General features: G+C 70.7%; 32 protein-coding genes. 14 read left to right on the top strand and 18 right to left on the bottom strand.

Annotation, left to right across the window (positions count from 1 at the left end; all coding sequences use genetic code 11):
- Positions 1 to 789: transposase (locus DMB66_RS38805; RefSeq protein WP_199752879.1), on the top strand; the 789-nt coding region annotated here is incomplete at its 5' end.
- A 257-nt stretch (positions 790 to 1,046) separates the two neighbouring features.
- On the opposite strand, the gene DMB66_RS38800 is transcribed toward DMB66_RS38805, so the two are convergent.
- Complete coding sequence (locus DMB66_RS38800; protein ID WP_125809120.1) at positions 1,047 to 1,403, bottom strand: hypothetical protein; 357 nt, start codon at positions 1,401 to 1,403, stop codon at positions 1,047 to 1,049.
- Between the two features lie 359 nt (positions 1,404 to 1,762).
- Between DMB66_RS38800 and DMB66_RS38795 the strand changes: the two genes are divergently transcribed.
- Together DMB66_RS38795 and DMB66_RS38790 are read left to right on the top strand one after the other, a co-directional pair.
- Positions 1,763 to 2,626: a hypothetical protein gene (locus DMB66_RS38795; protein ID WP_125809119.1), complete on the top strand. Its 864-nt coding sequence runs from the start codon at positions 1,763 to 1,765 to the stop codon at positions 2,624 to 2,626.
- Between the two features lie 279 nt (positions 2,627 to 2,905).
- On the top strand, positions 2,906 to 4,081 hold the full coding sequence (locus DMB66_RS38790; protein ID WP_125809118.1) for a HEAT repeat domain-containing protein: 1,176 nt from the start codon (positions 2,906 to 2,908) through the stop codon (positions 4,079 to 4,081).
- A gap of 145 nt (positions 4,082 to 4,226) precedes the next feature.
- Here DMB66_RS38790 and DMB66_RS38785 read toward each other — a convergent pair whose 3' ends face one another.
- The gene (locus tag DMB66_RS38785; RefSeq protein WP_125809117.1) at positions 4,227 to 4,661 is read right to left on the bottom strand and encodes a hypothetical protein; all 435 of its coding nucleotides are present in this window, start codon (positions 4,659 to 4,661) and stop codon (positions 4,227 to 4,229) included.
- Between the two features lie 110 nt (positions 4,662 to 4,771).
- Between DMB66_RS38785 and DMB66_RS38780 the strand changes: the two genes are divergently transcribed.
- The gene (locus tag DMB66_RS38780; RefSeq protein ID WP_125809116.1) at positions 4,772 to 5,761 is read left to right on the top strand and encodes a hypothetical protein; all 990 of its coding nucleotides are present in this window, start codon (positions 4,772 to 4,774) and stop codon (positions 5,759 to 5,761) included.
- Positions 5,762 to 6,127: 366 nt separating this feature from the next.
- Here DMB66_RS38780 and DMB66_RS38775 read toward each other — a convergent pair whose 3' ends face one another.
- A complete protein-coding gene (locus DMB66_RS38775) occupies positions 6,128 to 6,805 on the bottom strand; it encodes an alpha/beta fold hydrolase (protein WP_125809115.1) in 678 nt (225 codons plus the stop codon).
- Positions 6,806 to 6,959: 154 nt separating this feature from the next.
- Here DMB66_RS38775 and DMB66_RS38770 point away from each other — a divergent pair, with 154 nt between their 5' ends.
- A complete protein-coding gene (locus tag DMB66_RS38770) occupies positions 6,960 to 7,925 on the top strand; it encodes a helix-turn-helix domain-containing protein (RefSeq protein WP_125809114.1) in 966 nt (321 codons plus the stop codon).
- A 74-nt stretch (positions 7,926 to 7,999) separates the two neighbouring features.
- Entirely contained in the window at positions 8,000 to 8,146 is a 147-nt protein-coding gene (locus DMB66_RS61660) for a hypothetical protein (RefSeq protein ID WP_158647512.1), read from the top strand.
- 97 nt (positions 8,147 to 8,243) lie between these two features.
- Here the strand turns inward: DMB66_RS61660 and DMB66_RS38765 are convergent, their stop codons facing one another.
- Complete coding sequence (locus DMB66_RS38765; RefSeq protein WP_199752878.1) at positions 8,244 to 9,293, bottom strand: Rieske 2Fe-2S domain-containing protein; 1,050 nt, start codon at positions 9,291 to 9,293, stop codon at positions 8,244 to 8,246.
- 194 nt (positions 9,294 to 9,487) lie between these two features.
- Positions 9,488 to 11,062: an alpha/beta fold hydrolase gene (locus DMB66_RS64405; RefSeq protein ID WP_233625144.1), complete on the bottom strand. Its 1,575-nt coding sequence runs from the start codon at positions 11,060 to 11,062 to the stop codon at positions 9,488 to 9,490.
- A 234-nt stretch (positions 11,063 to 11,296) separates the two neighbouring features.
- Between DMB66_RS64405 and DMB66_RS66160 the strand changes: the two genes are divergently transcribed.
- Positions 11,297 to 11,386 carry an alpha/beta fold hydrolase gene (locus tag DMB66_RS66160; protein ID WP_370320038.1) on the top strand — a complete coding sequence of 30 codons (90 nt, stop codon included), beginning with the start codon at positions 11,297 to 11,299 and terminating at the stop codon, positions 11,384 to 11,386.
- A 69-nt stretch (positions 11,387 to 11,455) separates the two neighbouring features.
- On the opposite strand, the gene DMB66_RS38750 is transcribed toward DMB66_RS66160, so the two are convergent.
- The 3 genes from DMB66_RS38750 to DMB66_RS38740 are packed head-to-tail and all read right to left on the bottom strand — an operon-like array spanning position 11,456 to position 13,742.
- Positions 11,456 to 12,478, bottom strand: coding sequence for an ABC transporter permease subunit (locus DMB66_RS38750; RefSeq protein ID WP_125809113.1), 1,023 nt, complete (start codon positions 12,476 to 12,478; stop codon positions 11,456 to 11,458).
- Complete coding sequence (locus DMB66_RS38745) at positions 12,475 to 13,356, bottom strand: ABC transporter ATP-binding protein (protein WP_125809112.1); 882 nt, start codon at positions 13,354 to 13,356, stop codon at positions 12,475 to 12,477. Before DMB66_RS38745 ends, DMB66_RS38750 begins: the two co-directional genes overlap by 4 nt.
- A complete protein-coding gene (locus DMB66_RS38740) occupies positions 13,353 to 13,742 on the bottom strand; it encodes a GntR family transcriptional regulator (RefSeq protein ID WP_125809111.1) in 390 nt (129 codons plus the stop codon). The genes DMB66_RS38745 and DMB66_RS38740 overlap by 4 nt, the downstream gene beginning before the upstream one ends.
- Before the next feature lie 245 nt (positions 13,743 to 13,987).
- Here DMB66_RS38740 and DMB66_RS66155 point away from each other — a divergent pair, with 245 nt between their 5' ends.
- Positions 13,988 to 14,110, top strand: coding sequence for a hypothetical protein (locus DMB66_RS66155; protein WP_370320035.1), 123 nt, complete (start codon positions 13,988 to 13,990; stop codon positions 14,108 to 14,110).
- 120 nt (positions 14,111 to 14,230) lie between these two features.
- Here the strand turns inward: DMB66_RS66155 and DMB66_RS38730 are convergent, their stop codons facing one another.
- The 5 genes from DMB66_RS38730 to DMB66_RS38710 form a co-directional block, all read right to left on the bottom strand.
- Positions 14,231 to 14,770, bottom strand: a complete 540-nt coding sequence (locus tag DMB66_RS38730; protein ID WP_125809110.1) for a hypothetical protein — start codon at positions 14,768 to 14,770, stop codon at positions 14,231 to 14,233.
- Complete coding sequence (locus DMB66_RS38725) at positions 14,763 to 16,346, bottom strand: hypothetical protein (RefSeq protein WP_125809109.1); 1,584 nt, start codon at positions 16,344 to 16,346, stop codon at positions 14,763 to 14,765. Before DMB66_RS38725 ends, DMB66_RS38730 begins: the two co-directional genes overlap by 8 nt.
- Complete coding sequence (locus tag DMB66_RS38720; protein WP_125809108.1) at positions 16,339 to 18,783, bottom strand: TIR domain-containing protein; 2,445 nt, start codon at positions 18,781 to 18,783, stop codon at positions 16,339 to 16,341. The genes DMB66_RS38725 and DMB66_RS38720 overlap by 8 nt, the downstream gene beginning before the upstream one ends.
- An 8-nt stretch (positions 18,784 to 18,791) precedes the next feature.
- A complete protein-coding gene (locus DMB66_RS38715) occupies positions 18,792 to 20,393 on the bottom strand; it encodes a hypothetical protein (RefSeq protein ID WP_125809107.1) in 1,602 nt (533 codons plus the stop codon).
- A 125-nt stretch (positions 20,394 to 20,518) separates the two neighbouring features.
- A complete protein-coding gene (locus DMB66_RS38710; RefSeq protein WP_233625143.1) occupies positions 20,519 to 22,723 on the bottom strand; it encodes an ATP-dependent RecD-like DNA helicase in 2,205 nt (734 codons plus the stop codon).
- A 231-nt stretch (positions 22,724 to 22,954) separates the two neighbouring features.
- On the opposite strand from DMB66_RS38710, the gene DMB66_RS38705 reads away from it, so the two are divergent.
- From DMB66_RS38705 to DMB66_RS38695, 3 genes are all read left to right on the top strand, one after another.
- Positions 22,955 to 23,533 (top strand): dihydrofolate reductase family protein, encoded by a 579-nt coding sequence (locus DMB66_RS38705; RefSeq protein WP_125809105.1) that lies wholly within the window; start codon positions 22,955 to 22,957, stop codon positions 23,531 to 23,533.
- A gap of 134 nt (positions 23,534 to 23,667) precedes the next feature.
- A complete protein-coding gene (locus DMB66_RS38700) occupies positions 23,668 to 24,831 on the top strand; it encodes an epoxide hydrolase family protein (RefSeq protein WP_125809104.1) in 1,164 nt (387 codons plus the stop codon).
- A 7-nt stretch (positions 24,832 to 24,838) separates the two neighbouring features.
- On the top strand, positions 24,839 to 27,739 hold the full coding sequence (locus tag DMB66_RS38695) for a BTAD domain-containing putative transcriptional regulator (RefSeq protein WP_125809103.1): 2,901 nt from the start codon (positions 24,839 to 24,841) through the stop codon (positions 27,737 to 27,739).
- A 45-nt stretch (positions 27,740 to 27,784) separates the two neighbouring features.
- Here DMB66_RS38695 and DMB66_RS38685 read toward each other — a convergent pair whose 3' ends face one another.
- Both DMB66_RS38685 and DMB66_RS38680 read right to left on the bottom strand, forming a co-directional pair.
- A complete protein-coding gene (locus DMB66_RS38685) occupies positions 27,785 to 33,454 on the bottom strand; it encodes an RHS repeat-associated core domain-containing protein (protein WP_199752877.1) in 5,670 nt (1,889 codons plus the stop codon).
- 17 nt (positions 33,455 to 33,471) lie between these two features.
- Positions 33,472 to 40,107 (bottom strand): LamG domain-containing protein, encoded by a 6,636-nt coding sequence (locus tag DMB66_RS38680; protein WP_125809101.1) that lies wholly within the window; start codon positions 40,105 to 40,107, stop codon positions 33,472 to 33,474.
- Positions 40,108 to 40,327: 220 nt separating this feature from the next.
- On the opposite strand from DMB66_RS38680, the gene DMB66_RS62975 reads away from it, so the two are divergent.
- Entirely contained in the window at positions 40,328 to 40,573 is a 246-nt protein-coding gene (locus DMB66_RS62975) for a hypothetical protein (protein WP_199752876.1), read from the top strand.
- Here the strand turns inward: DMB66_RS62975 and DMB66_RS38675 are convergent.
- Complete coding sequence (locus tag DMB66_RS38675; protein WP_125809100.1) at positions 40,557 to 41,036, bottom strand: hypothetical protein; 480 nt, start codon at positions 41,034 to 41,036, stop codon at positions 40,557 to 40,559. The two genes, DMB66_RS62975 and DMB66_RS38675, sit on opposite strands and share 17 nt — an antisense overlap.
- Positions 41,037 to 41,133: 97 nt before the next feature.
- On the opposite strand from DMB66_RS38675, the gene DMB66_RS38670 reads away from it, so the two are divergent.
- Positions 41,134 to 42,096, top strand: a complete 963-nt coding sequence (locus DMB66_RS38670; protein ID WP_125809099.1) for a DUF4261 domain-containing protein — start codon at positions 41,134 to 41,136, stop codon at positions 42,094 to 42,096.
- A 119-nt stretch (positions 42,097 to 42,215) separates the two neighbouring features.
- Here the strand turns inward: DMB66_RS38670 and DMB66_RS38665 are convergent, their stop codons facing one another.
- Positions 42,216 to 43,337 carry an epoxide hydrolase family protein gene (locus DMB66_RS38665; protein ID WP_125809098.1) on the bottom strand — a complete coding sequence of 374 codons (1,122 nt, stop codon included), beginning with the start codon at positions 43,335 to 43,337 and terminating at the stop codon, positions 42,216 to 42,218.
- An 88-nt stretch (positions 43,338 to 43,425) separates the two neighbouring features.
- Between DMB66_RS38665 and DMB66_RS38660 the strand changes: the two genes are divergently transcribed.
- Entirely contained in the window at positions 43,426 to 44,058 is a 633-nt protein-coding gene (locus DMB66_RS38660) for a TetR/AcrR family transcriptional regulator (protein ID WP_125809097.1), read from the top strand.
- A gap of 46 nt (positions 44,059 to 44,104) precedes the next feature.
- Here the strand turns inward: DMB66_RS38660 and DMB66_RS38655 are convergent, their stop codons facing one another.
- A complete protein-coding gene (locus tag DMB66_RS38655; RefSeq protein WP_125809096.1) occupies positions 44,105 to 44,629 on the bottom strand; it encodes a GNAT family N-acetyltransferase in 525 nt (174 codons plus the stop codon).
- Between the last annotated feature and the right edge of the window lie 118 nt (positions 44,630 to 44,747).

Genomic DNA, 44,747 nt, shown 5'->3' with positions numbered 1-44,747 from the left:
TCCGCCCGCGGCGCCGCCAGCATGATCGCCGAAGCGATCACGACCGCCCGCTCGTGCGGCGCGTCGGGTGAGATCGTGGTCCGGGCGGACTCGGCGTTCTACACCAAAACGGTGATTACCACCTGCTGGCGTCGTGACGTGCGGTTCTCGGTCACCACCCGGATCGACGCGAAGATCCGTACCGCGTGCGACAGCATCAGCGACGATCAGTGGCTCGACATCAAGTATCCGCGGGCCGTCTTCGACGAAGACCAGCAGCGGTGGATCTCCGACGCGCAGATCGCCGAAACCGTCTACACCGCGTTCGCCGGCACCCGCCACGCGGTGACCGCCCGGCTGATCGTGCGCCGGATCCGCCGCGACGACCCCACGCAGATCCCCGGTCAGGAAGAACTCGTACCGACCTACCGGTATCACGCGGTGTTCACCGATTCGCCGTTCACTCTCGTGCAGGCCGAATCGCAGCACCGCGGACCCGCCATCATCGAGCAGGTCAACGCCGATTTGATCGCCGGGCCCCTGGCGCATCTTCCCTCCAGGAGGTTCAGCGCGAACGACGCCTGGCTGACCTGCGCCGCAATCGCCCATAACCTCACCCGCACCGCCGGGCACCTCGCCGCCGGCCCTCAAGCCGGCGCCCGGCCAGCGACGATTCGTACCCGGATCATCAACGTCGCCGCCCGGATCGCGCATCGGGCCCGCACCATCCACCTGCACCTCCCCGAGCACTGGCCCTGGCAGACGGCGTTCGACAACCTGTTCACCGCCGTCCAGGCCACCCCCGGCTGACCAGCCGGAACCCGCAGAATCCAGGCGGCCCGGCCACAGGCCACAACCCTGCTCCACCCGAACAAACGCGTCCAGGGCAAGCCGATCACGAGATCGGCGACTCCCACACGCCCGCCGGATCACCCCACACAGAAATGATCAACGGCGATCGACACCGACTGCGTCGGTGGATCGAGGCTCAGCGTGGCCGGTGGAGCGGTGAAGCCACGCGTTGTCAGCGGCAGATTCAAGCGCACTCGGGTGGCGACTGGAGATGTTCAACGCCGGGCCAGCCGTCGGCGGCGACGCCATGCCGCCAGCTTCCGTGCGACAACTCTCAGCACCAGTCCGTTCGCCGATGCGGCAGCCATCCAAGCAGCAGCCACAACAACGGCATCGATGAAATCCGACGCGCTCGACAGTCCCAGCGCCTCGGCGCCGTACAGGATTGCCGGAAGGACGACGATGCCGGACGGAAGAGTCAGCACAGCAGCAATTCCCAACAGCCACCTTCCGACGCCCCACCATACGTTTTCCACGTAGGTACTACCGACGTAGGCGCCAATGAACGCCAGCAGTCCGACAGCTACCACGTAACTCCCGTACCAGAGTCGAGATAATGTCCTTGTGACCATGCCGCCACGATGCCATCGGACCGGGACGGACGGCAGTCGAATCGTTGTCAACCATGCCGCCAGGCAAACTCCCCGGTAGCGGCCCAGGTACGCGGGCACCGCCGCGTGGAGAACGCGGTTGTCGGAAGTGATGACGGATGACGTGGGAGCGGAGAAGGCAGTCATATCTTACGGTGCGTCACCGCCGACGAAGAGCACCAGTGCCTCGGCGCGGCATGACAGTGCCCGGCCTTGAACCTGAGTTGACCATTAACCTCATCAAGTTTCGTCGTAACCCAAATGAGTGAGAGAGATGGACTACCGGGCGGCAAACCCCTACTCTTCCCACGTCTGTCCATCTCGGCATAGAAGGATGTCAGATGATCGCTGCACCAACTCAGACTAGCGGCCCTGGTCCGCCGGGTAATCGAGTCCCCGATTCGACTGCCGGCGGCAGTGGCGGTGGTGGAGGAGGAGGAGCGCACCCCGCTGCCATCTTTGCATTATTGGTGGTGGTCGCTTCCGTGGCGGCGCTGACCGTGGTAAAGGGTCTCGGACTTCCCATGCAGAGTAATGCCGCAGCGCTCCTTGACAGCATCGGTGGCTTCGAGCAAATAAATGCCATGATCGGGGTTGCAGCCGCTCTTGGCGTTGGATTGACGGCCCGCAGTAGAACGCTTTCTGCACGGTTGACCGCGATCGCTGTCGCTTCGGCCGTCGTGCTAACTACCATCGTTGTCGCAGTCGGCTTCGTCGAGTCGAAGGCGGACGACAGAGTGGGTCCTGGCACCGCGGGCGACCCCGTGCTCAAGAGGCTCTATGCTGGCTTGATTGCAGAATCGGGACAATGCCAGCAGAATTCGAACATCCCAGAGTTCGGTCGGCAATCGGGCCTTTGGGTTGACCCCCAAGTGCCTTTCACCGCAATGATCAAATGCCAGAGCGAGGATTACTCCGCCTACTTCGTCACCGCCCATGACGCCCAAACGCGGGGCGACCTCTTCGGTAGCGCATGGCAACGTAAGGATGGTCAGAATTGCGACAGCTGGGATGGACCAAATACGCCCTCACCGGAAAGCGTCAAGGCGCGCGTGTGCTATCGAGCCGGTGATGGAGTGAGTCCTGCCATCTACTGGGAAGCTGCTGCGGATAATCGCGAGTCTTTCGCCAACACGGCCGGTGTCCTCATTTCACATCGGCTGCCTTCGACCGATCTTGAACGGCTCTGGCGCGACACTCATTGAGAGTTAAGAATGCGGAGCGCGCTACGATGGCAACCGGCCCTTCGCTATTTTCTGGGTGGCCTGATTGGGTTAGAGCCATGACCGGCGGCGTGCGATAGTCGATCGACCGAGATGCACTCATCTCGGCATTACCTGCATATCAAGCATGACCGGATGCTCCTGCGCTGGATCGCCGGCACGGACCGTGACGCCCAGCCGACAGGCGTGTTGACTGCGGCTGAATGAGCAGAGCGGCAAGCGCTGTCTCGGGGATGCGGACGGTATGGCAGGGTGACAAAGATGATCGACAACGGTGGCCTGTTGGAGTCCGTGATCGAGCATGCGGCGCAGCTGGACGAGGTCGACTATGACGACATCGCGCCCAGCGTCGCGGCGTTGACCGGTTCGGGCGACCTCGGCTTGGTGCCGCTGCTGAGCGAGGCCCTCGGCAGGTTCCTCGACGAGGAGAACTTCTACGGCCGTGACCTGATCGCGGGTGTGTTGGCCGGTGTTGCGGGGATCGCGGCACTGCCGGTGTTGCTCCTGGCGGCCGACCGTGATCTGGGCGACGACCAGGACGGCCTGCAGTCCGAGATCACCGCGGTCCTGGGCGCGGACCCGGTGGCAGGCCGAGAGTTGATCCTCGAGCTGGTTCGCAGCGACGCGCCCGAGCGGCGGCGGGTGGGATTGCTGGCGCTCGGCTTGGTGGTCGAGGCTGGTGATGTCGGGCTGTTGGAGACGGCCGCCGGCCATCCCGATCCGGATGTCCGGTTGATGGCGGTCGAAGCGGTCGTGGACCCGGCCGGTGACGATCGAGCCTTCGCGGTGCTGGTGGCCACGTCGGCCGACCCGGACGAACAGGTGCGGATGGCGTCGATCAGCCGGCTCGGCGCCAGCGGCCGTCTCGAAGCGGCGGCACCACTCGCGAGGGCCATCACCGATCCCCGCTACCGGGTGCGGGCCCGAACCGCGTACGCCCTGGGCCGGCTCGGCAGCGCCACGGGCACGCCGGCGTTGCTGCGGCTGCTCCAGGACGACGATGATCGGGTACGCGACCAGGCCCGCGACGCGCTCGGTGCGGTCGGCGGCTCGGCTGCCGTCGACGCACTGCTCGCGGAGGCCGCCGGTCAGGACCCCCGGCTCCGAGCCCAAGCCGGGAAAGCGCTCGCCAGGGCCGTTGACTCCGATCCCCGCGTCGACTCGCAGCTCATGCTGCTCGCGCAAGACCCCGAAGCGACTGTACGTTCGGCCACGCTGAGCGGGCTGGCCACCGTGGCGGACCGGTCCGCACGTTGGTCCGCGCTGGCCGGCACGCTCGCCAACGATCCCGACGCGACGGTCCGGCAACGCGTAGCGGTGCTCGCGCACCTTCTCGCACCCGACGACGTCGACACCATCCTGCACCGCCTGGCCGACGACCCCGAAGCCACCGTGCGGCAGACAGCAGCCACCCAACTCAGCCGGCCACCCCGCTGACGCCCGAAGCGTCCCTCGTACCTATCCCATCAACGGCGCGCCATCGTGGCACAGCACGTTCCGGATAACGGCGCGCACGAGTCGCGGCGGATGAGAACGTTGGCTACTGCCTCAGCGGTATGCCTTGCGGATGGACCGGTCCCCGTCAAGAGCCGTTGCGGCTCGCCAACCGGAACAGGTACCGGCCGGTGAGCGTCCCGGCGATGCCCGACACCAGGAAAAAGAACCACCGTGGGAGCTGTTCGGCCGGCTCGTACGAGTCGCAGTACCCGGACGTCCAATCGACCGTGATCTGCGCGTTGAGTGGGGGCAGCCCACCGTCGGGAAACTGGTTCTTGCCCATGCTGCAGTTCACCGTGCCTTGCGAGGTTACCGCCCGGACCGACACGTAGTACGGATACCCGAGACCGTCCGGCACCACAGTTTGAACCGTGGCGGTGACCAGTTCACCGTCCGGCGGACTGGGCTCGAGGTCGTCGAACAGACCGACCAGCAGAAAGCTGAGGGTCAGGACAACCCCCAAAAGAACAAGCGCGATGGGCGTACGGCTTTCGAAGTGCCCAGGTCCGTAGAACGGCATGGGTAGAGGTTAATGTCCGTGATCAACCCAACCAGGTGGTGACACCGCAGGCTGGGGCGACAACGGATTGGCGCTTGTTCCCTCCGTCATCAGCTTTAAGATCCACTGTTATGGTCGCCCGCACCACACCCCCGCGTCCCCTGGACATCGCCGAACTCTTCCCCGCGCTGCGGGGACATTCCACCACCGCTACCCGCCTGCATCCCCGGCCCGGCGCTGCGACCGTTGCGGACAGTTCGGTCGGCGGGCCGCTGCTGTGGCCGGCCGACGAGATGTGGCCGGTCTGCGACGACACTGAGGCGCATGAGCCGTACAACCTGACCACGCTGGCGGCTGAGCGCCGCAGGCGGGAGATCCTCGCGACGGCGAACGCTCGGGAACCGCTGGCGGGCGGGGATTTCCTGACCGCCGAGGAACGGGCCGAGCTCGATGCGGCCGACGACCTGGAGCTGGATGACCTGATCGAGGATCCGATCCCGCTGCTCCCGCTCGCGCAACTGTACCGCCGGGACATCCCGGACTACGCCGGTCCGGACGGCACCGACCTGCTCCAGGTGCTGTGGTGCCCGGTGGACCACTCGGATCGGCACTACAGCCCCCGAGTCTTCCTCTACTGGCGCGATAGCTCCGCCGTGGGCCCAATACTCGAAGCGCCTCCCGAGCCGGCGGTGATCAGCGACATGTACCTGCCTATTCCGTGCGTGGTGCACCCAGAACAGGTCCGCGAGTACCAGTACGCCGGTCTGCTCCCCGATGACCTGCGCGAGCGGCTTGACGAGTGGGACAAGGACGAGGAGAGCCGCCCCAACTACCAGAGTGACCTGTCGCTGGCGCCAGGCTGGAAGGTCGGCGGGTACGCGAACTGGTCGCTGACCGACCCGTACCCGATGGATTGTGCTGTCTGCGGCGCCGCGATGACCTTGACCCTCACCGCGGGCTCGGCCGACTGGAACGGCACGGGTTGCAGCTGGCGCCCATCGGAGGAGGACCCGAACGCGTCCCCGGACACCGTCGGCGTGCAGATCGGGCGTGGCTACTCGCTCTACACCTTCCGCTGCGCCGAATCCTTCGACCACCCGCCGGCCACCGCCATGCAGTGACGCGTCCTCCCGCCGTGGCTTGTCGGCCTACGTCGAGCGGGTCCTCGGTCGAGTGCCCCGCACGTTCATCGACTGGGCCCAACACAACATCGCCGCCTGCCGATAGGACCGCACCACGCTATCGGCCTCGACCGAGGCATTTTCGGCCGAATCCACCCCGCCACGCTGACCGCTGGGACCAGCACTGGCGATCACGGTTGATCTCCCGTACGGCAGCTCTGCTTCCCCATAGGAAACGCCGGGTGTGGGTTCCGCCTTTCGGCTGATGCGCTCAGACCCGGGTGGCGTCAAGCCTTGGGGGAAGCGGGAGTCGTATCCGCTGAGATCGCTCGGCGCATGATGGGTTCGGCGTCGGGGACGACGTGGTCACTTCAGCGCGGTTGCCGCCTCGTGGATGACGGCCGCTACCGCGCCTGGCTGCGAAAGATACACGGCGTGACTCCCCGCGGACTCGACCACCGTCGAGCCGGCGCGCTCGGACATCGCCCGCTGGGCCGGCGGGGGGATCATGCGGTCGTCCGTGGCGACCAGATACCAGCTGGGCTTGATTCGCCAGGCAGGCTCGGTGATCGCGCCACCCAGGGCGTCCACGCCCCACGGGACCTGCGAGTCGGCCATGAAGGCGGCCTGTTCCGCGGGCAGGTCGCCGGCGAACGAGGCGGCGAACTTCTCCCTGTCCAGAAACAGGAATCCGTCCCGGGGCGGCAGGATCGGCGGCACCGGGGCCCCCGGCGGCGGGTCGGCGATGAGCGTGTTGACCGACTCGCCCCGGTCGGGCGCGAACGCCGCTATGTAGACCAGCGCGGCGACCTTCTCGTGGGTACCCGCCTCGGTGATCACCGCGCCGCCGTAGGAGTGGCCGACCAGCACGACAGGGCCGTCCACCGCATCGATGATCTGGCGGGTGGCGGCGGCGTCACCTGCCAGCGACAGGGTCGGGTTCTGCACCACACTCACCCGGTAGCCGTCCAGTTTGAGCAGGTCGTACACCGCCTGCCAGCCGGATCCGTCGACGAATCCACCGTGTACCAGCACCACGTCCATCAGGCTCTCCTTGTCGTCGCCGATGCGTTGAGTGCCAGCGTCGTCCGCGATGGCCGGCCCGGGCTCGGAGGTAAGAGAACAGTTTCCGGACGACGGTGCACCCCGGCCTTGACCCACCGAGGTGACGGCGTGACGATCGAGCCGGGGGCCACACATGTCATTGATCTTGAGCACGGACGCGCTGGAGCCGAACGAGCGCGAGGCGTACTGGCGGCACATCATGTCGGACACCTTCGCCCCGGTGGCGATCCATTCCATGCCCAGCGGCGATGTGGCCGGCGCGATCCGGGCGAGTTGGGCCGGCCGGCTGATGATCGCCGAGGTGCGGTCCACCGGCCAGGACATCCGCCGCACGCCGAAACTCATCGGCGACGCGGACAACGCCTACTTCCAGGTAGCACTCGTCGCCGGCGGCGTCGGGCGGCTCAGCCAGGACGACCGCGAAGCCGAGTTGCGCCCCGGCGACTGCGCCGTATACGAGACCACCCGCCCCTTCCGCTGGCTCTTCGACGACGCCTGGGATGTCTGGGTGTTCTCCCTGCCCGCGGACTCCGTCCGGCTGACCGAGGCCGAGCGGCGGCACCTCAGCGCCCGCCGCCTCGACGGCGGAACCGGTCTCACCGGCGTCGTGTCCCGATTCCTGCTCGACCTGGCCCGCCACGGCGAGGACCTCCCGGCCGAACAGTCCGAGCAGGTGCTGGCCCACGCCAGCGATCTGGTCATCACCCTGCTCGGCCAGCGCCTCGGCGCCACCGACGCGGTGCGCGGGGCGCGGCACCGCTCCCTGCTGCCGAGGATCAAGGACTACATCCACCAACACCTCGACGACCCGACCCTCGACCCGGCCAGGATCGCCGCCACCGTCCACATCTCCACCCGTTACCTGCACAAACTCTTCGAGGCCGAGCACCACACGGTGGCGCTCTACATCAGGGGACTCCGACTCGACCGCGCCCGGCGCGACCTCATGGACCCGCGCCTCGCCCACCACACCATCGCGGCGGTCGCACACGCCTGCGGTTTCCACGACCTGAGCGGTTTCAACCGGGCTTTCAAGGCCGCGTACGGCGTGAGCCCCAGAGACCTGCGTGCCCCGACCAGTAAGGGCGATGGCGGGTGAGATCGCCGGCTGGCTCCGCGTGGTCGACGCGGGCCGCGCGGACCAGGGACGAACCGACCGGTGACCGCAGCACCGTGCCAGAGCCGCAACGCCTCGACGTAGCGGTCCAGGGCGACGTCCGGCCGCCGTTCCTCGCGGGTCACCTCGACCGGCTTCCGGAACGCGACGAGGTCCAGCACCGCGGCATCCGCCACGTCGGCGGGACCTCGGGGCACACCTGACTACCTCAGGTGATCAACTAGCTATTCACTGGGTGGACTCTGAGCGATCGCCGGCCGGCTGCTCGCTCAGGCTGGACAGCATTGGACAGAACCTGGATCAGTTGATCGCGGAGCTCTCCCGGTCGCGGTTGTCCGCTGCCGAGTCCTCGAGTGCTCCGGCGCCGTCCGGATAGAACTGGGCGTACCAACGGCGCAGGGCCCTGATGCCCTTCTCGTGCGGGAGCAGGACGGGGCGCGCCAAATGCACCTTGTGGTCCCAGATCCGCACTTCGTCGCGGACCTCGCGGAGCGCCTCCGCGCGAAACACCAGCTTGAACAGCGGTGCGAGGAACGGCAGCCGAGCCGGCTTGCGGATGTAGTAGAGCATCCGCATCTCGCTGGTCCGCTCGTCCACCGGGGTGGTCAGGGCCACCGCGGTCAGCGACAGGACCGGACCCTCGACGCGCACCACCATTACGCCCGGCCCGTACATGAACACATCGAAGGTGTTGTTGATGTCCCAGGCCAGCACGCGCCGGTGGAAACGACCGCGGACCTCGGCGAACGGGCCGTCCGGCCGCAGGTCCTGAACCGGCGGCTCGCTCTGGCCGTGGATGAAGTGGAAGTGCGACTCGTCCACGATGTTCTCGCGCATCTCCTGGATGTGGATGCGTGCGCGGCACACGTCGTCGATCGGCCTCGCGAAGGCCCGCGACGTCGCCTCCGGGATCTCGGGTACCTCCCAGGCGGAGGCATCCGGTCCGACGTGGACGAAGATGAGGCCGCTGTGCTCACGCACCGGGAAGCCACCGAGGGACACCTTCGGCGTGCGCGCCGCGAACGGCGCGAGGGTGCAGGCTCCGTCGGCGTCGAAGCGCCATCCGTGGAAGGGGCATTCGACGGTTCCGTCCACGATCTTCCCGCCGGCGCCGAGGTGGGCGCCGTAGTGCGGGCAGTGGGCGTCACGGACGGCCGCCCGCCCGTCCGCGCCCCGGAAGGCGATCAGCGCGCGACCGAAATAGTGCAGGCTGACGACCTGGCCGGGGCGCAGCTCGCGGCCGCGCAGCACGGCATACCACCCGTACGGGACCGGCGGCATGGGGTAGGCGTCGGCTCGCGGATCACGGGGGAGTTCGGCCAGCCGATCTCGGTGCCGGTGGATCATCATTCGGGGATCATAGGGGCATGACGCACGGTATCGGGCGCCCGCCGGCCGTACGGCCTCAGTGATCGCCGAGGGTCGCCGGATACTCCTGCCGCGCGGACCACCACGACGGGCTCGCCGGCCGCCGCCAGCGCCCGCTGCGCCAGCATCCCTCGGCGGGATTTGATTGTCACCTGCGGTTCGTGACAACCAGGCGGCTACGCTCCCGCGGGCCTGAAGGCCTCGTCCGCGCTCATGGCCGATCCGGTCGCATACTCGGCGGCGAAGCGGTCCTCGTCCAGGGCCGCGACGGCAAGTGTCCTGGCCAGGAGCAGTTCCTGGGCGTCGTCCGGGTCGGGAACCTGGGCGACGACGGCGTAGGCGCGGTCGGTGAAGCCAATCATCCGCGCCGCACTCGCGTGGTCACCGTCGGCCGATGCCATCGCGGCGGCGGCGACACCGAGGTAGGGGACGAACGAGAGGTAGCCCTCGCGGAACACCCGCTCGCGGCCCTGCGCGAACAGCTCCCGGGCGCGGTCGAGGTGGCCGAGCTTGAGCTCGGTGAAGGCGAGGTTGTGGTACTCGGAGTTCACCATCTCGGGCTGCCCCAGCGCCTCGTTCAGCGCGATGCCGGCGAGATAGCGGGACCGGGCCTCCGCGTAGTCGCCGGACATCCGCGCGACCGCGGCGAGGACGTGCCGCGGTCGCTCTTCCAGTCGCCGGTCACCGGAGCGCACCGCCACGTCGAGCGCCTCCTGGGCCAGTTCCTCCGCCCGGGCCAGGTCACCCTCGCGGAGTGCTACCCGGGCCGTCGCGTAGAGCCCCTCGACCTCGCCGGCCGGCTCGCCCGCGGCGCGGGCCCGCTCGATCTCCGCGCCGGCCAGCCGCAGCACGGCATCGTTGTCGCCGCGGCGGAACGTGGCCCGCACCTCGTCGGAGAAACTCCCGGCCAGCAACCAGGTCACCGCCTCCAGGAACGCCTCCGGTTCCTCGATCTGCCCGAAGTGACCGCTGTTCTCCAGGATCACCAACCGGGAGCCGGCGATCCCCTCGGACAGCATCCCGGCCCAGCGAGGGCCGCAGATGAAGTCGTGCCTGCCGGTGAGCACCACCGTGCGTGCCGTGATCTTCGGCAGGTCCACGCGGTAGTCGACGACGTTCGACTCGAACTGCACGAGCCACGTCCTGATGCCCTTCTGGAGCGGCTCGAACTCGGCGCGGCGGCCCCAGAAATCGGCGAAGTAGATGGGCAGGACCGCGCGCATGGTGGCGGTCTTCTCCTCGTCGTCGCGCTCCGGCTCCGAGCTGGTGAAGGCCGCAGTCACCGCGGCGGCCTCGGGAACGTCGGGGAGGCGTTCGGGATAGGCCACCGCCTCCGCGCGCCCGGCCGCCCAGAATTCCGGGTCGGTCACCGGGGTCGAGCTGTAGAGCGCGAGGCCGGCCACCCGCTCGGGATAGCGGAGCGCGAACCGCTGGGCGACGACACCGCCGTGCGAGTGACCGAGTACGTGCACCTTCGGCACGTCCAAGTGCTCGACCACGGCGTACAGGAAATCGACGTAGGTGTCCACATAGGTCGCGCCCGGTGGAAGCGGCCGTGAGCCGCCGGTCCCGACCGGCTCGAGGTAGACCACCGTGAAATGCTCCTCGAGCCGGTCGGACCGCAGGTACGAGTAGTCGACCCCGGGGCCGCCCGAGTGGGCGATCAGCACCGGACCGCGGCCGGCGACGTGGTACACCTGCCGGGTGCCGTCGAGGGTGAAACTGTGGGTCCCGGGGCTGAGGTTGCTCATTGCTTGATAACTCCTACCGGTTGAGCACCTTGACGTTGCGCAGGTTTCTTGGGTCGTTCCCCCAGAACCTAGGCGGATGCTCTTTATCACCACTTCCTGCGGACTGAAGAGCTCGATCGCAGCGCTCTCGCGGCGAGGACGGCGCCCGCGCGCGGAGCGGGATTCACCGACGACACTGTCGCGCCACCGCACCTCGCGGCCGAGACCGCCGAGGCCATCCCGGAGTGCGACTTCGTGGAGATCGAGCGCTGCGGGCACCTCGGCTATCTGGAACGGCCCGACGAGGTCAACGCCGCGATCGTCGAATTCCTCGGCCGGCACTGAACAACGCCCGTACGAGAAACGGCGGCGACGGCCCAGGGTATCGGATCGTCGCCGCCGTGACCTGCGCGATCAGGCCAGCCTGCGCCGGATCCACCACAGGGAGAACCACGACAGACCCAGCGTGAGGGCCATCAGCACGCCGAACTGACGCCACTGCAGGGCCCAGAAGCTGGAGGCGGGCACGTAGGTGAGCTTCACGCTGAGGTTCTGCGTCGCCAGCCACTCCCGGCACTCGGGCGAGGGACCGTGGCTACCGGGATTCAGCGGGCCACACGTGGCGGGGTCGGTCTTGGCCATGAACTCCGCCCCGGTCGAGGTCACCGTGGACCGTTCCTGGATCCAGGCGCCCGGCAGGTCGGCCCCGGCGTCCAGATGCATCTCGTTGGTCGCGGGATCCACGCTGTAGATGAAGCCCTCGCTCGGATCCAGCGCCATGACCGTCGTCTGCGGCTTGGCCACCAGGGGCAGCAGTGCGAGCGGCACGGCGACCTGGACGGCGACGACCACGAGCAGGGTCACCGCCATCGCGGCCAGGGTGCGCCGCAACACCATCCCCACGACGACGCCGATCACGAAGGCCAGTGCCGCGTAGCCGATCGGCACGATGCCGCGGGTCGCGAAGGTCACCGGGCTGACCCGGCTCCCGGCCTGGTCGATCGGAGCCGCCCACTGGCTCACCGCCAGGCTCGCCAGGCCCGCGCCCAACGCGGCGGCGAGCACGCCGACCCCCAGCTTGACCAGCAGCCACCGGCGCCGGCTGACGGACTGGCTGAAGATCAGACGGTACGTCCCGGACTCCAGCTCCCGGGCCACCAGGGGCGCGCCCCAGAAGAGCCCCAGCAGAGCCGGCAGCACCCACAGCACAGCTATGCCGGCGTAGTAGAGCGTTCCCGCCGTGTGGCTCGACAACGCGTTGAGGAAGGTGTCGGCGGCGGCGTCGCACGCGTCTCCCTGGCAACCGGTGAAGCCGGTGTCCCGGGCCAGGCTCGTCACCTGGCTCCAGGTCAGGGCCAGGGCCAGCACGAAGAGCAGCAGGACGGCCGCGACGGCCAGCGCCTGCGTCCGGAACTGACGCCAGGTGAGCCAGATCATCGGCGTCCCTCCAGTGCCTGCTCCGGCACGAGGCCGGCGTCCCCGCCCAGGTAGGCCAGCACGATGTCCTCCAGATTCAACCGGTCCACCTGCCAGGTGGGGTCGTCGATCGGCGCTGTGCTGCGCACCACCAGGGTCGACTGCACGTCGGTGTGGCTCTGCTCCACCACGGACCGGCCGGCGCCCAGGTCGGCGAGGTCGCGCCGCGGCCCGACCAGGCGGTGGTGGGCGGCGAGCAGCTCGTCCACCTCGCCGGCGACCCGTACGCGGGAGGCGACGAGCACGATCAGGTAGTCGCAGACCCGTTCCAGGTCGGCGACCAGGTGCGAGGACATGATCACGCTGATCCCGCGCTCGGCGGTGAGCTCCATGAGCCCCTGCAGGAAGGCGCGGCGGGCCAGCGGGTCGAGCGCCGCCACCGGTTCGTCGAGCAGCAGCAGCTCGGGCCGCTTGGCGGCGGCTACGGCCAGGGCGAGCTGGGCCCGCTGGCCGCCGGAGAGCTTGCCCGCCTTCTGCGCCAGGTCGAGGCCGACCTGGGCGATGCGCCGCTCGGCGAAGCCGGCGTCCCAGGACGGGTTGAGATGGGCGCCGAGCCGCAGGTGCTCGGCGACCGTCAGCGCGCCGTAGACCGGGGTGTCCTGCGCGACGAAACCGACCTGCTGCGTGCCGCTCACCGGCGCCGCGCCCAGAACCTCGATACGCCCCTTGGTCGGATCGAGCAGCCCGCAGGCCAGCTGCAGCAACGTGGACTTTCCGGCGCCGTTCGGCCCGACCAGGCCGACGACCCGGCCAGCCGGCACGGAGAGGGTGCACTCGGAGAGCGCGGTGCGGCGGCCGTACTTCTTGGTGAGATTTTCCGCGGTCAGCGCGTCAGTCATGCTCTGGCCTCCAAAAACGACCGAAACGTGCTGAGAATCAGCGCCTCGAGACTCTCGTCGTCGAGGCCGGCCTCACGGGCGTCGGACAGCCAGCGCTCCAGGTCCTTGCGCAACGGCTCGTGCTTGGCCAGCGAGTCAGCGCCCAGCGTCCGCGTGACGAAGGTGCCGAGGCCTGGGCGCGCCATGACCAGCCCCTCATACTCGAGCTCACGGTAGGCCTTCGACACCGTGTTCGGGTTGATCGCGAGCCGGGCCACTACCTCCTTGACGGTGGGCAGCTTGTCTTTCTCCTTCAGCACGCCGAGCCGCAGAGCGTGCCGAACCTGCTGAATGATCTGCATGTAGGGCGCGACCCCGGAACGAGTGTCCAGGTGGAACTGAATCACCTCACCACCCCTAATCACTAGTTACCTAGTACAATAGGGGCACAGTGTTGCCGGGTGCAACCGGCGCGGCGGATGCCGTACGTGCACGGCAATTCGCCGCGTACCAAGGTCGGCGGCAACCTCTACACGTCCACCGAATACCCGCCGCAGCTCACCATCTCGACGAGCTGAGCTACGCGCACCGCTGGCCGAAGCGCCTGGTCTTCTTCTGCGAGATCACGGCGGAGAGCAGGGGCGCCACGCCCGTGCTGGACGGCGAGCTGTGGCTGGAGTCGCTCGACGCCGAGCTCAGCGCGCGTCCCCGGGAACTGGCGGAGATCGCCGCTCGGGTGACGGCTGAGGAGTCGCTGGTGGAGACGCTGGAGTGAGCTCGGGCCTGCTCGAGGTCAGGGCCGGCCCGGTCACTCTGCTCGACGGCCCGGTGGCGGCCGTCGCCGCCAGTTCGGCGTGGCCGGCCCGGTGATGAATGCGGACGACCGCCAACTGGATCAACGAGTGGCGGACCCGGAGAAGGTGATGGTGCCGCCGGCCGGGATGGCCACGACCGGCCCGGCCCGGTGCACCGCGGCGACGAAGTCCGCGAAGTCCAGACGGTTGACGACCTTCGCCAGCTCCGTGGGCACCTGCGGATCCGCGAGCCGGGCCAGCTCGACGTGCAGCCCGCCGGGCACCGCCCGAACGGCGAGCACGTCGACCACCGCCGGCAGCACCGGAAGGACCCAGCCGGTGCGTTCGGTGAGGTTCAGCGCGTCGACCAGGACCGCCGCGACGGTCACCAGCACCAGATGACGACGATTGGCCGGATCCCGCAGGTCGACGTGCCAGCGGCCGGTGTGCACCTCCAGGTAGTCCCGCGGCCGTTGCTGTCCGTCGTCCCAGCCGGTGCCCGGGGCCGCCACGACGGTCGTGATGAACTCCTCCTCCGGCTTCCGGCTGACCGCCCGGGCCAGCGCGCCGGCCTGCTCGCGGCGCACTTCGGTGCCGTCGAGGCCGGCGTGGGCCAGGATCGCGTCGAGATCGTCAGCCATCGCGGCCGCCCAGCGCGTCGAAGCTGACGAACGACTCGGTGGCCAGCAGGCTCGTGATGACGGCGACCGCGGCGGTGTGGATCCCGGCGGGGAGTTCGTCCGTCGTCCGGAGCCGGGCCCCCAGCAGGCCCCGGAGATATTCGGCCATCAAGCGCACGGTGACATCATTCCCGAGGGTCAGCCACCAGATCATCCCTCCATCGGGTGTGCACAGCAGCGCGGATCGGGTGCCGCCGGTGTCGCGGACCTCGATGCCGACGGCGAGGACGTCGCGCTCGTCGCGGGCCCAGGCCGGGGCGAAGCGGTCCGGCTCGACGTCGACCAGCACGAGCACGGGGTGGGCCAGCAGCGCGCTCAGCCAGCGGCCGGTCCAGGCGGTGTCGGCGAGGCAGGCCGCGCTGACGCACACGGCGACCGGGTGCGGGCCGGCCACCGGGGGAAGCTCGCCCGGCTCTGCCAGGACCAGGTGGCCGAGCATCTCGTCGCCGTCGGCGTCCACGAAGGCCCGCACGGCCGCGACCGGGCCGGACGGCAGCCGGGTTCCGGTCGGCCACCGGAACAGCGCGGCCAGCCGGTCCGCAGTGCGGATGTGGACGACCACGGTGCCGTCGCCGACGAGAGGTCCGATGTCCATCGGCGGCAACATCATCGCGGGGTACGGCCGGTCCCCGCTCAGCGAGTGGCGGACCTGCTGGAGCACGGAGCTGGCGACCGCCGCGTCGTCACGCCGCTGGGCCTCGCTCATCGCGTCGCGCAAACCCAGGTCGCCGTGCTCCTCGGTGATCCGGGCGAGCAGGTCGGCGGTCGGCTGCCGATGGTCGAAGATCCCATGGGTACGGGCGCCGGTGGCGGCCAGGATCCCGGCCAGGTGCTCGTACGCTGTCTCCTCCCACGCGTCCCACGCCTGGTCGTGCTCCTTGCCGGTGGAGGCGTGCAGGTCGTCCCCGCCGTCGCTGCTCAACGCGGCGCCGTCGAAGTCGGCCGCCAGGCGCCGGTCACCGGCCTGTGCGGCCTCGGCGAGCGAGGCCGGCGCCCGGTGCAGGAACCATGCCCACCGGTTGTCCGGGCGATCCCGTTCCCGCAGGTCAGCCAGGGTGAACGCGCGGGAGCCGGCGTGCATTATCGCGTCGATGACCGGCCCCTGCATGCAGACCCGGGCGAGCGCGCTCAGGGCCAGCAGCCGCCGGTTGGTCCCGTTCACCGCCGACACCAGGCGCTCGGCGTCGGCGTACGGGCCGCGATAGTCCGGGTAGGCGGTGAGGATCTCGCCGATGTCGCCGTGCCGGGCGGCGGCGAGCCGCACCGAGGAGTACGTCGCGAACGCCTCGTGGGTGAGCCGGCAGGCGTCGAGCAGCGCGGTGAACGTGGCGCCGGCGCCGGGCATTCGCGCGTACACGTGCAGGGCCGTACCCCACGCGGTCTCGTCGTTGAGCGCGCAGTGCTGCACCTCGTGCAGGTAGACCATGTGGTCGACCGGCAGCTCGGTGCCGTGCAGGGTGACGTCGAAGCCGTGCGGGGTGTAGAAGCCGGTGCTGGCCGTGCCGTCCAGGGACAACCTGGCGAGGTGGTCAGCCATCGCCGAGCTCCGCCAGCCGGCGCCGGATCAGCTCGGCCTGGTGCCGGTCGCGGCCGGACCGTCGCTGCTGGATCGCCTCGGCCTCGCGCAACAGGTCGGCCGCCTCGGCCGCGCGATCGCTCTTGAGCAGGATCACGGCCAAGTTGTACAGCGTCGCCGCCACCTGCCCGGTGTACGCGTCCGGGCGGGCCTCGGCCAGGGTGCGCCGCATCTCCAGCGCCCCGCGGCTCAGCGCCTCGGCCTGCTCCAGCTCACCGGATCGGGCCAGCAGAGTGGCGAGATGGTCCTGACCATCGGCGTGCAGGGACAGAAACCGGCCGCGTCGTGCGTCGCTCAGGCCGGTGGTGAGGTCGTGGGCTCGCCGGGCCAGCGGCAGGGCCGCGACGACGTTCCGCGATTGCGCCAGCCGGGTCGACTGGTTGTGCAACGCCGTGGCCAGGGCGCCGTCGCGCCGGTGCCCACCCGGGGCCAGCCGCTCGAAGGCGGTGATGGCTTGCGCCCCGGCGGCGATACCCTCCGGAGTGGGGCCGAGCGTGAGGGCCAGGACGGCCCAGGACTCGGCCCGCTCCTCCGGATCGGCGTGCTCGAACGCGACCGCGCTCCGGGCGTAGGCGCGGGCCTGGTCGGGGCGTTCACCGAGGTAGGTGAGCCGGGTCGCGGCCAGTCGGGACAGGCGGGCGACGGTCGCCGGGTCGGTCGCGGCGGCCAGAGCGCGTTCGGTGACGTCCACGGCGAACCGGCCGAGAACCTCGCTGCGCTGGGGCAGGGCGGCCACCAGCTCGGCCGCGGGTGCCGCGTCCAGTGTCGCCGTCATCGCGCCGACCAGCTCGGCCGGGTCGGGGATGGACCGCACGGCGGTCATGGCGATGGTGAGCAGGCGGACCGGATCGGCCGCGAGATAGGCGCGGATGGCTGGGCCGAGGTCGCGGCCGGCCGCCCGGCCGAGGAAGCCGAACGCCCGTTCGGCCTGCGCATCCGAGTGCCCGGGAACGGCCCCGGCCGGCAACCCGGCCTCGCGCAGGTGCGGCGCGACGATCTCGACGGCGAGTTGTTCGGGCCGCAGCGGGTTGAGCGCGGCCCGGCCCGGCAGCAGGGTGCGGACCAATTCGCGGACGGTGTCGACGGCGTCCACGGGCCGGCCCTGGAGGGCCCGGGTGCTGCCGAGCAGTCGGTCGGCCTCGGCGTCGGTGTCGGCACCGAACAACGTCACCGCCGTGATGATCTCCTTGACGTTGCGCGGTCGCAGCCAGTCCAGGCCCATGCTCATCGCGGTCTGGTGCCAGTAGTGGATCTCCCGTTCGGCGAGACGGCGCAGCGGCGGCTCGTCCGGACGGGTGGCTTTCAGTAACTGCGCCAGCGCGGCGGCCTGCACCTCCAGCAGGGTCGCCGCTTCCGGCCGGTTCGCGGGCGCGACATCGAGCTCGGCGGGCAGCCGCGGGGCGAACGCCTTCAGGGCGATGTCGTAGTCGCCGGCCTGTGGCCGTAGCTGTTCCAGGGCCATGACCTCGGCGCCGGCGGCCAGCGCCGCCACCGCGTCGTCCGGGTCGGCCCGCAGCTCGCCGAACCATTCGCCGTCGGCTCGGGCGACCAGCACCAGCCTCGTCGTGACCTCCCGGGCGCCGACGATAGCCAGCAGTGCCGCGCGGATGAGACCGGTCCGGGACTCGGCGTCGTCGATCACCAGCAGTGTCGGTGTCCGGATCGCGCCGAGGCCGGCCAGCGCCCGCGGATCCGGCTGCCCGGCGAGCGGGCCGGCGGCCCAGCCGGTCGCCCGCAGCCGAGCGGCCACGATGCGCATCAGCCGGGTCTTGCCCGCGCCCGCCGGCCCGGTGACCACGCGCACCGGATGACCGGCCGGGTCGGCGCACCACCGCTCCAGCTGTCCCGATTCCGGGCGGTCTCGGGTCGGGAACGCCTCGTACTCAGGGAGCAGCAGGTCGGCAGGTCGCCGCCAGGCGGACGGCCGCAGGTCGGTCAGCCCGGTGAGGACCATCTCCGGGGCCAGCCTCTCGATCTCGTGTACCAGCCGGTCCAGGTCGGCGTCGAGATGCCGAGTCGTCATCGAGGCGGCCGCCTTGCCGGTGAAAGCCGCGATGTCCTCCGGCACCTCGCCCGAGCGGGGAACCCGCACACCGTCGAGGAGCAGGGGCAGGATGGTGCGGTCGTGCTTCAACGCCTGTGCGATCTCCTGGCGGATCCAGTCCTTCTTGCGGAACAACAGGCTGATGTCGTCCAGCCAGGCCCGGTCGATCACGACGATGACCACCGAGCATTGCTCGAGGTAGTCGCGAATCGCCTTGGGGATGTCGGTGCCGGGTGTGTTGGAGCGGGCGGCCTGGAAGACGTGTCCGGGGAAGCGGCGGCCGAGCTCGCGATCGAGGAGCAGGGGTGCGTAGGAGCGGTCGATGCCGCGGTAGCAGAGAAAGATGCCCGGCATGGTCCGCGTCAGCCCCGGTGATCCGACAGGGCCCGCAGGTCCACGTACGACTCGACGCGCAGCAGGTCCAGCAGCGCGAGCCGCACCGGGGGCAGCAGCTCCGACCAGTCGGCCCCGGTGGTCTGGAGGGCCGGCAGCTGATCCGCGACCTGCGCCGTGATCATCTGAACGCCGACCTCGTCGGCCACTGCCAGCCAGACGCCCACGAGGCCCTCCGCCTTGACCGCCACGGCCCGGCTCGCGCCCGTGCCCGAAGGCCCCAGATCAAGATAGAGACTGTGGACCGTGCGGTCGCGCCACTCCCCGGCGAGCACCGCGATCCCCACGTCGATCAGCCACACCAGCGGCGCGGTCCGTTCCAGCACCGGCAGCCAGCGGTCCCGCCAGCCACTGTCACGCAGGCAGCTCGCCGCCACGCAGCAGGTGAGATCACCGATGGTGGCCCAGGCCTCGGCCAGCGCGGCCAGGTCGGCGGGTTCGGGCAGGCCGACCAGCCACACCGCGTCCGTCCCGGTGTCCGTGCCGTCGTCGGCCACGGTCCGGACCACCACCACCGGTCCCTGGTGGGCGGCGAGCCGCTCCCGGTCGGCGACCGGCAGCTCGTACGCGCCGAGCAGCCGTTCGGGCAGCCGGGCCGCGATCACCAGGTTTGGCCGCCCGGCCACCCGGGTGGTTGCCTCGGCCACGCGGACGAGCTCGTCGAGGTCCACATCGGCGCCCAGGGTGATGGCCCGGGCCGGGCGCCGCTGGGTCGTCAGCCACAGCCGCGCGTGGCGCAGCACGGTGGCCACCATGCGCTCGTCCTCGACCGGCGCGGCCACGACCGACAGATCCGAGCCCGACCGGGCCACCAGCGCGGCGGCGGCTGGGAGATGCTCGTTGCCGGGTATGACGGTCGCCCCGGCGGCGGCCAGCCGAGCGGCGTACGCGTCGAAGACGGCGTCCTCCCAGCGGGCCCACGCGTCGTCGAACCGGTCGTCGAGCGCGGCCACCGCCGTACCCTCGTCGGCGTCGACCGCCTCCGGCCCGGCGGCGGAGTCGGCCGCGGCGACCACCTCGTCGGACAGGGGCTCGCGCATCAGGAGGCTGAGCCGCTCGCCGGGCCGATCCATCCGCCGCAGGTCGGCCAGCGCGGGAAACCCGGGCCAAGCGTCGGTCATCGTCTCCAGGATCGGCGTCTGCATGCAGGCCCGGGCCAGCGCGGTGGCGGCCAGGCTGCGCCGGTGCATACCCGGCACCGCCGCGAGATGCCCATCGAGCTCCTGGACCAGCGGCTCGTATTCGGGGTACGCCCGCAGCACTGTCGCCGGATCCAGGTCCCCGGCCGCGACGACGCTACAGCTCAGATAGGTCGCGTACAGCTCGTGCACGCCCTTGCACTCCGCCAGCAGCGTGTCGAAGTCGCCTGCTCCGTCCGGGCGCGTGGCGGTGAACACCAGGGCGACTCCCCACGCCGTGGTCGACGTCAGCAGCACGTGCTGTGCCTCGTGGTGGTGGACCAGCCGGTCGGCCACGTCCCCGTCGAGCCGCAGATCGAATCCGCCGGGCCGGTAGGCGCCCCGGCCGCCGCCGCTTTCCGGGGCCATGAACAGGGCGGTCAGGTGATCCACACGAGGCTCCCCTCCGTCGATGTGTCCATCTTTCTCCAACGATCGGGCGGTGAGAAGTGACCGGCCCCGCAACCCGAGTCCATCGGTTGAGGGAGACGTCGGCGGTAGCTGCCCCTTCCGTGCGCTCAGGTGCCGAGGCGGTGGGTGAGGGCGGTGTGGCGGCGGCCGGCGCCGACGGTGCGGACAGCGGCGGCCAGGGCGCGGCGGGAGCCGACCAGGACGACGAGCTTCTTGGCGCGGGTGATGGCGGTGTAGAGCAGGTTGCGTTGCAGCATCATCCACGCGCTCGTCGTCAACGGGATGACCACCGCGGGGTATTCGGAGCCTTGCGAGCGGTGGATGGTCATCGCGTACGCGTGGGCCAGCTCGTCGAGCTCGTCGAAGTCGTAGTCGATCTGCTCGTCCTCGTCGGTGCGTACGGTCAGGGTCTGCTCGTCGGGGTCGAGGGCCGTGACGACGCCGACCGTGCCGTTGAACACGCCGGCCTGCCCCTTGTCGTAGTTGTTGCGGATCTGGGTGACCTTGTCGCCGACCCGGAACACCCGCCCACCGGCCCGCCGCTCCGGCGCACCTTCCCGCGACGGGGTCAGCCGCTGCTGCAGCAGCGTGTTGAGCGCGCCGGCACCGGCCGCGCCGCGGTGCATCGGGGCGAGCACCTGGATGTCACGGCGCGGGTCCAGGCCGAACTTGGCGGGGATGCGGGTGCAGGCGACCTCGACGGTCAGCTCGGCGGCGGCCTCGGTGTCCTCGCACGGGAACAGGAAGAAGTCCCGCATGCCGTCGAGGATCGGCGGGCGGCCGGCGTTGATCCGGTGCGCGTTGCTGACCACCCCGGAGTCGGCGGCCTGCCGGAACACCTTGGTCAGTCGCACCCGCGGAACGCTGTCGGCGGCGAGCAGGTCCCGCAGCACCTCCCCGGCGCCGACCGACGGCAGCTGGTCGACGTCGCCGACCAGCAGCAGGTGCGCACCCGCCGGCACCGCCTTCACCAGCTTGTTCGCCAAGATCAGGTCCAGCATGGACGCCTCGTCCACGACCAGCAGGTCGACGTCGAGCGGGTTGTCCCGGTCGTAGCCGGCCTCGCCGCCGGGCTGCAGCTTCAGCAGCCGGTGCACCGTCGCCGCCGGTTGGCCGGTCAGCTCGGCGAGGCGTTTCGCGGCCCGGCCGGTCGGGGCGACCAGCAGGATCTTCGCCTTCTTCGCGGCGGCCAGCTCCACGATGGAGCGGACGGTGAAACTCTTGCCGCAGCCGGGTCCGCCGGTGAGCACGGCCACCTTCGAGGTCAGCGCGAGCCGGACCGCCTGTTCCTGCTCGGGCGCCAGGTCGGTGCCGGTGCGGGCTTTCAGCCAGGCCAGTGCCTTGGTCCAGGCCACGCCGGCGAACTGCGGCATCCGGTCGGCTCGGCCGTGCAGCAACGCCAGCAGCGAGTTGGCCAGCGAGATCTCGGCCCGGTGGAACGGGACCAGATATACCGCCTGCTCTTCAACCTCGGGGAATCTCTCCCGGACGACGCCCTCCTCGGCGACCAGATCGTCCAGACAACGCGCGGCCAGGCCGGCGGGCACATCGAGGATCTTGGTGGCTTCGGCGATCAGCTGCTCGGCAGGTAGGTAGCAGTGGCCGTTGTCGGTGGCCTGCGACAGGGTGTACTGCAGGCCGGCTTTCACCCGTTCGGGGCTGTCGTGCGGGATGCCCACGGCCTGGGCGATGGTGTCGGCCGTCTTGAACCCGATCCCCCACACGTCCGCGGCCAGCCGGTACGGCTCGGACTTCACCACGTCGATCGACTTCTCGGCGTACTTCTTGTAGATCCGCACGGCGATCGAGGTCGACACCCCCACACCCTGCAGGAAGACCATCACCTCCTTGATCGCCTTCTGCTCCACCCAGGCCGCGGTGATCTTCGCCGTACGCTTCGGGCCCAGCCCCGGCACCTCGACGAGGCGGCCCGGCTGCTCCTCGATCACCCGCAACGTGTCCTCGCCGAAGTGGTCGACGATCCGCTCGGCGAACACCGGCCCGATCCCCTTGATCAGCCCGGAGCCCAGGTAGCGGCGGATGCCCTGGATCGTCGCCGGCAACACCGTGGTGTACGAGACCACCTCGAACTGGCGGCCGTACTGCGCGTGCGACGACCACCAGCCCCGCAACCGCAGGCTCTCCCCCGGCTGCGCCCCCAGCAACGCACCCACCACCGTCAACAGGTCCGAACCCCGGCCCGTCGCCACCCGGGCCACCGTGTACCCGGTTTCCTCATTCACATACGTCAACCGCTCCAGCACCGCCTCCAACACGTGCGGCGCCGGACGGGACGACACATTCGCCGACACGAACCCCATCGTGCCCCGCCGCTCACGCGGCCATCGAGAGGGGTCCGATCAAGACGAGCGGCCTACGACCGCAACACCCTTGACCAACGCGGTCCTGGGGATGCGGGGGTAACCGTGCGGGCTTCCGAGGGTTCCGCGGAAATTTCTTCTGGAAGAGTGTCGGATCCGGGGCGGGTCCCTCGTGGTAGGGGTGAAAGCCCACCATGACCGCGAAGTAGGAAGGGATTTGTCATGACCGCCCTCTACACCTGGGACGTCTTCTCCACCCTCGACGGCTACGGCTCCTACGCCGAGGGCGCCGACTGGGGCGGCTATTGGGGCAAGCAGGGCCCCGAGCTGCTCGAGCACCGCGCCGCCCTGTTCGACACCGAGCAGCGGATGGTGTTCGGGGCCACCACCTTCCGGGAGACCGCCGAGATCATGTCCTCGGGCATCGACCCCAACACGCTCGACGAGTGGAACCTCCGGACGATGCGCATGCCGGCGACGGTCATCTCGGCCACGTTGCAGGACACCCTGGGCTGGCCGGACGCGACCATCGTAAGCGGCAACGCCGTGGACATCGTCGCCCGGCTCAAGGAGCAGTCGGACGTGCCGCTGCGCTCGCCTGCCAGCCTGTCGCTGAACGGGGCGCTGATGGGCGCCGGCCTGGTCGACCGCCTTCAGGTGACGATCTTCCCCGTCATCTCCGGACGGACCGGGACCAGCCCGATTCTCGGGAGCGCGGGCGACTTCGACCTCGAGCTGCTCGAGAGCCGGACGCTCGATGGCCACACCCAGGAACTCGTCTATCGCCCCACTCCCCGCTAACGGCACCCGCTTTCTCGAAGCCCTCGAAGCGGGACCTGGCGAGAGTGAAAGCCAGTCGTCAGCGGAATGAAAGTGGGCGCACATATGCTGCGCGCGTTTACGCAGGTCAAGCACTTGGCCGGGAGGCACCCACCATGCACGATGCCGCCATCACCCCGTTTCGGATCGCGATACCGCAAGCGGACCTCGACGACCTGGCCCACCGGCTGGTCCGTACCCGTTGGGCCGACGAACTGCCCGAGAAGGAAGTCGTCGCCGGCGGCGCCGGCGTGCCCGCCCCGCCCGGGTGGGAGTACGGCGTCCCGGTCTCCTACGTCCGGGATCTGGTCGAGCACTGGCATACCTCGTTCGACTGGCGGGCGCAGGAGGCGAAGCTCAACGAGTACCCGCAGTTCACCACCGACATCGATGGACAGCGCATCCACTTCGTGCACCTGCGCTCCGCCCAGCCGGACGCCGTCCCGCTCATCCTGACGCACGGGTGGCCCAACAGCTTCATCGAGTACCTGGGGCTGGTGGGGCCGCTCACCGACCCGGCCGCACACGGCCGCCCGGGTGCTCCCGCCTTCCACGTGGTCATCCCCTCGTTGCCCGGCTTCACCTTCTCCGGACCCACCCGCGAGCACGGCTGGAACGCCGGCCGGACCGCGGCCGCCTGGGCCGAACTGATGCGCCGCCTGGGCTACGACCGCTACGGCGCCCACGGCAACGACGCCGGGGCGATCGTCTCGCCGCTGCTCGGCGAGCTGGACCGGGCGCACGTCATCGGGGTGCACGTGACGCAGATCTTCTCCTTCCCTCGCGGCGACGCCGGCGAGTTCGACGGCCTCACCGGCGAGGACCTGGGGGCGCTAGGTTTCGGGCAGTCCTTCGCCGAGCACGCCATCCACGACCGGTCCCAGCAGGCTCAGCCACAGACCCTCGCGCACGCCCTGGCGGATTCGCCGGCGGGCCAACTGGCCTGGAGCGGGCAACTGTTCGGCACCGCGCTCAGCCCCGATGACATCCTGACCAACGCGGCGCTGTACTGGTTCACCAACACCGCCGCGTCGGCCGCCCGGTTCTACTACGAGAATCACCGTGCCGCCCAGGCCGCCGGCCCCACCGATCCCACCTCGGTGCCGATCGGCCTCGCTGCCTTCGCCTCGGACTTCCACGCGGTACGCAGGTTCGCCGAACGCGACCACCGCAACATCGTCGCCTGGCACACCTACGACCGCGGCGGGCACTGGGCCACGCACGACGCACCCGACCTGCTCGTCGAGGACATCCGCCAGTTCTTCGCCGCGATCGCCTGACCGCCCAGTGGCGGCTGTCATCCGTTTCCGGATCCTGGGGGATCTGGAGGTTCAGCGGGACGGCGCGCTCGTCGCCATCTCCGCGGCCAAGGTCCGGATCATCCTCGCCTCATTGCTGCTGCGCGCGGGCCGCGCCGTGCCGGTGAGCATCCTCGTTGACCGACTCTGGGAGCACGATCCACCCGCTGACGCGCGAGCGGCGGTCCAGACGTACGTCGCACGGCTGCGCCGTTTGCTGGGCACCGACGCCGCCGTCCATACCCGCGCTGGCGGCTACGTCATCGAGCTGCCCGATTCCTGCGACCTGCGGGAATTCGACGAGCTGCTGGAGACCGCGCGGGTGGGCCTGAACCGCGGCGACCGGGCCGCCGCGCTGGAGTCGTTGCGGGCCGCCACCGCACTCTGGCGCGGTCCGATCCTGTTCGACGTGGATTCGGCGGCACTGCATCGCGACGAGGTGCCGCAACTGCAGGAGCGGTGCCTCGAGGCGGCCGAGCGCCGGTTCGCCCTGGAGCTGGCGCTCGGGCACCACCGGGCGGTGGTCGAAGAACTGCGGGCGCTCGCCACAGCGTTCCCGTTCCGGGAAGGGCTGCGGACGCACCTGATGCGCGCGCTCTACCGGTCGGGACGGCAAGCCGAGGCGCTCGAGGTCTACCGCGACGTCGCGGCGCTGCTGCGCACCGAGCTGGGCGTCGACCCCGGGCCGGAGCTGCGCGGCGTGCACCAGGCGATCCTGCTCGGTGAGGCGGTGGACGAGGAGACCCGCGACGTCGCGCCACCGAGCCTGCCCGCGTTGTGCCAGCTGCCGCCGGCGATCGGCGACTTCGTCGGCCGGACCGGTCAGGTGGCGGAGATCGCGCGCTCGCTGGCCGCCGAGGACGATCGGGTCACGGTGCCCATCGTCGTGGTGTCCGGGGTGGCCGGCGTGGGCAAGTCCGCGCTCGCCGTGCACGTCGCGCACCACGTGCGGCACCGGTTCCCGGGCGGCCAGCTCTATGTCAACCTGGGCGGGGGCGGCCCGGCGCCGCGGGAGGTCTCGGAGCTGCTCAGCGAGCTGCTGTACGCCCTCGGCGTGCTCCCGGCCCATCAGCCGCACTCCGCGGAGGCGCGGGCGGCGGCGTTCCGCGCGCGGGTGGCCGACCGCCGGATCCTGATCGTGCTCGACGACGCCGCCGACGCCAGGCAGGTGGCACCGCTGCTGCCCGGCACGGCCGGCTCGGCCGTCCTCATCACCAGCAGGCGGTCGCTGGCCGAGCTTCCGGCGGCCGATCGCCACCGGCTGCAGCCGTTCTCGGTCGTGGAGGGTATCTCGCTGCTCAGCCGGATCCTCGACCCGAACCGGATCGCGGGTGAACGACCGGTCGCGGAGGAACTGGTGGACTTGTGCGGCGGCCTCCCGCTCGCCGTACGCATCATCGGCGCACGGCTCCAGCCCAGGCCGACCGTGCGGCTGCGCGCGATGGCGGATCGGTTGCACGACGAGCACCGGCGCCTCGACGAGCTGGCCGTGGGCGACCTGGCGGTCCGCTCCGAGTTGGCGGTCGGCTACGGCGGGCTGGCCGCCCCCATCCAGCTGGCGCTGCGCCGGATGGGTCTGCTGCCGGCCGAGTCCTTCGCCGCCTGGACGCTCGGTGCCCTCACCGACGGCGGCGACGGCGAACGCGCCGTCGAGCAGCTCATGGCCGCGGGGCTGCTGGAGCCGGTCGGCATCGACCTGACCGGCCAGCTGCGGTACCGGCCGCACGACCTGGTCGCGCTGTTCGCCCGCGAGCTGGCCGCCCGCGAGGACCAGGAGGTCGTGCGGGCCGCGTACCAGCGACTGCTGGACACGTTCCTGGTCCTCGCGCACAGCGTGCACCTGCGGGTGGTTCGCAAGGACGGGCTCCTGCCCGACCCGCTGCCGGACGGCATCACGGCCGGGCCGGTCGACATCGCCGGCCTCACCGCCGACCCGAGCGCGTGGCTGCACACCGAGCAGAACCAGCTCCTGTACGCCATCGCGCAGGCCTGCCGCCTGGGCTGCCACGACAAGGCGGCCCTGCTGGCGGACATGGTGATCCCGCCGCTGTCCAGCCGGGGCGGGTACGAGCAGATCGTCCGGGTCCGCGCGGCTGTCCGGGACGCCGCCCGCGCCGCCGGCGACCAGCGGGTCGCCAGCCGGCAGGCGAGCAGCCGGGCAGACGTCCTGCTCTCCCTCAGCCTCGACGAGGCCGCCACGGAGTTCGAAGAGTCAGTGACCGCGTTCCGCGGCCTGGGACTGGGCCACGAACTCGTGCACAGCCTCACCGGGCTCGCCTTCGCCCGGATGTTCCAGGGGCGGCCGGCGCACCGGTATGCCGAGGAGGCGACCGCGATCGCCCTGGCGACCGGCGATCCGGCCGACATGGTGCTGGCGCTGCGCACGCAGGCCGAGACGCTGCTGCTCGGCGGTTGCCCGGCCGAGGCACTGTCGCTGCTGGAGGACGCCCTGGCCCATGCCCGGACGCTGTCGAGCACCGACAGCCAGCGCGCCCTGCTGCTGCGCACCCTGGACTGCGCGATCACGCTGGACAAGCTGGACCTGGCCGAGTCGACGTACACGCGGGCGCTGGAGGTGACCAGCGCGGCCAGCGACGCGCACGGCTTCGGCTGGCTGCTCATCCACCACAGCCGGCTGCAGCGCGCGAACGGCGACCTGCCGGCCGCCACGGCCGACGCCCGCGAGGGACTCCGGATCATGGTGGAGGCCGGCGATGCCCGAGGGGTGTTCATCGCCAACCTACGGCTTGCCGAGGTGCTCCTGAGTGACGGTGACTCCACCGGTGCCACCGCCCTCCTCCGCGATCTCTTGTCCACATCGGACATGGCTGCCGTCCCGCTGCTGAGGGCCAAGGCCGAGGACCTCCTCGAGCAGGCCGGCCATTCGTGATCGAGGCGCTCCCCAGTTCGCCGGAGCGCCTCGATCACGTCAGGGTCAGATGGCGCAGTTGCCACCGCGCGTGTTGCAGAGGCGTCCGTCCTTCGTGGTGTAGTTCCGGCCGGGGTCGACCGGCGCCGGAGCGGGCACAGCAGGTGCGGCCGGCGCCGGCAGGCGAACGGTGTCGCGGCTGATCGGGCCGATGAAGTTGTGCGACACGGCCGGCCGCGGCGCCCGGGCGAAGCCCGGCTGAAACGGCCCGATGAAGTTCCACGGGACGTACCGGGTGGGCTGGACCCGCGCGGCCGGAGCCTGGTCGCCCGCGGGCGGATCCGGACATGCCGCCAGTTCTGCCCAGTCGCAGCGCACGTGGTGCCACGTTCCCACCGCCAGCGCGGTCTCATCCACGATCGTGCCGGTCCGGCCGGCCGTGTTCGCGCCGAGCATCCACTGCGTGGGTGTATGCCCAAGCTGCCCCTGCCCGGCCGCGAGCCCGGCGATCTGCCGGTCCGCGTGCGCCTTGGTGACGGTTCCCAGGGCACGTGGTTGGTGCTTGGCCAGACCCTGGGAATACCTCATCATGTCCGCGGCTGTGCGCGCCGTCTTCGCCGCGCCCACGACCAGCTTGCCGACGACGGGCACGGCCCCGAGGATGTCGGACCCGCAATCGGCCCAACTGCCATTACCCGAGCAGTTGTACGCGGCGTTGATCGCACCGGTGACGACCGCGGCGACGGCGATCGCCAGGCCGATCGGGGTCGCGACGCTCACCGCCACCGCCGCGAGGCTCAGGGCCGGAGCGAGCCACTTGGTCACCTTGGCGACCTTGGTGAACGCGTCCTTGAACCACAGGCCGGTGGGGTCCGAGAAGGTCACCGGGTTGTTGTTGCTGTAGGTGTATCCGTGCATCTGTTGGGGGTCGGTCAGGTCCTGGATCGGATCCACCGAGATGAACCGGCCGGTGCCGGCGTCGTAGGCGCGGGCGCCGAGCTGGGTGAGCCCGGTGGAGGCGTCGATGGTGCCGCCGACGAAGCCCTTCTCGCCGGGCCAGGTCGCCGCGGTGCCCCGCGGTGCGCCGAAGGGCGCCTGCCGGCGGCGCACCACCTTCTGGGTGGTGTCGTCCACGGCCAGCTGGGAGGTGCCCTGGTGGTCGTTGGCCAGCCAGGTCACGCCCGAGCCGGTGCGCATCGCCACGGTGGCGTCGCCGTGCCGGTAGTAGCGGGTCGCCGTCTTCTTGCCGGTCGTCGCGTCCAGCCGCAGCTCCTGGCCGTCCAGGTAGAGCGTGCGGGCGGCGGGATCGCGGCGGATGAGGCGGTTGCCGTCCGCGTCGTAGGAGTACTCGGTCACCTTGTCGCCCTCGGTGACCTTCGCCAGCTCGCCCTCGGCGTCCCAGGCCAGGCTCTGGCCGGGGCGCTTGACGGTGTTGCCGGTGGCGTCGTACGCGTACTCGTCGGTCTTCGTGCCGGCCGGACCGGCGGTGGTGACCGCGGTGAGGTCGTGCGCGCCGGCTGCCGAGTACGCGTACCGCCGGACCGTGTCGCCGCTCGCGGCGTGCTGGGTCTCGGTGAGCCGGTTGCCGACCGCGTCGTAGCTGAACGACTGCCAGTACCGCGCCGGTCCGCCGAGGTCGCCGACCGCCGGATCGGCGTCGCAACCTCCCTCCGGCGTCCACGCGTGGGTGAGGCGTCGCCCGTGGTCGTATCGGAAACACTGCCGGTCAGCTTGACCGTCCTTCGGGATGTCCGCGACGGACAGCACGTTGCCGGACGGATCGTAGGTGTAGTGCACGTCGCTCTGCATCGGCTTGGGCAGTTCGGCGTCCAGGATGGTCCGGCTCAACCGGCGGGTGCTGTCCTCGTAGTAGTACGACTGCCACACCCGCTTGCCGTCGTCGCCGAGCTGGAGGCGCGCCAGCTCGCCGTACCGGGTGTATTCCGTGCCCGTCACATACCGGGCGGTGCCGGCTTCGTCGAGCCCGCCGGACATCGTTCGCATCGCGCCCCGGTCGTCGTACTCGAAGCTGACCGTCTCCTTGGGCAGGTCACCCAAAGCCGGCAAGGTCACGCCGGAAGGGCTGCCGTCGGGGTTGTAGCTGTAGTGCGTGGTGTAGGAGCCGGACAGCGTCTGCTCCGCCTCCGGAATCCCCACGGTCACCGCTGTGGGCTGGTAAAGCGGGGTGTAGCCGGCCACCTGGCGGACGTAGTCGACACCGTCCAGGTGCCGGACCGACGAGGCGAGGCGGCCCTTGCCCTTGGCCGCGGTGTCGTAGCTCCAGCCGGCGAGCGTCGTGTCCCCCCGCTTGACGGAGGTGCGCCGGCCGAGGAGGTCGTGGCCGTAGGTGAGCTTGACGTTCCGGGCATCGGTCGCCGTGACGAGCTGGCCCGCCAGGTCGTACTCCATCGTGGACTCTCCCTTGTCGGGATCGTCCACGCGGACCCGGTTGCCGCGCAGGTCGTACCCGTACCGCCAGGTGTTGCCGGCCGGGTCGGTGACCGAGGCGAGCCGGCCGGCCGTGGTGTACGCGTACCTCGTGGTGTCATGTTCGCCCGACGGCGCGTCACCGTGGTACTGGCGCAGCTCGACGGTCCGGCCGCGGGCGTCGCTGATCGTGGTGGAGGCGGTGCCGCCGGCCGGCGGCGTGACATGCACGCGGTCTCCGCCGTACGCGGTCGTGGTGCGCCACCGTTCGGACCCACCGCTCTGGAAGGTCTCGGCCACCGTGCGACCGACGCCGTCGAACCGTGTCGTGGCCAGGCCGGGCACCTCGGTGTCGCTGGCCACCCAGAGCGTGTCGTCGGGATCGGCGTCGTTGAAGTAGGACTGCGTGGTGCGGTAGGCCCGGCCCTGTGAGTCATAGCGGGTGTCGGTCAGCAGCCGGCCACCACCGTTCGCCGGCCGCTGTGTCTGCCGCGGTCGCAGCAGGCCGTCGTACATCGCCTTGCTGGTGACATAGTTTCCGTTCGGCCCGAGACTGGTGGTGGTGACCACGGACGGCGCGTCGTTGCGGATCAGGTAGGCGACCTTCATGCTGCCCTCGTAGTCGACCCCGTCGACGACGCGCGGCCGACTCGGCTGCCACACCTCCACGATCCGGCCGAGCGGATCGTAGGAGGTCTCCGTTCGCCGCTTGTTCGCGTCGACCGCGGCTGTCACCTGCCCCCACGCGGGCTGCATCGTCGTGGTCGTCGTGTGGCCCAGGGCGTTGGTGGTGACCAGCTGAGTCACCGGGCCGCCGGTCTCCGGCGTGTACGCCGTCTTCGAGACCCGGCCGAGCGCGTCGGCCCCTTCCACCACCCGGCCGTGCGCGTCGTATTTCGCCGTGGACGTCATGACGTACTTCCGGCCCTCGGCACCGGCCTCGGACAGGGTCTCGGTCCGGGTCGCGTTTCCGGTGACCGGCGCCGCCTCGAGGTCCTGACCGTCGTAGGCGACCCGGACGTCGCTGATGGCGTCCTTCGGGAACGACGCCTCCGTGCCGCAGTCGACCCCGACGGTCTCCGTGCGGTAGGGGAAGCTCAGCAGCCACTTGCCGGTGTTGCGGGCGTACCAGACGCGGGTGCACCGGTCGTCCGCCGCGGTCTCGGTGTCGCCGAGGTCGTTGGTGCGTGTCGACAGGCCCCGGTCGTCGTAGGTGGACTCGGTGCGGGTGGTGCGCCAGCCGCCGGCGGCGAGCGCCGTGTACGACTGGGTCGCGCCGTTGCGCACCAGGTACGCCTTCAACGACCCACGGGTCGCGGTCGGCCCCTGCCACGACGGTTCCTCGATCGTCTTGCTCACCACGCGGTCGGTGTCCCCGTCGTACGTGATCGACTCCACCGGGATGCCGTGCAGCCAGTCCTCGTCGGTGCGGGCCTTGCCCTCGCTCGGCTGGACCGTCACCGAGCGGGTGCCCGACGGCAGCTTGTCGCCGTGCATGCCGCGGTAGAACCGCTGCTCGGTCTTGCCGATCGGGCCGCTCGGGTCACCCGGTTGGCCGGTGCGCACCACCACCCGGCCGAAACCGCGGAACTCGTTCCAGGTGCGCTTGTCGTCCTTGGTGAACTCGGACGTGTCGTGGTGCCAGGCCGCGCCGTCGACGTACTCGTAGCTGGTCACCTGCTCGCTGGACGTGCTCAGCCGGTCCGACTGGGTCACGCTCGCCACGACGTACTTGTGGAAGTGGTCGGTGCGTTCCGCGTGGTCCTTCTTGGCCCAGGTCGCCGGATAGCACCGCAGCGTGTTCGACTCCGGCTTGGCCGGCATCGAGCTGCCCGCGACGCAGTCCGGGTCCGCATACCGAACCGACAGCACGCCTCCGGACTCCGACACCACGCCCGTGATCCGGTACCGGTTGAGCGGCGCGTAGCCGTCCACCTTGTACACCCGGTTCGGGAGCTTGGTGCCCTCGAACCGCACCGCGGGCAGGGCCGCCGTGCCGCCCACGTGGCCGGTGTGGGTGATGCCGGCGAGCCAGAGGCCCGCCTTCTCCCCGTCGCCCGGGTCGGGGTACTGGTGGTCCAGGGTCCACGAATCGACGTCCGTGAAGGCGCCGTCGGTGCCGCGGACCTGGGCGGTGACGCTGGCCAGCCGCTTGGTGCTCCAGAAGGTCGGCGAATAGTGGTCCTTGCAGGTCGCGGCCTCGCACCGGGCGTCGAGCGGCACGTCCGGCCAGTTGTCCTTCTTGCTGGGCGCACAGTCGCTGCCGGGCACACACCGGTCGGCCACGGTGAACTCGACGCGCCCGGTGGCGGGCTGGCCGTCCCGGACGCCGTACTCGATGCGCCGCAGCAGACCGCTACGCACATAGGGCACGGCGGTGTCCTTGAGGTTCATCCCGTACGAGTTGCCCTCCGGCTCGTACGTGTAGAGGATCTGGTTTCCGTGCCGGTCCACCACCTTGTCGAGGACCCACCGCCACGCCTGCACGCAGTGCGAGGAGTCGAAGGTGCCGCCATGACACGGCTCGCCCGCGTCGTCGCCGAAGACCGGCACGGTCCAGGCCGACTTCGCCTCCGGCCGCGAGCCGAAGAAGTACTGGGTGCCGTCGGTCCTGGTGATCTTCCAGTACTCGCCGTCGTTGTCGCCGTTGCCCGCGCCGGTCAGCCGCTCGATGCGCGACCCGTCGTCGCTCTTCGCGCGCCACTCGCCGGCGCCGTCGCAACAGATCAGCGGGCCGCCGCCACCGGGGTACGAGGCCGTCGCGTTGTCGCTGCGCCAGCACAGGTCACCCCGGCCGTTGTCGGCGTCCTCGGCGCATCCGCCGTAGACCCGCTCCACGAACCCCGGTGCCAGGTCCCAGCCCTCGCCCACCCAGGAGGCCTGATTGTTGGTGGCGCTCGTACGCCCGTCCACCGCCGACGACGCGTACGACAGCGCCAGGTCCGGCTCCAGCCCGCCCGGCGCCGGCGGCACCCGCAACGGATAGGACCAGCTGAAGTCCCCCGACTGGGCGGACACCTGCCAGGTCGACGACGGCGCCAGCGACGTCGCCGTGGGGGTTCCGCCGCCCTCCGGGGCGGAACCGCGGTCCGGCTGGTTGCCGGTCAGCGCGTTCCTGGCGGCCTGATCCGCAGGCCGGGAGGCCATGTCCTGCCGCTCGACCGGCGTCGACCGGGCATCCGGCAGCGGGACGGACGGCCCCGCGGCGGCGAGCGCGGCGTTCTGCTGCACGGCGAGATCGGCCGTGACGACCAGGGCCGCCGCCATCATCGCCGCCAGCACGCGGCGCATCGACATACGCGTTTTCACCAGACTCATCTCCCAGCTCACTCGAACACCGGCTCTTCGTTCGGGAACCCGATGAGCACGTAGCCGAGGCGTCGCTCCACCTGATAGCCCTCGCAGTCGTCCCGCAGCGACGTGTAACCCTCGCCGTTGATCCGGCAGGCGTAGAGCGCCCGGCTCGCCACGCCGTCCGGTTGTTCCGTCCAGATGTGACCGAGCGCCGACTGCACGGTCTTTCCGCCGCAGGTCGCGTCCAGGGACACGAACTGGTCGTCACCGTCTACGCAGCTGGTCAGCGGCTGGGTGCCGGGCCGGGCGGTCAGCGCCACCCAGCCGCTCGGGCCTTCCGCCCAGTGCCCGGGCGGCACCGCGGTGCTGCCGTCGAAGGTGGTGACGTGATCCCACGCCGGGCCGTAGTAGCGCGCCAGGGACGCGTACCCGAGCGTGTAGCCGAGCACGCCCTCCTGCTTCGCGCCACCGCAGCCGGGCTGCGACGACTCGAAGTGGTCCGGGCCGTTGTTGCAGCGGTACACGGCCACCGTGGGCACGTTCGTCGGCTGCCGGGTGTACACCCGGCCGATCTCGCCCACCACGGTCTGGCCCTCGCACTGCGGGTCCACCGAGGTGAACGCGTCGGCTCCGAAGAGGCACGCGTAAAGGACCCGGGTGTGTGGCTGCTCCGAGGGCACCAGCGTGCCGAGCGTCGACTCGAAGTGGTATCCGGCCGGCGGCTCCTCACTGGTGTGGCTGGTGTAGTGGTCACCGGCACCGTTGACGTAGCTGCCCAGCTGGTGGCCGACCGGCTTGCCCCAGGTCGCCCGCTGCCCGATCATCTTCTCGGTCACCATGCCGAGGTCGGTGTGCACCTCGTCGATCTCACCGGGGAAGAACTCGGCCGGCGCGCCGTCCACCCTGCCCCGCCCGACGGTGAAGACCCCGTCGCTGATCCACAGCGCCACGCCGTCCCGCGTCCCGGCCAGTTCGCCGTCGACGTACAGGCGGAGCTGGCGCGCCGCGTAGTCGTACACACCCGCGAGGTGCGTCCACTCGCCGGCCTTCGCCGGCAGCGGCGCCGCCGCGTAGACCAGCTCGGCGCCGTCGGCGTCCTGGGCCCGGGCGCCGAACACCCAGCGTTTCAGGTCCGGCCGGTACTGCAGGACGATGGCGCTCGTCCGCATGCCTTCCTGGGCCAGGACCGTGGCGACCTGGTCGGTGCGGGACAGCTTGGCCCACGCCGACACCGTGAAGCTGTCCCGGGTGTTGACCGCGGCGTGCCCGGCGGTGGCCGCGCCGCCCACGCCGTCGAGCCGCACCGACTTCCCGGTGACACCGGAGCCGAGGGTCGCCCCGCCGGACAGGGTCAGGTGGTTGTCGGTCCACTCGGAGTTACGGCCGGTCCCGTCGTCGAACCGCCAGAGGGCAAGGCCCACCGACGCCGCGTCGTCGTGCACCTTGCGCACCTCGCCGTCGCTCAGCGCCCGCGAGTAGGCCCGCACGTCGTCGATGCCGCGCGGGAAGAAGTCCACGAGCTTGGTGTCCCACTTGGACCGGCCGATGGTCAGCGGCCCCGTGCTCTTCCACACCGTGACGCCCACCTGGGCCGCGGACAGCACGCCGTTGACGTACAGCCGGAGCTGCCGCAGGCCGGCGTCGTACACCGCGGCGAGGTGCGTCCACCCGTGCGGCGACGCGGCCTGGGCCGAGGTGAGCAGCGTGCCGCCGGGCGTGCCGGTGTCCGTCTCCGGCACCCACACCGCCCATTTGTTGGCACCCGCGTTGTAGTGCAGCATGAACGAGCTGACGTGGGCACCGTCCTGGGCGACCACCGCCCGGTTGCCGTTGCCGGTCTGGGTCAGGTAGGCCCACGCGGTGACCGAGAAGCTGCGCCCGGTGTCCAGCGCCGGCCCGGCGGTTTCCGCATACCCGGTGGTGCCGTCCAGCCAGGCGCCGGCGCCCGTGCGCCCGCCGATCCAACCGGTGCCGCCCTTGAGCGTGGCCGGCAGCCCGCGGCTGCTGGAGTCGGCGGCCGTGGTGCCCGAGCCCTCGTCGAGCTTCCAGTGCCCGGCGTCGGCGGCCGGCAGCTTGTCCGGCCCGATCCGCGCCGGGTACGAGCCGTGCAGGCCCTTCACCCGGCCGTCGTCGAGGGCCCCGGCATAGACGCGGACGTCGTCCACCCGGCCCTTCCAGTACGCGGTGTGGGCGCCCCCCGCCTTGCCGCGGCCGATCTGCAGCGGGCCGGCCCCGTTCCACGGCGCGTTCAGCGTGCCGTCGCCGATCCGGGAGCCGTTCACATAGAGCCAGAGCTTGCGGGTGTCGGCGTTGTACACGCCGGTCAGGTGCACCCAGGTGTTGACGTCGGTCGGCTCGGTGGTCACCGCCGCCTTGGTCACCCGGCCGGTTGCCTGCTCCGGCATCTCGAACACCCAGGCGCCGTCCGGGCGCTGGAGGTCGTCCACCAGGTGCCCGAGCCGGAACTTGCTGAAGCTGACGTCGTCGCTACCCTCCAGCGCCACGGCGTCCATGCGGCAGCGCTCCACTGTGGTGAGATCGCAGTTGCGGTCCGGCAGGTACACCCAGGACGACACGGTGAAGTTCTGGTCGGTGCGGACGTCGACCCCGGTCGCGACGGCCGCGTCGTTGACGCCGTCCAGCTCGATGCCGTTGCCGACCCGGCCCGGCGCGAAGGTCGCCCCACCGGCGAGTTTCGCGGCGCGCGCGCCGGCGGCGTCCGACACGTTGCTGCCGCTGGACTCGTCCAGCCGCCAGTTGTGCGCCAGGGAAAGGTCGCGGCCGGCCATCACCTTGATCTCGTCGGCGAACAGCGGCCGGCTGTAGACGGTCACGTCGTCGACGGCCCCGGGGAAGAAGTCGACGCTGCTGTCGTTGTACCGGGCCCGCCCGATCTGCAGGCCACCGCCGGCCTTGATGTTCGCCTGGTGCGCGGCGGTGCCGGCGAGCACGCCGTTGACATAGATCTCCAACTGCTTGCTCTGCTTGCGATAGACACCCACCAGGTGGGTCCACACCCCGAGCTGGGCCAGGCCCGAACTCTTCGCCCGGTCTCCCGGAGCCTGCGGTTCGTCCGCCGTGGACCCGAAGAAGCACCAGTGGCCGTCCTCCATCACCTGGAGGAAGAACGCGCTCGCGTGGCTGCCGTCCTGCGACACCACGGTCGACCACTTGCCCGTCTTGTCGAGCCGGGCCCACGCCGCCACCGAGAAGCTCTGGCTGGTGTCCAGCACGCCCGGCGCGCTCACGTGGTCGTCGGCGCCGTCGAGCTGCACCGCGAGGTCACCGGCGTCCGGGTAGGTGGACTGGCCGGCCGCCCAGGCGGGCCCGCCCTGCAGCGTGCCGTGCAGCGCGCGCGCCGAGGCGTCCTGCGCCGTGCCGTCGAACCGCCAGGTGGCGGCCGGGACGCCGTCGCGGCCCACGATGCCTTCGATCTCGTCGCCGGCCAGCGCCCGGCTGTACACCCGGACCTCGTCGATCAGCCCGGGCCAGCGATCCACCTGGGCACCCGAGATCATCCCGCGGCCGATCACCAGCGGCCCGGTCGCGTTCCAGGCGCCGGCGACGTCGCTCTCGCCCGCGAGGGCGCCGTTGACGTAGACCCGGATCTTCTTCGCGGCCGCGTCGTAGACGCCCGCCACGTGCGTGGGCACATCCTGCTGGGCGGTGCCGGCCGGCGACGCCGCCCAGCCCGGCCACGGCGCCTTCGCCAGTTCCTCGTTCGGCATGGAGAACTGCCAGGAGGTGCCGCGCTGCTGCAACAGGAAGCCACTGTTCGACCAGCCGTCCTGGCTCACGAACGTGGTCGCGGCCCCCTCACCGGCGAGCCGGTCGGCCCGCACCCACGCGGCCACCGAGAAGCTCCGGTCGGTGCGCACGGCGGGGCCGCTGGTGGTCGCGAACCCCTTGGTCCCGTCGAACCTCGCCGCGCCGTTGATGAGGCCCTCGCGCACGAACACGGCGCCCGGCTGGAGCACCGCCGACTCGCCGCCCGGCGCCGCGTTCGCCGCGGTGGTGCCCTCCTGGTCGTCGAGCTTCCAGTGGCCGACCTGGACGTTCTCCTGGCTCACCGCGGCCCGGACCTCGGTGTCCGACAGCACCCGGTCGTACATCCGCACCTCGTCGACCATGCCGGTCAGCCCCTTGCCGACCGCCAGCGACCCGGCGCCGTGCCAGGACCTGTCGCGCGTGGCGCTGCCGGCCGGCACGCCGTCGACGTACAGCCGGACCTTCTTGGCGGCCGCGTCGTAGACGCCGGCCAGGTGGGTCCACTGCCCGGCCACCGGCTCCGCCGGGGCGACCACGAAGTCGTACTCCTGCGCGCCCGTCGAGTCCGCCTGCGGCATGACGAAGACGAAGCGCTTGCGTGATCCCTCGTAGTGCAGGCAGAAGGCGCACTGGTTGGCGCCCTCCTGCCGGACCACGCCCTGCCACTTGTCGTCGACCTTGTCGAGCTTCACCCAGGCGGTGACGGAGAAGCTCGTGTCGGTGCGCACGGTGGCGGCCGCGGTCATCTGGCCGCCGGTGGCGGCGGCGACCCGCAGCCCCATCCCGGCCGCGCCGGCCTGGTAACTGGTGCCGCCGGCCAGGGTGCCGTCCCGGTCGCCCAGGAACGCGGTGTCCCGGGTGTTGCCGTCCAGCGACCACTGCGCCAGCGGTCCGCTGCCGGCCCGCACATAGATCCGGTACGCCTTCGTCGGGCTGGCGTTCCCGGCCCGGTCGACGCTCTGCACGTACAGGGTGCGCGGCCCGTCGCCGGGCGGGGTGAGGGTGACGCTCGCCGGACCGCCCAGGGCGGACGCGTCCACCTTGGTGGACGGCGGATCCTGCCAGCCGTACCGGTAGTGGTCGATGTCCGGCACGCCGTCCGCGGTGAAGGTGAACGTGTCCGGCACGTCGACGCCGCCGTGCCAGCGGTTGTCATCCTGGTAGAGCGGCGCCGCGACGGTCGGCGGCTTGTCCACGCCGACCCGGTCGACGATGAAGCCAGGACCGCTGGCCCACGGGCCGCCGTCGTGGCCGTCGCTGGCCCACGCCGTCCAGGTGACGTGCTGGCCGTGGCGCTCCCGCAGATCCAGGTCGGTGCTGAAGAACGCCCCCGAACCCTGCCACGGCCCCCAGTCACGATGCTCGGACGACCCGCCGCCGTAGATGTCCCAGATCGGCCGCACCTGGTCGTTGTCCGGGTCGGACAGCCGCGTCTGCAGCCGGATCCCGGCATTGCCCACGTACGGCGTGCCGTCGCACCAGCGGCAGGCGCTCAGCGGCGGGTCGGTGCCCAGGTCGTACGGGGCGTTCGGGCGGGTGTTGTAGTTGACCACGACGTGCGTGGCGTACGCGTCGTACTTGCGCCAGGCGTACGCGTCGCCCTCGTTCTCCGCCTTGAGGAAGTACGTGGAGATGCCGGCGGTGTTCACGTTGCCCAGCACGTTGAAGCCGATGCCCTTGTTTCCTCCGCACCCGCTGTAATTGCTCGCCGCCTGCGCGGTGCCCACGTGCCAGCCCTGCGGCGCGTTGTTCCACGAGGTGCCGCCGCCGATCCCGGCGTTGGCCATGAAGAGCTGGTGGTTGCGGGTGTTGCAGCTGGGCCCGTACACGATGGTCGCGTTGAGGCCCGCCGAGATGATTTGCTTGCCGCTCAGGAAACCGGTGTCGAACATGAAGTACGAGCGCGCCGTACCGATGCCGTTGCAGCCCGCCCAGCCGCAGTAGCCGACCTTGGCCCAGCCGTCGACGTCGTTGCTCCCGCCCCAGTGCGTGCTGCCGGCCGCGCCGGAGAAGACCTTCGTCCAGCCGACGTTCCAGTACGTGCGCCAGTCCGGGTCCACCACCACCGGGTACTCGGTCTTCGGGCCGGTGAGCAGGGCACGGTCGGGCGTCAGGGTGAGCGAGCCGGGCGCCACGGCCACGCCCACCGCCGCCCGGCGCGGCTTGGCGGCGGCGTCCCACATCTGCGCCGGCGGCGTGCGGAACAGCGCCCGGCCCTTGGCGTCCTTCGCCTCCAGGACACCGGACCGGGACGCGCTGACCCGTACGCCCTTGGTGGTGAGTCCCAGCTTGATCCGGTGCAGGGCAGGGTTCTTCGCCGCCTTCGCGTTCTTGACCACAAGGTGGTGGGCGTATCCGTCGGCCTCGGCGCGGAGCATCAGGTCGACGCCCGGCAGCACCTCCGGGTACGTCGCGGTGGACCCGTCGACGACCGCGGCCGGCAGCCGGCCGGGCCAGCTGAGGGCGAGCCGCTCGCTGCCCCGCCCGTAGCGCACCAGCGGCGTCCCCTTGCCACCGCCGGAGAACTCGTACTCGGCCAATGCGACCCGGGGCACGATGACACCGTCGGCCCGGCGTACCAGGGTGGTGTCGACGTCGAGCCACTTCCCGCCCTTGCGCGCCCGCACCGGGCCGGCGCTGAGCGTCGCGGTCATCGTGCCGTCCGGCTGCGCGTCCACGACCCGGTTCGCCGTGGTGAGCTTGGCGATCCGCACGGCGGACCGCTGCGCCGCCGCGAGCCGGACCGCTGTGGGCGCGTCCGCGGCTTCCCGCACCACCGGCCCGGACGGCGGGCGCGCGGGTGGGGAAGAGGACGACCTCGCTACGGTCAACAGCGAAGCCGCCAGCACGATGAGCAGAACCGGGGCGATACCCCGGCGCAGGGCAAGATTCTCAGGCATGAGGCGCACGACACGGATCCTGGCAAAGACCGCTTTCACCCCGCTGTCTCGGCGCTGTCGCGCCACCGTCGTGCGGATGCCCCGGAGGAACGCGGTGATGGAACGGTGGGTCCGGAGTCCGCCGGGCTGAGTGTGACCCCGGCCCAGACCAGGACGCCGGCGGCGAGCGGGATCGCGACCACGTTGTAGCCGGCCCGCCCACCCCAGGTTCTGGATCATCTTGCGGTACGACGCCTTCGACAGGCGGATCACGCCGGTCACGGATCTTCTGTTCCGGTTCGGCGGCGAGGAGTTCGTGCTGGTTCCGCCGGGCGTATCCACGGACGAGGCCGTCGTGATTGCCGACCGGACGCGCACTGGCGCAGCGGGCGCTTACCCGGGCGGCCTTCCGGTGACGGTGTCGTTCGGCGCGAGCGGCATCCGCTGGAACCGGGTCAGCGGTGCGCCTTTTACGTTGTCGTGGTAGTCATCGACGGGAAGATCAGCGCCTCCGGCCGGCACAGCACGGTGATTCGATACGACAGGCCGACGTTGGACCAGATCTCGCCCCGCAGCGAGAGGCAGATACCGACCCGGTCGTCGTGCTCGGGGTGCTCGAAGAAGTCCGCCCGCGGGTCCGCGATCGCGCCGATCAGCCCTTGGGTGCCCTGCGTGGTGCCGGGCACCTGGAGCAGGCCGACGGCAACCTGGACCTCGGCGTCGTCGAGCGCGACGACGGTGTACCAGTGAGTGTCAGGCAGAAACAGTTGCGAGTCGACAGCGCGCCGCTGGTAGCGCGGTCCCATCATCCCGGATGCCGGGTCGGGGACATCGCCGATCCAGGCCGTCCCAGCGAAGTCGGTGCGCAGCCGCCGAGCGTCGGAGCGAAACTCCGTTACGAGCGTGTCGAGGCGTGGCTGGGCGGCGAGGTGCACGGATGCGTCGGTCACGATCGCACTCTAATCCGGGCCGCATTCTCGTTTCTGCCGCGGGTCGGCTCCGCACACCCGGCGCGGCAGAGCAGAGGGGGGTATTACCCTCCGCTGCATGACTGGCGATCGTGTGTACGGTGTGCGGCTCTTCATCCCAGGGACTGCGGCGACGATGGCTCAGTGGCAGGGCTCGCTCGGACGCTCCGGTCTGATGCTGGACGGCCAGTTGCTCACAGCGGAGACCCTCGGCTTTCGCGCGCTGGCGGAGTGGGTGGCGAACGACGGCTCGTTCGGCCAGGCGTTCAGTCACGGCACGATGTCGGTGGAGGAGCAGCGCGCCGTCGCCGGGGCGGGCAGCGCGTTGATCCTGGATCTGCCGCTGTACCTCGGTGCCGCGGCAGGAGAAGTGGCGATGCTGATCGCCGCGCTGGGCGACGCCGGAGCGCTGGGAGTGCGACTCGAGCAGTCGAAGCTGGGCTGGCCCATCACACGCTGGATTCAGGCTCTCGAGGGCGGCGACCCGTGGATGCTCTACCGCTGCGCCGTGGTGGTGCTACAGGACCACGGTGTGTCGCGATCCTGCGGCATGCACGCGTTCGGGTTGCCGGATGCGCAGGTCGAGGCCCCACCGGCCGAGGCCGACCGGCTCCTTGGCTCGCTCAACGTATATCAACTGGCGGAGGACCCCGTGCTGGTCAGCGGCGACACCTTCATGCCCGATTTGGAAACCCCTCGCCGCCGCCTGGAGCGCTGGCCCGATGACGGGTATCCGCCGGGCCACGCTTGCCACAATCCCTTCGGCACCTGGCGTCTGGGCACCGAGGGAGGCCAGGCGGATTCGCGGGGCGAACTGCGACCCGTATTCATTCCCCCGCTGGTGGCCCTCCTCGCCGCCGCCGAGGAAAAGGCCGGCCGGCGCCTCCGCCGCAAAGAGGTGGAGCGCCTCACCAGCGAAGGTACCTGCATGATGATGACCCACGCCGATGCGAAAGGCCTCGAACGCAGCCGCGGTCACGCAGACCTCGAGCCCGAGCTCGCCTGGAGGCAGTGGCAGGTCCTGCGCGAATCCCGGGCCTGACATCGCAGCGATCCAGCCTGCGCACCGTCGCGGTAACGACTCCCGACACTAGTGACGGAGCACCAGCGAAACGCGCCTGACCGGCGGATTGCCGGTCAGGCTGCGCGGCGGTCAGGCGGTCAGGCGGTCAGGTCGGCGAAGAAGGCGCGTACGTCGTCCGCGTACAGCTTGGGTTGTTCCGCGGAGAGGAAGTTTCCGCCGGCCGGCAGTTCCGTCCAGTGGGTGACCGGCGTCTCGCGCTCGGCGAAGCGGCGCACGGTGATGTCGGTGACGCCGAGCGCCACGCCCAGCGGGACCGTGGACTTCTCTTTCGGCGCCCATGCCGACGGGTCGTGCGCGGCCTCCCAGTAGAGGTTCGCCGATGATCCGGCGGTGCCGGTGAACCAGTAGAGGCTCACGTTGGTGAGCAGCAGGTCGCGGTCGACGGCGTCCTCGGGGAGGTCGGCGGCCGGGTCGGTCCACTCCTTGAACTTCTCCACGATCCAGGCGAGCTGGCCGGCCGGCGAGTCGTGCAGGCCGTGCGCGAGGGTCTGCGGGCGGGTCGACTGGATGGCGTTGAAGCCCAGCATGTCGTCCCGGAAGTTCTGCAGGCGGCGCAGCCGGTCCTGCTCGGCGTCGGTGAGCTCGGCGAAGTCGGCCGGGTCGTCGGAGGGAAAGGTGATGTGGCCGTTGACGTGCACGCCGATCACCTTGTCGGGCGCCTGCCGGCCCATCTCGATGGCGATGCCGGCGCCGCCGCCGGTGCCCTGCACGCCGTATCGCTGGTAGCCCAGCCGACGCATCACCTCGTTGAGCGCGGCGGCGCTGCGGGCGGGCGCCCAGCCGGTCGAGGTCAGCGGGCCGGAGAAGGCGACGCCCGGGTTGCTCACCAGGACGAGGTGGAAGTCGGCCCGCAGCGCCTCGACCACCGGCAGGTAGAGCGCGAACGAGCCGGGCCAGTCGTGGCTGATCAGCAGCGGCGTGGCGGCCGGGTTGGTCGAGCGGACGTGCGCGAAGTGGATGGTCTGCCCGTCCACCTCGGTGCGGAACTGGGGCAGCTCGTTGAGCCGGCGCTCGGCGGCGCGCCAGTCGAACTCGTCGGCCCAGTACGCGGCGAGGCCGCGCAGGTAGTCCACCGGGACGCCGCGGTCCCAGCCCTGGCCGGGGATCTCCGCACCCCAGCGGGTGCGGCGCAGCCGGTCGCGCAGGTCGTCGACGTCGGCCTGCGCGATCTCGATGCGGAAGGGGCGGATCTCGGTCATGACTGGCTCCCCACAGCTGGAACGGAATGCTTCGTTCCACATCAGCATAGCAGAGCGGAATGATCCGTTCCACTGCTAAGCTGACGGCATGACAAGTTCCACGGCGGGACGGGCCCGGCAGGCCGCGCGCAACGACGAGGCGATCCTGGCGGCGGCCCGGGAGGTGTTCCTGGCCGACCAGCGGGCACCGATCTCGGCGGTGGCCGAGCGGGCCGGCGTCGGCATCAGCGCGCTCTATCGCCGCTACCCCGGCAAGGAGGACCTGCTCCGCACGTTGTGCCACGACGGGCTGCTGCGCTTCATCGCCGAGGCCGAGCAGGCGGCCCGGGAGCCCGACGACTGGACGGCGTTCGAGACGTTCCTGCGTGGCGTGGTCGATGCCGACGTGCACTCGCTGACCACCCACCTCGCCGGCACGTTCCGGCCCACGGAAGCGATGCGCACCGACGCGATCCGGGCCGGCGAGCTGGGCACGGCGCTGTTCGAGCGGGCCCGGCCGGCGCTGCGGGCGGGCGCCGTGCCGGCCGACGTCACGATGGTGCTGGAGATGTGCGCCGCCGTCCGGCTGCCGGATGCCACCCGCACCGCCGAGCTCCGCCGCCGCTACCTGACGGTGCTGCTGAACGGCCTGCGAGCCTGCGAGGGGATGCCGGCGGACGAACTGCCCGGGCCGCCGCCCACCGATACGGAGCTGAGCTGGCGCTGGTCCGCAGCGCGATGAAGCGCAGTGCGCGCTCCTCCAGACTGGCGAAGATCAGGCGGTCCGGCTACTGCGGTTCGGCGGGTGTCGAATCATCGGTGACCAGTTCGCGTTGAGCGATGGCGACGTCGTGCCACGCACCGTTCTTCCATCCGATGCGTCGGTGGACACCCACCGACCGGAATCCCAGGGCTGTGTGCAAACCCAAGCTCGCGTCGTTGGGCAGGGTCATCTTCGCCACCGCGGTGCGATACCCGCGTTCGATCAGCCGGGGCAGGAGAGCCTGGTAGAGCGCACGGCCGGCACCGGTGCGGCGGCGTCCGGTCTGCAGGTAGACGCTGACTTCGCAGGACCAGCGATACGCCGGACGGACGGCGAACGGCCCGGCGTAGGCATACCCGATGACTTCGCCAGCGTGCTCGGCCACCAGCCAGGCGTGCGAGCAGGTGGCCACCTCGATGCGACGGGCCATCTCCGCCGTTGTCGGCGGCTCGGTCTCGAACGTGATGGCGGTCTGCAGCACATAAGGCCGGTAGATGGTCGCGCATGCGGCGGCGTCGCCCTGGTCGGCGGCCCGAATCGTCAACGTCATGTCACTATAGTAGTTGCCACGTCTACTATAGTGAAGACATGCCGGACTCCCTGACCACGAACCTCGCAGCCACCCTGCACGCCACTCGGACCGACCGGGGCCTGTCGGTCAACGCTCT

It is taken from the genome of Actinoplanes sp. ATCC 53533 (assembly GCF_003947245.1).
The sequence above is the reverse complement of the archived record's forward strand: the minus strand, read 5'-3'. Positions and strand labels throughout refer to the sequence as shown.

Excerpts from the sequence above, each read along its gene's own strand:
- DMB66_RS38800 (WP_125809120.1), bottom strand. The coding sequence starts at position 1,403 with ATGGTCACAAGGACATTATCTCGACTCTGGTACGGGAGTTACGTGGTA.
- DMB66_RS38795 (WP_125809119.1), top strand. The coding sequence starts at position 1,763 with ATGATCGCTGCACCAACTCAGACTAGCGGCCCTGGTCCGCCGGGTAAT.
- DMB66_RS38790 (WP_125809118.1), top strand. The coding sequence starts at position 2,906 with ATGATCGACAACGGTGGCCTGTTGGAGTCCGTGATCGAGCATGCGGCG.
- DMB66_RS38785 (WP_125809117.1), bottom strand. The coding sequence starts at position 4,661 with ATGCCGTTCTACGGACCTGGGCACTTCGAAAGCCGTACGCCCATCGCG.
- DMB66_RS38780 (WP_125809116.1), top strand. The coding sequence starts at position 4,772 with ATGGTCGCCCGCACCACACCCCCGCGTCCCCTGGACATCGCCGAACTC.
- DMB66_RS38775 (WP_125809115.1), bottom strand. The coding sequence starts at position 6,805 with ATGGACGTGGTGCTGGTACACGGTGGATTCGTCGACGGATCCGGCTGG.
- DMB66_RS38770 (WP_125809114.1), top strand. The coding sequence starts at position 6,960 with ATGTCATTGATCTTGAGCACGGACGCGCTGGAGCCGAACGAGCGCGAG.
- DMB66_RS38765 (WP_199752878.1), bottom strand. The coding sequence starts at position 9,293 with ATGATGATCCACCGGCACCGAGATCGGCTGGCCGAACTCCCCCGTGAT.
- DMB66_RS64405 (WP_233625144.1), bottom strand. The coding sequence starts at position 11,062 with ATGAGCAACCTCAGCCCCGGGACCCACAGTTTCACCCTCGACGGCACC.
- DMB66_RS38750 (WP_125809113.1), bottom strand. The coding sequence starts at position 12,478 with ATGATCTGGCTCACCTGGCGTCAGTTCCGGACGCAGGCGCTGGCCGTC.
- DMB66_RS38745 (WP_125809112.1), bottom strand. The coding sequence starts at position 13,356 with ATGACTGACGCGCTGACCGCGGAAAATCTCACCAAGAAGTACGGCCGC.
- DMB66_RS38730 (WP_125809110.1), bottom strand. The coding sequence starts at position 14,770 with ATGGCTGACGATCTCGACGCGATCCTGGCCCACGCCGGCCTCGACGGC.
- DMB66_RS38725 (WP_125809109.1), bottom strand. The coding sequence starts at position 16,346 with ATGGCTGACCACCTCGCCAGGTTGTCCCTGGACGGCACGGCCAGCACC.
- DMB66_RS38720 (WP_125809108.1), bottom strand. The coding sequence starts at position 18,783 with ATGCCGGGCATCTTTCTCTGCTACCGCGGCATCGACCGCTCCTACGCA.
- DMB66_RS38705 (WP_125809105.1), top strand. The coding sequence starts at position 22,955 with ATGACCGCCCTCTACACCTGGGACGTCTTCTCCACCCTCGACGGCTAC.
- DMB66_RS38700 (WP_125809104.1), top strand. The coding sequence starts at position 23,668 with ATGCACGATGCCGCCATCACCCCGTTTCGGATCGCGATACCGCAAGCG.
- DMB66_RS38680 (WP_125809101.1), bottom strand. The coding sequence starts at position 40,107 with ATGCCTGAGAATCTTGCCCTGCGCCGGGGTATCGCCCCGGTTCTGCTC.
- DMB66_RS38670 (WP_125809099.1), top strand. The coding sequence starts at position 41,134 with ATGACTGGCGATCGTGTGTACGGTGTGCGGCTCTTCATCCCAGGGACT.
- DMB66_RS38665 (WP_125809098.1), bottom strand. The coding sequence starts at position 43,337 with ATGACCGAGATCCGCCCCTTCCGCATCGAGATCGCGCAGGCCGACGTC.
- DMB66_RS38660 (WP_125809097.1), top strand. The coding sequence starts at position 43,426 with ATGACAAGTTCCACGGCGGGACGGGCCCGGCAGGCCGCGCGCAACGAC.
- DMB66_RS38655 (WP_125809096.1), bottom strand. The coding sequence starts at position 44,629 with ATGACGTTGACGATTCGGGCCGCCGACCAGGGCGACGCCGCCGCATGC.